This window comes from Embleya sp. NPDC050154, from assembly GCF_044460165.1.
Taxonomy (GTDB): Bacteria; Actinomycetota; Actinomycetes; order Streptomycetales; family Streptomycetaceae; genus Embleya.
The window spans coordinates 1-55,798 of sequence record NZ_JBITJP010000008.1; the positions used below are offsets into that span (position 1 = coordinate 1).

Annotated in this window: 56 protein-coding genes, 1 tRNA gene and 1 pseudogene (1 of these 58 cut by a window edge); 18 read left to right on the top strand and 40 right to left on the bottom strand. The window is 71.0% G+C overall.

Translation table 11 applies throughout. From position 1 onward, the window contains the following. Positions 1-4: 4 nt before the first annotated feature. Positions 5-598 carry a DUF4232 domain-containing protein gene (locus tag ACIBSV_RS18140; RefSeq protein WP_395864081.1) on the bottom strand — a complete coding sequence of 198 codons (594 nt, stop codon included), beginning with the start codon at positions 596-598 and terminating at the stop codon, positions 5-7. A 269-nt stretch (positions 599-867) separates the two neighbouring features. On the opposite strand from ACIBSV_RS18140, the gene erm reads away from it, so the two are divergent. After that, the gene (gene erm / locus ACIBSV_RS18145) at positions 868-1,704 is read left to right on the top strand and encodes a 23S ribosomal RNA methyltransferase Erm (RefSeq protein WP_395864083.1); all 837 of its coding nucleotides are present in this window, start codon (positions 868-870) and stop codon (positions 1,702-1,704) included. An 82-nt stretch (positions 1,705-1,786) separates the two neighbouring features. Continuing rightward, positions 1,787-2,017 (top strand): hypothetical protein, encoded by a 231-nt coding sequence (locus ACIBSV_RS18150; RefSeq protein WP_395864085.1) that lies wholly within the window; start codon positions 1,787-1,789, stop codon positions 2,015-2,017. Positions 2,018-2,046: 29 nt separating this feature from the next. On the opposite strand, the gene ACIBSV_RS18155 is transcribed toward ACIBSV_RS18150, so the two are convergent. Next, a complete protein-coding gene (locus ACIBSV_RS18155; protein WP_395864087.1) occupies positions 2,047-2,421 on the bottom strand; it encodes a cupin domain-containing protein in 375 nt (124 codons plus the stop codon). 81 nt (positions 2,422-2,502) lie between these two features. Beyond that, a complete protein-coding gene (locus ACIBSV_RS18160) occupies positions 2,503-2,874 on the bottom strand; it encodes a cupin domain-containing protein (protein ID WP_395864089.1) in 372 nt (123 codons plus the stop codon). A 76-nt stretch (positions 2,875-2,950) separates the two neighbouring features. Between ACIBSV_RS18160 and ACIBSV_RS18165 the strand changes: the two genes are divergently transcribed. Beyond that, positions 2,951-3,397: a MarR family winged helix-turn-helix transcriptional regulator gene (locus ACIBSV_RS18165; RefSeq protein ID WP_395864091.1), complete on the top strand. Its 447-nt coding sequence runs from the start codon at positions 2,951-2,953 to the stop codon at positions 3,395-3,397. Between the two features lie 78 nt (positions 3,398-3,475). On the opposite strand, the pseudogene ACIBSV_RS18170 reads toward ACIBSV_RS18165, so the two are convergent. Together ACIBSV_RS18170 and ACIBSV_RS18175 are read right to left on the bottom strand one after the other, a co-directional pair. Next, positions 3,476-4,278: pseudogene (locus tag ACIBSV_RS18170) on the bottom strand (MerR family transcriptional regulator); the annotation flags it as partial. A 226-nt stretch (positions 4,279-4,504) separates the two neighbouring features. Continuing rightward, positions 4,505-5,047: a winged helix-turn-helix transcriptional regulator gene (locus tag ACIBSV_RS18175; protein WP_395864093.1), complete on the bottom strand. Its 543-nt coding sequence runs from the start codon at positions 5,045-5,047 to the stop codon at positions 4,505-4,507. A 147-nt stretch (positions 5,048-5,194) separates the two neighbouring features. Here ACIBSV_RS18175 and ACIBSV_RS18180 point away from each other — a divergent pair, with 147 nt between their 5' ends. Continuing rightward, positions 5,195-6,349: an acetyl-CoA C-acetyltransferase gene (locus tag ACIBSV_RS18180; RefSeq protein ID WP_395864095.1), complete on the top strand. Its 1,155-nt coding sequence runs from the start codon at positions 5,195-5,197 to the stop codon at positions 6,347-6,349. Between the two features lie 101 nt (positions 6,350-6,450). Continuing rightward, a complete protein-coding gene (locus tag ACIBSV_RS18185) occupies positions 6,451-7,158 on the top strand; it encodes an SDR family oxidoreductase (protein WP_395864097.1) in 708 nt (235 codons plus the stop codon). Between the two features lie 129 nt (positions 7,159-7,287). Here the strand turns inward: ACIBSV_RS18185 and ACIBSV_RS18190 are convergent, their stop codons facing one another. Beyond that, positions 7,288-8,520, bottom strand: a complete 1,233-nt coding sequence (locus tag ACIBSV_RS18190; RefSeq protein WP_395864707.1) for a helix-turn-helix domain-containing protein — start codon at positions 8,518-8,520, stop codon at positions 7,288-7,290. Positions 8,521-8,700: 180 nt separating this feature from the next. Here ACIBSV_RS18190 and ACIBSV_RS18195 point away from each other — a divergent pair, with 180 nt between their 5' ends. Next, a complete protein-coding gene (locus ACIBSV_RS18195; RefSeq protein WP_395864099.1) occupies positions 8,701-9,642 on the top strand; it encodes an SGNH/GDSL hydrolase family protein in 942 nt (313 codons plus the stop codon). A gap of 227 nt (positions 9,643-9,869) precedes the next feature. On the opposite strand, the gene ACIBSV_RS18200 is transcribed toward ACIBSV_RS18195, so the two are convergent. The 3 genes from ACIBSV_RS18200 to ACIBSV_RS18210 form a co-directional block, all read right to left on the bottom strand. Next, a complete protein-coding gene (locus ACIBSV_RS18200) occupies positions 9,870-12,083 on the bottom strand; it encodes a BTAD domain-containing putative transcriptional regulator (protein ID WP_395864101.1) in 2,214 nt (737 codons plus the stop codon). 328 nt (positions 12,084-12,411) lie between these two features. Next, complete coding sequence (locus ACIBSV_RS18205) at positions 12,412-13,827, bottom strand: hypothetical protein (protein WP_395864103.1); 1,416 nt, start codon at positions 13,825-13,827, stop codon at positions 12,412-12,414. Then, positions 13,824-14,147, bottom strand: a complete 324-nt coding sequence (locus ACIBSV_RS18210) for a PadR family transcriptional regulator (RefSeq protein ID WP_161357719.1) — start codon at positions 14,145-14,147, stop codon at positions 13,824-13,826. The genes ACIBSV_RS18205 and ACIBSV_RS18210 overlap by 4 nt, the downstream gene beginning before the upstream one ends. Positions 14,148-14,185: 38 nt before the next feature. On the opposite strand from ACIBSV_RS18210, the gene ACIBSV_RS18215 reads away from it, so the two are divergent. Next, positions 14,186-14,311, top strand: coding sequence for a hypothetical protein (locus tag ACIBSV_RS18215; protein ID WP_395864105.1), 126 nt, complete (start codon positions 14,186-14,188; stop codon positions 14,309-14,311). A gap of 60 nt (positions 14,312-14,371) precedes the next feature. Here the strand turns inward: ACIBSV_RS18215 and add are convergent, their stop codons facing one another. The 6 genes from add to ACIBSV_RS18245 form a co-directional block, all read right to left on the bottom strand. Further along, positions 14,372-15,400, bottom strand: coding sequence for an adenosine deaminase (gene add, locus ACIBSV_RS18220; RefSeq protein ID WP_395864107.1), 1,029 nt, complete (start codon positions 15,398-15,400; stop codon positions 14,372-14,374). Between the two features lie 130 nt (positions 15,401-15,530). Beyond that, the gene (locus ACIBSV_RS18225; protein WP_395864709.1) at positions 15,531-16,871 is read right to left on the bottom strand and encodes a geranylgeranyl reductase family protein; all 1,341 of its coding nucleotides are present in this window, start codon (positions 16,869-16,871) and stop codon (positions 15,531-15,533) included. Between the two features lie 159 nt (positions 16,872-17,030). Continuing rightward, positions 17,031-17,729 (bottom strand): demethylmenaquinone methyltransferase, encoded by a 699-nt coding sequence (locus ACIBSV_RS18230; RefSeq protein WP_395864109.1) that lies wholly within the window; start codon positions 17,727-17,729, stop codon positions 17,031-17,033. Between the two features lie 453 nt (positions 17,730-18,182). Then, positions 18,183-19,427, bottom strand: a complete 1,245-nt coding sequence (locus ACIBSV_RS18235) for an amidohydrolase family protein (protein ID WP_395864111.1) — start codon at positions 19,425-19,427, stop codon at positions 18,183-18,185. A gap of 23 nt (positions 19,428-19,450) precedes the next feature. Beyond that, the gene (mqnC, locus tag ACIBSV_RS18240; RefSeq protein WP_395864113.1) at positions 19,451-20,641 is read right to left on the bottom strand and encodes a cyclic dehypoxanthinyl futalosine synthase; all 1,191 of its coding nucleotides are present in this window, start codon (positions 20,639-20,641) and stop codon (positions 19,451-19,453) included. Positions 20,642-20,723: 82 nt separating this feature from the next. Further along, complete coding sequence (locus ACIBSV_RS18245; protein ID WP_395864115.1) at positions 20,724-21,608, bottom strand: menaquinone biosynthetic enzyme MqnA/MqnD family protein; 885 nt, start codon at positions 21,606-21,608, stop codon at positions 20,724-20,726. 218 nt (positions 21,609-21,826) lie between these two features. Here ACIBSV_RS18245 and ACIBSV_RS18250 point away from each other — a divergent pair, with 218 nt between their 5' ends. Then, positions 21,827-22,885, top strand: a complete 1,059-nt coding sequence (locus ACIBSV_RS18250; RefSeq protein ID WP_395864117.1) for a hypothetical protein — start codon at positions 21,827-21,829, stop codon at positions 22,883-22,885. Between the two features lie 103 nt (positions 22,886-22,988). Here ACIBSV_RS18250 and ACIBSV_RS18255 read toward each other — a convergent pair whose 3' ends face one another. Continuing rightward, positions 22,989-23,471, bottom strand: a complete 483-nt coding sequence (locus ACIBSV_RS18255) for an Asp23/Gls24 family envelope stress response protein (protein ID WP_395864119.1) — start codon at positions 23,469-23,471, stop codon at positions 22,989-22,991. Between the two features lie 233 nt (positions 23,472-23,704). On the opposite strand from ACIBSV_RS18255, the gene ACIBSV_RS18260 reads away from it, so the two are divergent. Next, entirely contained in the window at positions 23,705-24,475 is a 771-nt protein-coding gene (locus tag ACIBSV_RS18260) for an SDR family NAD(P)-dependent oxidoreductase (RefSeq protein WP_395864120.1), read from the top strand. Positions 24,476-24,759: 284 nt separating this feature from the next. Here ACIBSV_RS18260 and ACIBSV_RS18265 read toward each other — a convergent pair whose 3' ends face one another. The 6 genes from ACIBSV_RS18265 to ACIBSV_RS18290 all read right to left on the bottom strand — a co-directional run bounded on the left by ACIBSV_RS18265 (position 24,760) and on the right by ACIBSV_RS18290 (position 28,752). Further along, positions 24,760-25,002 carry a chaplin gene (locus ACIBSV_RS18265; RefSeq protein WP_395864122.1) on the bottom strand — a complete coding sequence of 81 codons (243 nt, stop codon included), beginning with the start codon at positions 25,000-25,002 and terminating at the stop codon, positions 24,760-24,762. Positions 25,003-25,293: 291 nt separating this feature from the next. Beyond that, complete coding sequence (locus ACIBSV_RS18270; protein ID WP_395864124.1) at positions 25,294-25,614, bottom strand: hypothetical protein; 321 nt, start codon at positions 25,612-25,614, stop codon at positions 25,294-25,296. A 55-nt stretch (positions 25,615-25,669) separates the two neighbouring features. Next, positions 25,670-25,807, bottom strand: a complete 138-nt coding sequence (locus ACIBSV_RS18275; protein WP_395864126.1) for a hypothetical protein — start codon at positions 25,805-25,807, stop codon at positions 25,670-25,672. An 84-nt stretch (positions 25,808-25,891) separates the two neighbouring features. Beyond that, on the bottom strand, positions 25,892-26,521 hold the full coding sequence (locus ACIBSV_RS18280; protein ID WP_395864128.1) for a helix-turn-helix domain-containing protein: 630 nt from the start codon (positions 26,519-26,521) through the stop codon (positions 25,892-25,894). A gap of 121 nt (positions 26,522-26,642) precedes the next feature. Then, positions 26,643-27,206: a GNAT family N-acetyltransferase gene (locus ACIBSV_RS18285; protein WP_395864130.1), complete on the bottom strand. Its 564-nt coding sequence runs from the start codon at positions 27,204-27,206 to the stop codon at positions 26,643-26,645. Between the two features lie 169 nt (positions 27,207-27,375). After that, positions 27,376-28,752: a cystathionine beta-synthase gene (locus ACIBSV_RS18290; RefSeq protein WP_395864132.1), complete on the bottom strand. Its 1,377-nt coding sequence runs from the start codon at positions 28,750-28,752 to the stop codon at positions 27,376-27,378. Positions 28,753-29,008: 256 nt separating this feature from the next. Here ACIBSV_RS18290 and ACIBSV_RS18295 point away from each other — a divergent pair, with 256 nt between their 5' ends. The 3 genes from ACIBSV_RS18295 to ACIBSV_RS18305 all read left to right on the top strand — a co-directional run bounded on the left by ACIBSV_RS18295 (position 29,009) and on the right by ACIBSV_RS18305 (position 32,299). Then, positions 29,009-30,100, top strand: a complete 1,092-nt coding sequence (locus tag ACIBSV_RS18295) for an SGNH/GDSL hydrolase family protein (protein ID WP_395864134.1) — start codon at positions 29,009-29,011, stop codon at positions 30,098-30,100. Between the two features lie 157 nt (positions 30,101-30,257). Continuing rightward, positions 30,258-31,478, top strand: a complete 1,221-nt coding sequence (locus ACIBSV_RS18300; protein ID WP_395864136.1) for an acetyl-CoA C-acetyltransferase — start codon at positions 30,258-30,260, stop codon at positions 31,476-31,478. A gap of 218 nt (positions 31,479-31,696) precedes the next feature. After that, complete coding sequence (locus ACIBSV_RS18305) at positions 31,697-32,299, top strand: hypothetical protein (RefSeq protein WP_395864138.1); 603 nt, start codon at positions 31,697-31,699, stop codon at positions 32,297-32,299. Between the two features lie 66 nt (positions 32,300-32,365). Here the strand turns inward: ACIBSV_RS18305 and ACIBSV_RS18310 are convergent, their stop codons facing one another. After that, positions 32,366-32,737, bottom strand: coding sequence for a hypothetical protein (locus ACIBSV_RS18310; protein WP_395864140.1), 372 nt, complete (start codon positions 32,735-32,737; stop codon positions 32,366-32,368). Positions 32,738-32,906: 169 nt separating this feature from the next. Between ACIBSV_RS18310 and ACIBSV_RS18315 the strand changes: the two genes are divergently transcribed. Then, the gene (locus tag ACIBSV_RS18315) at positions 32,907-33,140 is read left to right on the top strand and encodes a DUF4287 domain-containing protein (protein ID WP_395864142.1); all 234 of its coding nucleotides are present in this window, start codon (positions 32,907-32,909) and stop codon (positions 33,138-33,140) included. A gap of 201 nt (positions 33,141-33,341) precedes the next feature. Here ACIBSV_RS18315 and ACIBSV_RS18320 read toward each other — a convergent pair whose 3' ends face one another. Together ACIBSV_RS18320 and ACIBSV_RS18325 are read right to left on the bottom strand one after the other, a co-directional pair. Continuing rightward, the gene (locus ACIBSV_RS18320) at positions 33,342-34,196 is read right to left on the bottom strand and encodes a Bax inhibitor-1/YccA family protein (RefSeq protein WP_395864144.1); all 855 of its coding nucleotides are present in this window, start codon (positions 34,194-34,196) and stop codon (positions 33,342-33,344) included. A gap of 323 nt (positions 34,197-34,519) precedes the next feature. Beyond that, positions 34,520-34,601 (bottom strand) — tRNA-Leu (locus ACIBSV_RS18325). A 262-nt stretch (positions 34,602-34,863) separates the two neighbouring features. Between ACIBSV_RS18325 and ACIBSV_RS18330 the strand changes: the two genes are divergently transcribed. Then, the gene (locus tag ACIBSV_RS18330) at positions 34,864-35,640 is read left to right on the top strand and encodes an ABC transporter ATP-binding protein (protein ID WP_395864146.1); all 777 of its coding nucleotides are present in this window, start codon (positions 34,864-34,866) and stop codon (positions 35,638-35,640) included. A gap of 273 nt (positions 35,641-35,913) precedes the next feature. Here ACIBSV_RS18330 and ACIBSV_RS18335 read toward each other — a convergent pair whose 3' ends face one another. Continuing rightward, positions 35,914-37,260, bottom strand: coding sequence for an NAD(P)/FAD-dependent oxidoreductase (locus ACIBSV_RS18335; protein WP_395864147.1), 1,347 nt, complete (start codon positions 37,258-37,260; stop codon positions 35,914-35,916). A 440-nt stretch (positions 37,261-37,700) separates the two neighbouring features. Between ACIBSV_RS18335 and ACIBSV_RS18340 the strand changes: the two genes are divergently transcribed. Together ACIBSV_RS18340 and ACIBSV_RS18345 are read left to right on the top strand one after the other, a co-directional pair. Next, positions 37,701-37,973, top strand: coding sequence for a type II toxin-antitoxin system Phd/YefM family antitoxin (locus ACIBSV_RS18340; RefSeq protein WP_395864711.1), 273 nt, complete (start codon positions 37,701-37,703; stop codon positions 37,971-37,973). After that, on the top strand, positions 37,970-38,239 hold the full coding sequence (locus ACIBSV_RS18345; protein WP_395864149.1) for a type II toxin-antitoxin system RelE/ParE family toxin: 270 nt from the start codon (positions 37,970-37,972) through the stop codon (positions 38,237-38,239). Before ACIBSV_RS18340 ends, ACIBSV_RS18345 begins: the two co-directional genes overlap by 4 nt. Position 38,240: 1 nt before the next feature. Here ACIBSV_RS18345 and ACIBSV_RS18350 read toward each other — a convergent pair whose 3' ends face one another. The 4 genes from ACIBSV_RS18350 to eno form a co-directional block, all read right to left on the bottom strand. Beyond that, a complete protein-coding gene (locus ACIBSV_RS18350; RefSeq protein WP_395864151.1) occupies positions 38,241-39,185 on the bottom strand; it encodes an exopolyphosphatase in 945 nt (314 codons plus the stop codon). Beyond that, positions 39,182-39,724, bottom strand: a complete 543-nt coding sequence (locus tag ACIBSV_RS18355) for a DUF501 domain-containing protein (protein ID WP_395864152.1) — start codon at positions 39,722-39,724, stop codon at positions 39,182-39,184. The genes ACIBSV_RS18350 and ACIBSV_RS18355 overlap by 4 nt, the downstream gene beginning before the upstream one ends. 140 nt (positions 39,725-39,864) lie before the next feature. Next, complete coding sequence (locus ACIBSV_RS18360) at positions 39,865-40,482, bottom strand: septum formation initiator family protein (protein ID WP_395864154.1); 618 nt, start codon at positions 40,480-40,482, stop codon at positions 39,865-39,867. A gap of 56 nt (positions 40,483-40,538) precedes the next feature. Then, positions 40,539-41,819 (bottom strand): phosphopyruvate hydratase, encoded by a 1,281-nt coding sequence (gene eno, locus ACIBSV_RS18365; protein WP_395864156.1) that lies wholly within the window; start codon positions 41,817-41,819, stop codon positions 40,539-40,541. Positions 41,820-42,253: 434 nt separating this feature from the next. On the opposite strand from eno, the gene ACIBSV_RS18370 reads away from it, so the two are divergent. Beyond that, positions 42,254-42,520, top strand: a complete 267-nt coding sequence (locus ACIBSV_RS18370) for a hypothetical protein (protein WP_395864158.1) — start codon at positions 42,254-42,256, stop codon at positions 42,518-42,520. 39 nt (positions 42,521-42,559) lie between these two features. Here the strand turns inward: ACIBSV_RS18370 and ACIBSV_RS18375 are convergent, their stop codons facing one another. The 10 genes from ACIBSV_RS18375 to rsmI form a co-directional block, all read right to left on the bottom strand. Then, entirely contained in the window at positions 42,560-42,988 is a 429-nt protein-coding gene (locus tag ACIBSV_RS18375; protein WP_395864160.1) for a pyridoxamine 5'-phosphate oxidase family protein, read from the bottom strand. A gap of 154 nt (positions 42,989-43,142) precedes the next feature. Continuing rightward, positions 43,143-44,702: a polysaccharide biosynthesis protein gene (locus tag ACIBSV_RS18380; RefSeq protein ID WP_395864162.1), complete on the bottom strand. Its 1,560-nt coding sequence runs from the start codon at positions 44,700-44,702 to the stop codon at positions 43,143-43,145. Positions 44,703-45,100: 398 nt separating this feature from the next. Further along, positions 45,101-46,882 carry an ABC-F family ATP-binding cassette domain-containing protein gene (locus tag ACIBSV_RS18385; RefSeq protein WP_395864713.1) on the bottom strand — a complete coding sequence of 594 codons (1,782 nt, stop codon included), beginning with the start codon at positions 46,880-46,882 and terminating at the stop codon, positions 45,101-45,103. A gap of 52 nt (positions 46,883-46,934) precedes the next feature. After that, entirely contained in the window at positions 46,935-47,876 is a 942-nt protein-coding gene (locus tag ACIBSV_RS18390) for a 4-(cytidine 5'-diphospho)-2-C-methyl-D-erythritol kinase (protein WP_395864164.1), read from the bottom strand. Between the two features lie 102 nt (positions 47,877-47,978). After that, positions 47,979-48,920: a 16S rRNA (adenine(1518)-N(6)/adenine(1519)-N(6))-dimethyltransferase RsmA gene (gene rsmA / locus ACIBSV_RS18395; RefSeq protein WP_395864166.1), complete on the bottom strand. Its 942-nt coding sequence runs from the start codon at positions 48,918-48,920 to the stop codon at positions 47,979-47,981. Beyond that, positions 48,917-50,077, bottom strand: coding sequence for a ubiquitin-like domain-containing protein (locus ACIBSV_RS18400; protein ID WP_395864168.1), 1,161 nt, complete (start codon positions 50,075-50,077; stop codon positions 48,917-48,919). The genes rsmA and ACIBSV_RS18400 overlap by 4 nt, the downstream gene beginning before the upstream one ends. A gap of 195 nt (positions 50,078-50,272) precedes the next feature. Then, positions 50,273-51,169, bottom strand: coding sequence for a TatD family hydrolase (locus ACIBSV_RS18405; RefSeq protein WP_395864170.1), 897 nt, complete (start codon positions 51,167-51,169; stop codon positions 50,273-50,275). A 3-nt stretch (positions 51,170-51,172) separates the two neighbouring features. Continuing rightward, positions 51,173-52,789 carry a methionine--tRNA ligase gene (gene metG, locus ACIBSV_RS18410; protein ID WP_395864172.1) on the bottom strand — a complete coding sequence of 539 codons (1,617 nt, stop codon included), beginning with the start codon at positions 52,787-52,789 and terminating at the stop codon, positions 51,173-51,175. A gap of 87 nt (positions 52,790-52,876) precedes the next feature. Beyond that, positions 52,877-53,254: a hypothetical protein gene (locus ACIBSV_RS18415; RefSeq protein WP_395864174.1), complete on the bottom strand. Its 378-nt coding sequence runs from the start codon at positions 53,252-53,254 to the stop codon at positions 52,877-52,879. A gap of 335 nt (positions 53,255-53,589) precedes the next feature. Next, entirely contained in the window at positions 53,590-54,456 is an 867-nt protein-coding gene (gene rsmI, locus ACIBSV_RS18420; RefSeq protein ID WP_395864176.1) for a 16S rRNA (cytidine(1402)-2'-O)-methyltransferase, read from the bottom strand. Between the two features lie 58 nt (positions 54,457-54,514). On the opposite strand from rsmI, the gene ACIBSV_RS18425 reads away from it, so the two are divergent. Then, positions 54,515-55,798 carry the 5' portion of a dolichyl-phosphate-mannose--protein mannosyltransferase gene (locus ACIBSV_RS18425; protein WP_395864178.1) on the top strand. It continues 453 nt past the right edge of the window, so 1,284 of the gene's 1,737 nt are visible here — the first part of the coding sequence; its start codon is at positions 54,515-54,517; the stop codon falls past the right edge of the window.

Consider the following 55,798-nt stretch of genomic DNA (forward strand, 5'->3'; position numbering starts at 1 on the left):
TGGGTCAGCCGCCCTGGCCGGCGCCGCCCATGGGGCCGACGTTGATCGGGGAGCCGGCGCCGTCGACGACCGGCACGGTGGGGGTGCCGGGCCAGCTCAGGGTGATGGTCCTGGTCTCTCCGGGCGGGGTGACCCGCAGGCCCGTGACCTTGACGCCGTAGTCGCCGGTGGCGCCGTTGGGGTAGGTGACGCCGAAGGACACGGACTTGTCGCTCTTGAGGACGAACGGGTCGGCCGGCGCGCCGAGGCGCTCGGCGGACAGGGGCCCCTTGGCGGTCTGGAGGTCGACGCCCGCGAATCCGGACATCGTGCAGTTGTGACCGATGTTCTTGAACGTCACCATGACGGTGAGTTCGTCGTCGCCGCTGATGGTGGCGTCCTGCGCGGTGGCCCTGAGGTCGTCGGTACGGCACTTGCCGATCGAACCGTTGTCGCCGGCTCCGGCCGGCTCGCCCCGGCTCCTACGTATGCGCGTAACGAACCGTGACAGTCCCAGACCTGCTCCGTGGGCACCCCGGGCGAGCAGAGGCCCTCCCTCACCCGGCCCCCGCTCAAGCGCGCACGCCGCGCCGTCGTGCCGGTTGGCGCAGCCGACCACCTACCAGTCGAACCGATCCGTACCGAGCTCCACTCCCGTCCCGACCGAGGCCCGCCCGCATCCTGACCCCGGGCCGGAAAATGGGTTCGAGGACGGCGCGGGTGTCGGGCTATGGTCGGGGCATGTTCGCTTCAGCCTTCACGAGGACTCGCCGCTTCTAGCGGCGGGCCGAGGGTCTCTTCTCTCCGAGTTCCGCCGCACTTCGGGTCCATTCGCCGGTGCGGCCGATTCGTGCTGCCCGGCTCCGAACTGCCTTCGCGGAGCCCCTCGTGCCTTATCCCACTCATGGTGGACGTCATGAGCTTGGTCAGAACTTCCTTGTCGATCGTGCGGTGATCGCGCTCTTCGAGGACCTGGTCGCCCATACGTCCGGGCCGATCGTCGAGATCGGGCCCGGCGACGGCGCCATCACGTTGCCGCTCGCTCGGACCGGGCGGCCGATCACGGCGGTCGAGCTCGATCCGAAGCGCGCCCGACGGCTGGCTCGAAGGGTGCCCGGACACGTCGAGGTCGTGGCCGCCGACGTACTGCGGTTCCGGTTTCCGCGCGAGCCGCACACCGTGGTGGGGAATCTGCCGTTTCATCTGACCACCTCTGTGTTGCGACGACTGTTGGAAACGGAGCACTGGCGGAGCGCGGTGTTGCTGGTGCAGTGGGAGGTGGCCCGGCGGCGGGCGGGCGTGGGCGGGGCGACGATGCTGACGGCGGCCTGGTGGCCGTGGTTCGAGTTCGGGCTGCACGCGCGCGTACCGGCTCGGGCGTTCCGGCCGATGCCGTCGGTGGACGGCGGGCTGCTCACGATGACGCGCCGGGATATCCCCCTGATCGATGAACGACCCGGCCCGTACCAGGAGTTGGTGCGCGAGGTGTTCACCGGACCGGGACGCGGGCTGCGCGAAGTCCTCGACCGGACGGGGAGGTTCGCGGCGCCCGGGCTGCGCGCGTGGTTCCGAAACGAGTACCTCTCGCCGCACGCTTTGCCCAAGGACTTGACCGCGGGCCAGTGGGCCTCGTTGTGGCGGTCGAGTGCCGTACGGCGACGCGAGAGCGGAGCGGCACGCACCCGGGGCGCCGATTTGGGATGGGAGGCGCGCCCACCCCGCTGAGCCGGCATCGACGGGCGCTCGATGCGGCACGTTTGTCGGCGCGCGTCGTGAAGCTGTCAACCCGATCCATGTCGAGCACTTGGTGAGGGCCGGGCGTCCCGCCGGCGCCGCCGATCGCAGCGCGTTGCCACCGGCCGGCGACGACGCGGCGGCGGCGGAGGCAGCGGAGGCGCCCGTCGACGCCATCGGTTTGGACGTCAACGACGCCGGACCGCTCGCCGAAGGCCGCGCGTTCCGGCCAGGCAGCGCCGTCTACAACGTGTACGGCCGAATGCTGGACGCGGCGACGCTGCGCGCGGGCCTGGGACTGTAGGGCGGCTACCGGGCCCACCGGGTAAGGCCCTACCGAGCCCATGGGGCGACGAAGGGCTCTTGGCCGGGGATGAGTCCCTTGCCGCCGACCGGAAGGACGACAACCGCCTCGAACGGGTCGGTGCCGTGGTTGGCCAGGGCGAACGAGGTGTCGGCCGGGACGACCAACGCATCGCCAGGTTCGACGTCGAAGGTCTCGCCGTCCATGGTGACGGTGAGCCGACCCGACAACGCGACGAAGATCTCCTCCCTGGTGAGCGCGTGCGGCGGGGATGAGGTGCCCGGCTTGAGGGTGAGCCGCCATGCCGCGTTCTCGGTGGAACCACGGCTCGGGGCGGCGAGGCCGACAAAGGTCGCGTGCGGGTTCTCGAAGACGGGCGCTTCGGCGGCGGCGATGAACGGCATGGGGGGCGTCTCCTGGAGGCAGGTCGCCGGCGCGGGGAGCGGAGGCGGAAGCGGAAGTGGAGAGAATCAGGAGTGAAGGATCTACTGGGCCCACGGCGGATCGATCAGGTCGCCGCCCATCCGGGCCTGCCCGCCGACGGGCAGGATCGCGATCGCCTCGAAGGGCTCTTCGCCCGGGACGGCGATGCCGAAGGGCACATGTGCGGGGACGATGAGGGCGTCACCGGCGTGGAAGTCGCGCGTTTCACCGTCGATCGTGACGACCGCCTTGCCACTGATCGCGATGAAGATCTCCTCGCGGGTGACTGCGTGTTCGCGGCCGAGGTTGCCCGGGTGCATGGTGAAGCGCCAGACGCTGTTCTCCTTCGAGCCGCGGCTCGGGGCGGCGAGGCCGATGGCGGTCATCAGCGGAGCTTCGAAGAGCGGCGCGTCGGCGGCTTTGATGAGAGGCATCGTGGTTCCTTCCGGTAGAGTATTCAACCAAGGTGTACAACCAGAGTTGAGCATATTTCCGGGAAGGGCGTCAAGCGTGGACTTCGGACTGTTGTTGGGGAACGCCTACCAAGCCTTCGTCCGAGAGCTGCACGCCCACTTGGCGGAACGCGGGTTCCCGGTGATGGGGTCGTCGTACGGCTTCGTGCTACGCACCTTGGACCGGGAGGCGACGACCGCCACGCAGCTCGGCGAACGGCTCGGGATCACCGCGCAGGGCGCGGCGAAGGTGGTCGACGAGATGGTGGCCGTCGGCTATGTCGAACGCCGCCCGGACCCGACGGACAAGCGCGCGAAGCGCTTGCACCTGGCACCGGGCGGGGTGGCGATGTTGACGGCGGTACGTGAGTTCCACGCCGCGTACGAGGGCAGGTTGACGCAGCAGGTCGGCGCGGAGGATGTGGCCGCCGTGCGACGGGTGTTGGCGGCGATGGTCGCCACATCCGCCGGGCCGGACCTGGCGCGCCTGTTCCGCCCGCTGTGAGGTAACCCGCGCGGGTGACGGCGGCGATCGGCCGCCCGTACGATCACCCGGCCGGCATCCCGGTCCGGCCGGGGGGCTCGGCTCCTGGAGTTCCGTCACCCACCGCTCCGGGTCGCCGGGCATTCGAGGTAGAGCTCTCGGGCGTATCCCAGCGAGCGATATCCGTTGGCATCGATCCATCTCGCCATCGCCTGGACGCCGGTCATCACGTTGTCCATGGATCCGCGATGGACATACCTCGCGACACACTCGATCTCGGGCAGGTCCACGATCCGAAGTCGAAGTCCACGCCGACGCCGGCTCGGTGCTCCGCCGCGATGGTCGTGCCGGCGTGGATGACGAGCGTGTCCTCCTCGTCCGGCGCGGCCTCGTAATAGGCGATGCCCGGTCCGCTCGGGACCACGCCAGCAGCCGCGAGGCGGCGGCACAGTCGGTCGTACAGCGGGCCGATGATCGGTCCGATCCCCTCCGGCCGTCGGCGCCGGCGACGGTGGTCGCGGTCGACTCGGCGATCCGACTCCTGACCCTGCCCGGTCTGGACGCGGACCGCCGGGATGCGCTTGATCACGATGTCGTCGGTGGGCATTCTCCCTCGGCTTCGATCGTCCTGAGCCTCGCCTCGACGTGGGCCGGCCGCATCGCGTCCGCCGCCACTGCGGCGAGGATTCGGCCTGCCGCAGGCGCAACATCCCGCGCAGTTCGCCGACGCTCACCCGCTCCGCCAGGATGCTGCGTGCCTGGTGGAGGGTGAAGCCAAGATCCTTGAGCGCGATCACCCGGTTCAGTCGGGCGAGTTGGCCCACCTCGCAGAGGCGGTAGCCACCGGCCGGGTCGACGTGGGCAGGCCGCAGTAGTCCGATCGCGTCGTAGCGGCGCGACATTCGGACCGATACGCGGCCGTGCCCCGCGAAGTCTCCGATTGGTGAACATGACGCCTCCCGGTGAACGGCCGCACACGGCGTCAGGGTCAAGCGGACGACCCGACGACCGGCCGGCACCCGACCCACGACGCGACGGGTCGGCTCGTCCCAAACCGATCCGGCGCCGCCGCCCACACCCACCCGGGCCCGCGAGGACACCCGCCGGCCGCACCGCCCGGCCGGCCCCTCACCCCACCGGTCCCGCCCGGTCCCACCCCTTCGCGTGGACGTGGATCCGCACGCTGCCCGCCTCGACCTCCCGGCCGCAGCCCCGGCACATCACCGCGACGTCCAACTCGTGGTCGCCGTGCTCGAACACCACCGGCGGCTCCTCGGTCAGCCAGCGGTCGCCCCAGGAGGCCAGGGTCTGCAATACGGGCGCGAGGTCGCGGCCCTGGTCGGTCAGGTGGTACTCGAAGCGCGGCGGGCGCTCCTGGTAGCGGCGGCGTTCCAGAATCCCGGCCGCCTCCAGCGCGCGCAGCCTGGTGGTGAGGATGTCGCGCGGCGCGCCGGTGTTGCGCGCGATCGCGTCGAAGCGGTGATTGCCGAAGCTCAGCTCGCGGACGGCGAGCAGCGCCCACTTCTCGCCCACCACCGACAGCGTGGCCGCGACCGAACACGGCCGCCCGACCGGGCCGCGTCCGGACCGGGACGGGGCTGCGGAGCCGGCGGCGGGCGCCGTCGAGTCGTCGGCGGACGAACCGTTCGAGGAACCACTCATGACGATCACACCGACAAGGTTGCCATCTCCAACCCACTCGCGCTACGTTGACGAAAAGTGAGTTGGATTTTCCAACTCTATGGCCTCGGACGGCTCGCCGCAGCGCGCGGACGCCGCCGGGCCCGATCGCACGCCCCTGTCGAAAGGCGGCCGCTCATGAGCAACGAGGCGTACATCGTCGACGCCATCCGAACCCCGGTCGGCAGGCGCAATGGGGGCCTCGCCAAGGTTCACCCCGCCGACCTCGGCGCGCACGTCCTGCGCGGCCTGATCGACGGCACCGGCCTCGATCCCGCCGCCGTGGACGACGTGATCTTCGGCTGCCTCGACGTGATCGGCCCGCAGGCCGGCAACGTCGCCCGCACCTCCTGGCTGTCCGCCGGTCTCCCGACGAGCGTCCCGGGCACCACCATCGACCGCCAGTGCGGCTCCTCCCAGCAGGCCGTGCACTTCGCCGCGCAGGCCGTACTCAGCGGCACCGCCGACGTCGTGGTCGCCGGCGGCGTACAGAACATGAGCGCCGTGCCGATCTCCGCGTCGCTGCGCGCCGGACGGGAGTTCGGCTTCGAGACCCCGTACGACGGCGCGCAGGGCTGGCGGGACCGGTTCGGCGACCAGGAGATCACCCAGTTCCGCGCGGCCGAACTGATCGCCGAGCGCTGGGGCCTGACCCGGGAGGAGATGGAGACGTTCGCGATCACCTCGCACGAACGCGCGCTGCGCGCCCAGCGCGAGGGTCGCTTCGCCAACGAGATCGTGCCGTACGGCGAGGTCACCCGGGACGAGGGCCCGCGCGAGCCGGACCTGGCCAAGATCCGCTCGCTGCCCACCCTGCGCCCCGACGGCCGGATCACCGCGGCGCTCGCGAGCCAGATCTCCGACGGCGCCTCGGCCGCCCTCGTGGTCTCCGAACGCGCCCTGCGGGTACACGGATTGCACCCGCGCGCCCGAATCCATCACCTCACCGTGCTCGGCGACGACCCGGTGATGATGTTGACCGGACCGATCCCGGCGACCGCCCGGGCGCTGGAACGCACCGGCCTGTCCCTGGACGACATCGACCGGGTCGAGATCAACGAGGCGTTCGCGTCCGTGGTCCTCGCCTGGCAGCGGGCGACCGGCGCGGACCCGGAGCGGGTCAACGTCAACGGCGGTGCGATCGCGCTCGGGCACCCGCTGGGCGCGAGCGGCACCAAACTGCTGGCCACGCTGCTCAACGAACTCGAACGCAGCAACGGCCGCTACGGCCTGCAGACCATGTGCGAAGGCGGCGGCATGGCCAACGTCACCATCATCGAGCGCCTCACCTGATCCACTCGTCCGCCCGCCCGCCTCGACCGACGGCCCACGACCCGGCGACCCGGCGACCCGTACCGCGGTTCCACTCTCCCGATCCCGAAAGAAGCACCCGCATGAAGATCGCAGGTTCGGTAGCCCTCGTCACCGGGGCCAACCGCGGCCTCGGCCGCGCCTTCACCCGCGCACTGGTCGAACGCGGCGCGCGCACCGTATACGCCGGCGCCCGCGACCCGGGCACCGTCACCGACCCCGGGGTCGTGCCGATCGAGCTGGACATCACCGATCCCGACCAGGTGGCCGAGGTCGCCCGCCGACTCGACGACGTGGACCTGCTCGTCAACAACGCGGGCGTCTCCCGCGCCGCCTCGTTCCTGACCGCGGAGAGCCTGGACCCGGCCCGCGCGGAGATCGAGACCAACTACTTCGGCACCCTCTCGCTGAGCCGCGCGTTCGCCCCCGTCCTGGCCCGCAACGGCGGCGGCGCGCTGGTCAACATGCTCTCCGTGCTGTCCTTCATGACCGTCCCCCGAGTCGGCTCGTACAGCGCCTCCAAGGCCGCCGCCTGGTCGCTGACCAACGCGTTGCGCCTCGAACTCGCCGCCCAGGGCACCCTGGTGGTCGGCGTGCACGCGGGCTTCATCGACACCGACATGGCGGCGGGCGTACAGCTGACCAAGATCGCCCCGGCCGACGTCGCCGCGCAGACCTTCGACGCGGTCGAGGCCGAGCTGTACGAGGTCCTCGTCGACCACTACAGCCGCGACGCCAAGGCTGCCCTGTCCGCCGACCCGGAAGTGCTGTACCCGGCCCTTCGCCGCTGACCCGACGGTGCTGAACCCGGCCCTTCGCCGCTGACCCGACGGAGCTGAACCGGCTCTTCGGCACCGACCCGAAGGGGCGAACCGGCTCTTCACCGCCGACCCGTCCGCACAGCACGAAACGCGCCCGCTTCAGGCACCCCCGAGTCCCCCGCCCACTCCGTCCGTGCGCAGAGTGCGCCGGGCCACCAGCGCCGCGTTCAGGCGATGCAGGTCGTCGGCACGGCCCGGGGACAACCCGGTGAGCCCGGTCACCCGGCGGATGCGGTAGTCCACGGTGTTCGGGTGCAGGTGCAGCGTCGCGGCGGTGGCTCGGCGGTCGCGGCCGTGGGCCAGGTAGGTCTCCAGCGTCAGCAGCAGTTCGGGCCTGCGGTCGAGCGGCGCGAGCAGGCCGGCCAGACCGGGCAACGCCGCGCTCGGGCGGCTGAGTTGGTAGTCCAGCAGCACGTCGGCGAGCAGGTACAGGCCGGGGCCGCGGCCACTGCCGCGGACCAGGCGCAGCACCTCGGCGTTGCGGTCCACCGCGTCCGGGATCCCGGTCGGCTCGGTGAGCGCGGCCGACGCGGTGATCGCGGTGTCGGCCGCGTGCGCCGCGTGTGCGATCAGGGCGCGTACCTCGGGCCAGCCCGGCGCGGTGTCCACCGGCAGCAGCACCGTCCCGCCGCGCGGGTCGAGCGCGGCCAGCGCGGGCGCGCCGGTGAATGCGTCCAGGGCCCGCCGGATCCGGCGCAGCTTGCGCCGCGCGGCGATGACCGCGCACGGACCGGGCCTGGCCTCGTCCGGGTGCGCGGCCAGGGCCAGTGTCAGCACCAGGTACCGGGCCGCCGGGCGCATCCCCGTCCGCCCGGCGACCGCGTCCGCCGATTCGCCCGCCAACAACGCCGCGAACAGCTCGTGCCGGCCGCTCTGTTCCGGGCCGGCCGCCAGTCGGCACGCCTCCAGATAGGCCGAGCTGACCGCCGTGACGATGGCCCGCTGGAGCCCGAGCAGGTCGGCGAACAGGGCCAGGACGTCAGCGAGTTCCTCCGGGCGGGCCTGACCGGTGATCTCCCGCCAGCACATCTCCACGCCGATCTGATAGGCGGTCAGAATCGCGTCGAGCGGTACGCCCTCCTCCGCCCGTTGGGCCGCCGAGGCGCGCTGTGGCGCGAGATCGGCGTCGCAGGCCGCGAGCCGGCCCTCCACGACATCGGCGAACAGGCGCACGGTGTGCTGCACGATCTCGGCGATGTCCCCGGCCAGTTCTTCGGCCGGCAGCGCCGCGTACGCGGGCAGCTCGGCGGGCAGCCGGTCCAGCACCTCCCTGGTCAACCGCGGCGCACCGGCCCGCAGTCGGGCCGCCACGGGCCGCCCGCCGATGCGCAGCGGGCCGCGCCGCGGTCGTTCGACGGGCGACCGCTCGCGGGTGGTGGGCGCCCGGTCACGCGGCGGGTTGTCACGTGTCACAGGGACCTCCCGGAAAGTCTGTGTTACTCACCAGTTAAGCCGCTGTGTCCGAGTCTGCATGATGACGCGTGGGACATTCCACGACCGGCGGGAGTCGTCATGAACTCTGCGGCACGCATGAGGAGTCGGCTGCACAACAGTCCACGGAATCCACCCGGCCGGCTGCGCCGGTTCGGGCGCGGGACGGCGGCGGCGATCGCGGCGAGCGCACTGGCACTGGCCGGTCTGGTCGCCGCGACCGGGCCGGCGGGTGCGGCGGATCGTCAGGTCTACGTCGCGCTCGGCGACTCGATGGCCTCGGGTCCGCTGATCCCGGACATCACCGGGCCGCTCGCGTGCGGTCGGTCCACCAACAACTACGCACACGTGCTCGCCGCGCGCCTGAACGTCGCCGAGCTGCGCGACGTGACCTGTAGCGGTGCGGACAGCAACGACATGACCTCGCCGCAACACCTGTCCCTCGGCGGCATCGACATGGGCGAGGCACCGCCGCAGTTCGACGCGCTGAGTGCGGACACCACGCTGGTCACCCTCACCATCGGCGGCAACGACGTCGGCCTGGTCGGCGTGGCGCAGGGCTGCGCGACGCTCAACCCGTTCGCGACCCCGTGCAAGGACAAGTGGACGGCCGGCGGCGTCGACCAGATCGCGCAGCGCATCGACGCGTTCGCGCCCAAGCTCGGCGCGGTGCTCGCCGGGATCCACCAACGCGCGCCCCAGGCAAGGATCGTGGTCACCGGATACGGCCTGTACATCAAGCCCGGCGGCTGCTGGCCGTACCAGCCGGTCCTCGGCGTCGACGCGGACTACCTCCAGGGCAGCGTGAACCGGCTCAACACGGCCATCGCCGCCCAAGCCGCGGGCCACGGCGCCACCTACGTGGACGTGGCCGGACCGAGCACCGGGCACGACGCCTGCCAGGCCCCCTCGGCCAAGTGGGTCGAGGGCTACGTCCCCACCGACCTCGCGGCCCCGCTGCACCCCAACCGCCGAGGCGAAGCCAACTACGCCGCCATCATCGCCCCGCACATCCCGGCCTAGCCTCGACCGCGACGCACTCCGCACCGCACCGGCACGGCGCGGACGCGGGGTGCGTCGCGGCGTGGGCAAGGCTCCCGGAAGAGCTCCGCCGGCAGGAACGACGCGCGCCGAGAGCGCCGTTCCGACCCCTCGGAGCAGGCCGTCCCGTCCGGCCGGGCCGGTCGGCCGAAGCGCTCGGCCCGAAGCGGTCGATCCGAAGCCGTCGACCCCGAGAGGCCGCCACGCCCCTATCCCTGGCTGTGGTCCCCCGACTGGGCAAGCGAGCGCTCGACTCCCGCCTCCATCTCCTTGCGGGCCGCGTCGTCCGCGGCCCCCGACCGCTCGAAGGCCGTCAGCGCGCCCCGCCACAACTGCGCGGCCTCGCGATACGCGAAGTGGATCTCCGCGTCGAGCGCCGCCAAGCGCGCGAAGTGGGTGGCCTTCGCCGCCGTCGCCCGCGACGCCGAGGCCAGGTAGTGATGCGCCAGCGCGGCCACGTCCCGAGGCCGCACGGCCTCGATCGCCTCGGCCGTGCGCGCGTGCATCCGGGCCCGGCGAAGCTGGGACAGGTCCTCGTACAGCGTGTCCCGCACCAGCGCGTGGGTGAACCGCAGTTGGCCCGCGTCCGGCTCGACGAGCAGCCCGGTCAGCAGCGCCGACTCGACCGCGTCCAGCACGGTGTCCTCGTCCGCGTTGCCCTGCGCCAACAGCACGTCCACGTCGATGTCCCGGCCGAGCACACAAGCCTGCTTGAGCACCTCCTGGGCGGCCTTCGGCAGCCCCGCGACATGCCGCCGGATCACGTCCCGCACCCCGACCGGGACCTCGGACACCGCCGCGTGCGCGCCCTCGGCCGCGAGCACCCGGGCGGTCTCCAGGACGTAGAACGGGTTGCCCGCCGTACGGTCCACGATCGCCCGTACGGTGTCCTCGTCGATCGCCGCCGAAACCGCGCCGCGCACCAGGTCGGCGACCGCCTCCGGGGCCAGGCCGGTGAGTTCGACGCGTTCCGGGCCGCATCGTGCCAGCCGGGCGAGCGCGTCGGCGAGCAGGTCTCCGACCTCGTTGTGCCGGTAGGTGACCACGAGCAACACCCGCCCGGCCGCGTCCCGGTCGGTGGCCAGGTGGCACAACAGCGCCAAGGTCTCCTCGTCCGCGCGGTGCACGTCGTCCAGCACCAGCAGCCACGGCGTCTCGGCGGTGGCCCGGGCCAGGTAGCCCACCACCGCCTGATGCAGCATCAACTTCGCCGCGGCCTGATCGCCGACCGGGACGAACGAGTCGGCCAGCAAGGGTGCGAGCACCCGCGCGGTCTCCTCGTCCGGCGGACTCACCGCGGCGAGCGTGCGCAACATCTGGGTCCACGGCCACCCGGCCGGTGCACCGCCGGACTCGGGGCAGCGCCCCCAGGCGGCCCGCCAGCCCTCGGCGGCCAGCAACTCCCGTACGTGCTCGGTCAACGCGGTCTTGCCCTCGCCCGGATCGCCGCTGACCAGGGCGACCGAGAGCCGCCCGTCGGCCCGCTTCGCCGCGGCCAGCAGGGTCGCGGTCTCCACCGCCCGGCCGATCAGGGTGGTCGTCCGCGGCACGAATCCGTCCTCCGTCGCCTCGTCGGCAGCCTGCGCCAGGCCCGGAACCTCACGCGGCGCGGCGGTCCCGGTCGCCGTTCCGGCCGGGGTCGACACCGCTGCCGGGGCGTCCAACTCGGCGGCGTGCGCCAGGATGTCCGCCTCCAGTCGCTGCAACCGCGCCCCCGGCTCGACGCCCAACTCCTCGCGCAGCGCGGTGCGTACCCGGCGCAGCACGGCCAACGCGTCGCCCTGACGCGCGCATCGGTACATCGCCAGCGCGAGCAATCGCCAACTCTCCTCGCGTAGTGGGTGGGCCGCCGCGTGCGCCTCCAACCCCGGCACGATCCCGGACGCCTGCCCGATCGCGAGCCCCGCCTCGGCCCGGCGCTCGACCGCGACCAACCGCAGTTCCTCCAGCCGCGCCGCCTCGGGCCGGGCCCACGGCTCGTCGGCGAACTGCGCGTACGCGGGCCCACGCCACAGGTCCAGCGCCGCGGTCAACTCACGCAGCGCCTCCTCGGCGGTACCGGCCGCCAACAGGCCGCCGGCCCGGTGCACCAGGGCCTCGAAGCGCCACGCGTCGACCTCGTCCGTGCCGACCCGGAACGCGTATCCGGGCGGCGCGGTCACCAATACGGTCGAGGGCGTACGCGGCGCGCGGTCGGGTTCCAGCGCACGGCGCAGGTGCGACACGAAGGTCTGTACGGAGCCGAGCGCGCGATGCGGCGACTCGCCGTGCCACAGGTCCTCGATCAACCGGTCGACCGGTACGACGTGCCCCCGTGCCAGGACGAGCCGAGCGAGAACGGCCCGATGGCGCGGGCCGCGCAGGTCGGCCGGCCGGTCACCGTCCCACGCTTCGAGCGCTCCCAGAACACGAAACGTCAGCATGGATAAGAGACCTTACTGATGCGTCACGAGCGGCCGAGCGGCGGCCGGGGCTGAAGTCGTCCGGCCGTTGTCCCACGCCGCGTTCAACGCTCACTCGACGTCCGTTGAACACCCTTGCCGCCCTCCTGCCGCGCACTGGACATCGACCGGACGCGGTTGCGCCCGGCGTCGATCCGCCCCGCGCGGCGCCGAGCCGAGGACGCCGGCTGGGCCCGGTGTACCGGCTGCCGGCCCATACCTCACCCGGCCCGTATCACGATCGGCCGCCCGGGACCGGCGGTCCCGACCGCCGGTCCCGGGACCCGAGTCGGGGCCCGGGTCCCGAGTCTCAACTCCCGCTCTCCGCAGGAGCGGTCGCCGACTCCCCGGTCTTCGGACCCGCCTGCGAGGCGGGCGGAGCCGAATTCGGCGAAACGGGCGGGGTGGTCGGGCTCGTGGGGCTCACCGGCGGGTTCGCCGGGTTCACCGCGCCCGACGCACCGGCCGAGGGAGGCGCCGACGGGACGGTCTGCGGCGGTTGCCCACCGCCCTGCGGAACCTGCGCACCGGACTGCGGTGCCGCGCCCGGCATCGGGTTCGCCGCGGGCTGCCCGCCCGGTCGGACCGGGATCGCGATCGTGAAGGGCGCGGTGCCCTCCTCGACACGGCACTTTCCTGTCGCCGAGTCGCCGACGACCCGAGGCTGCGGGAACGGCAGGCTCTCCCGGTTGGGCACCACGGACTGGTTCGTGGGCCCGCAGTAGCGTTCGTACTGGTCGCCGACGATGCCGAGTTGCTTGCCGTTGTGGTCGAAGAGCAGGACGTCCTTGAGCGGACGCCCCTGGGCGTCGAAGGGATAGATGTTCTTCAGCGGTCCCCCGCTCTCCGTGGTCAGCAGGGCGCTGCCGTCCAGCGGGTGACCGTCCACGGCCGAGTAGTAGTTCGACCGTGGCGGGGCGTTGTTCACGTACTCGGTCGTGCTCTCCGGTGTCAACTGTCCCGCGGCGAGCATCCCGATCCCCGCTCCGATCACGAGCGCGTTGATCGGCACCGCCGCCCACAACAGCCGACGGTCGTGTGCCGCACGCGGCCCCAACCACAACGACCCGGCCAGGGCCAGGACACCGGCGGCCACCGGCCACCACACACCGCCCGCGAGGACCCGCACGAGCACGGCCACGATCAGCGCCCGGGTGACCCACCACGCGCTTTGCAGACCGATCAGAAACCGTACGGGTTCCGCCCAGCGGCCCGTGCGCAAGGAATCCCCGAGAGTCCTCGCACGTTCGGTGATCGACAGCGCGGCGATCTCGGGCAGTCCCGGCGCGCGACCACGCAGCCACAACGCGTTCAGCGCCTCGACAGCCAGGCCGAGCAGGCACGGAAAGATCCACCACCGCTCCTGCCCGCCCTCGGCGGCACCGATCCCGATGCCGGTCACGAACGCCGCGCCGAGCGCCAGGAACAGTCCCAGGCACAGGAGTTCGACCTTGCCGATGCGGGACAGGGGCCTCGTTCCGGTCGGCGTCAGCGGCGGATATCCGGCTGCCGCCCGCAGTTCGGCCGCGTACTCGTGCGGGGTGCCCAGTCGGGCGCGCAGCGACTCGGAGGTGACCACTTCGTCGAGTTCGGCGAGCACCTCGCTCAGGTTCACCTCGACGTCGTCCAGGATCTCCTCCGCCTCGGCGACCGGCAGGTCGGCCAGAATGCGGGCGACCTCGAGGCGGTAGTCCGCCGCGACGGGGTGCAGTGCGGTGTCCTTCATCGGGTCTCCCCCACCAGTTCCGACATCGTCCGGGCGAACGAGTTCCACGTGTCGGTGGACTCCCGGAACCGCAGCCGGCCCGGCTCGTTCAGCGCGTAGTACTTGCGGTTCGGGCCTTCGTCGCTCGCCACCACATAGGACGTGAGGAGTCCGGCGTTGTACAGCCGACGCAGCGTGCCGTAGACCGAGGCGTCGCCGACGTCGTCGAGACCGGCCTTGCGCAGTCTGCGCAGTACGTCGTAGCCGTAGCCGTCCTCCTCGCGCAGCACGGCGAGTACCGCCAGGTCCAGCACTCCCTTGAGCAACTGACTCGGATCCATGACGCCTCCAGCTCTTGTGCGTTGCACGGTACCACGCAATGCACAGTAGTGCGGAGAATGTTGTTCCGGGACGTTCCGGACCGGTCGCGGGCGCCGTGCGCGTCGAGAGCCTCGACTTCAAGAACGTCGCGGACCTGGGCACCTGGGTCGCGCCGCTCCCCTAGCCCGCACGGTCCGACAGTCGAACTCCCGTGCGTACACGGGAGTTCGACCCATGTCGCGGCTCAGCTCGCGGTGTTCGCCAGATACGCGTCCAACTCCGCCACGTACCCGTCCCGCACATCCTCCGGCAACCACGAGATCGCGAACGCGTTGTACTCGAACCGCGCCACCTCGGCCCGGCTCAGCCCCAGGTCGGCCTGGGTGCGCTCGAGGTTCTCCAGGACGTACGCGTCCATGTAGGCGGGGTCGTCCGAGTTGATCGTGACCAGGATGCCCTCGTCCAGCATCCGGCGGATCTCCGCGCCCTTGATGCCGTCCACCACGAAGGAGTTCGAGACCGGGCACACGGTCAGCCCGAGCCCGCGCTCCTTGATCGCCGCGACCAGCTTCGCGTCCTCCAGCGCGTTCGAGCCGTGGTCGATCCGGTCCACGCCGATGTCCTCGATCGCCTGGCGGATGTGCTCGACGCTGTTCTCCTGGTCGACGTCGCAGTGCATGGTCAACCGGTAGCCCTCGGCCCGCGCCCGCGCGTACACGGCGGCGAACTTGGCCGGCGGATTGCCGCGCTCGTCCGAGTCGAGCCCGATCCCCACGATCCACTCCCGGTACGCCAGCGACTGCACCAGGGTGGCCATCGCGTACTCGGCCTGGAAGTCGCGCAGGAAGCACATGATCAACTGGGCCCGGATGCCCAGCTCGCGCCGGGCGTCACCGATCGCCCGGGTCAGCCCGCGCACCACCACGTCGAACGGCACCCCGCGACCGGTGTGCGCCTGCGGGTCGAAGAACATCTCCACGTACCGCACGTTCTGCGCGGCGGCCTTGCGCAGGTACGCCATCGCGAGGTCGTAGAAGTCCGGCTCGTGCACCAGGACCCGCATGCCCTCGTAGTACACGGTGAGGAACGACGCGAGGCTGTCGAACCGATACGAGGCGCGCATCTCCTCGACCGAGGAGTACGGCAGCTCGATCCCGTTGCGCTCGGCCAGCGTGAACTTCAGCTCGGGCTCCAGCGTGCCCTCGATGTGCAGATGCAGCTCGCACTTGGGCAGTCCGGCGATGAAGTCGCGCATGTCGCGGGCGTCTTGCATGGGAGCAGTCCTCCGGAGTCGTAGTGATGGTGCGCCGCCGAGCCAAGCACACCACCACTACGCACGCACTACGCGCATCACACACGGGCTGCGCGCGGACCACCCGCGCGGCACGCCCGCACCACACGCCTCACGCGGCGGGCGCGATCCGCACCATGCCGTTGATGATCCGGTCCATCGCGTCGCCGCCGCGCGGGTCGGTCAGGTTGGCCAGCATCTTGAGCACGAACTTCATCAGCATCGGGTGCGGCAGACCGTGCTTGGTGGCGAAGTTCATCACCCTCGGGTCGCCGATCAGCTTCACGAACACCCGACCCAGCGTGTAGTAGCCGCCGTAGGTCTGCTTGAGGATGCGCGGGTAGTCGTGCAGCGCGCGCTCGCGTCCCTCGGGGGTGAGCCTGGCCACCGCCTGGGTGATCACCTGGGCCGCGATCTCGCCCGACTCCATCGCGTAGGCGATGCCCTCGCCGTTGAACGGGTTGACCATCCCGCCCGCGTCGCCGACCAGCAACAGGCCCTTGGTGTAGTGCGGTTGACGGTTGAAGCCCATCGGGAGGGCGGCACCGCGGATCGGGCCCTCCTGGTTCTCGTCGGAGTAGCCCCACTCCTCGGGCATGCCCGAGACCCAGCCCTTGAGCAGGTCGCGGTAGTCGATGTCCTTGAACGCGGCCGAGGTGTTCAGCAGGCCCAGGCCCACGTTCGAGGTGCCGTCACCCATGCCGAACACCCAGCCGTAGCCGGGCAGCAGCTTCTCCTGGCCGTCGCGGCGGTCCCACAGCTCCAACCACGATTCGAGGTAGTCGTCGTCGCTGCGCGGGGACTTGAAGTAGGTGCGCACCGCGACACCCATCGGTCGGTCCTCGCGGCGGTGCAGGCCCATCGCGAGGGAGAGCCGGGTCGAGTTGCCGTCGGCGGCGACCACGATCGGCGCGCGGAAGACGGTCTCCTCCTTCGAGCCGTTCATCCGCACGTTGACGCCCACGATGCGGCCGGTGCGATCGTCCAGGATCGGGCCGGTGACGTTCGCGCGCTCGTACAGCTTGGCGCCGGCGGACGCCGCCTGGCGGGCCAGGATCTCGTCGAAGTCGGCCCGCTTGCGGACCAGACCGTGCGCGGGATAGCTGGCCAGATCCGGCCAGTCCAGTTCCAGGCGCATGCCGCCGCCGAGGATCCGCAGACCCTTGTTCGGCAGCCAACCGGCCTCGACCGAGGTGTCCACACCCATCGCGATGAGCTGCTTGGTCGCGCGCGGGGTGAGCCCGTCGCCGCAGACCTTCTCCCGGGGGAACTCGGTCTTCTCCAGCAGGATCACGCTGACGCCGGACTTGGCCAGGTGGTACGCCGTGGTCGATCCGGCCGGACCGGCCCCGACCACGATGACGTCGGCCTCATGCGTCGAGTCGGCGCGCTTGGTGGTTGTGACGGGCGCTGCGTCGGTCACGGACGACTCCCCTGGAAGTCTCTGCGGCAGTACCGAAACCGGGACGGTTCCGGCCGGACAAGTCTATGAGGAGCGGGCGGCGGGCCGGCCTGTGGCCACTCGCCGGGCACGGGACCGGCCTGTGGTCCACCCCGCGGGATGCCACGCCGGCCCGCGCTCACCCGCGCGGGCGCGGGACCGACCCGTGGGTCACGCGGACGGCCGGAAGCCCCGATGCAGCGCGACCACACCGCCGGTGAGGTTGCGCCAGGCCGGGTTCACCCACCCGGCCCCGCCGATCAGCGCCGCGAGGCCGGCCTGGTCGGGCCACGCGCGGATCGACTCGGCCAGGTACACGTACGCGTCCGGGTTGCTGCTGACCGCGGTGGCCACCGGCGGCAGCGCGCGCATCAGGTACTCCACGTACACCGTCTCGAACGGACGCCAGGTGGGCCGGCTGAACTCGCAGACCACCAGTCGGCCGCCCGGCCGGGTCACCCGCAACATCTCGCGCAGCGCGCCCTGGGTGTCCTCGACGTTGCGCAGGCCGAACGAGATGGTCACCGCGTCGAACGTGGCGTCCTTGAAGGGGAGCCTGGTCGCGTCGCCCGCGGTGAAGGGCAGTTCGGGGTGCTTGCGCTTGCCCTCGCGCAGCATGCCCACCGAGAAGTCGCACGGCACCACGTCCGCGCCCGCGTCCCGGAAGGGCAGCGAGGAGGTACCGGTGCCGGCCGCGAGGTCGAGCACGCGCTCGCCCGGCCGGGCGTCCACGGCCCGGGCCACGGCCTTGCGCCAGGACCGGTCCTGGCCCATGGACAACACGGTGTTGGTCAGGTCGTAGCGCGCCGCGACCGCGTCGAACATCGACGCGACTTCACGCGGTTGCTTGTCCAGGGATGCTCGAGTCACCCGGCCATCATCTCGCGCCGGACCGGGCCCTTGTGCCGTGGGGCGGACAACGCACCGGGCGGGCCGCGTGCGATACGCGACCCGCCCGGAATCGATCGTGTCCTGCGTCTGCGTCACCGACGGCCGACGCCACCGCCGACGCCGCGCCGGTTCGCCCCGACGCCGCCACCGACGCGGCCGATCCGGGCGCCGATGCCGACGCCGCCGCCACGGCCGCCGCCGGTGCGTCGACCCCTGCGGCTCGGGGTGACGGCGCGAACGATGGAACGAATGCGGGTACCGACGGACATGATGTGCCTCCTCATCCCGGACGGACAGGGCCCGGGTCGGTAAGTGGCCTTTGCGAATACCGTGTCGTTCTGACCGAGCGCCTGCCCCGGGTCCGTGGGCGTATGCGCGACCATGCCGAAACGATCGTGCGACCTCCGCCGACCGAACGCCCGCCCGGCCCGCTCAGCGCCGATGCACCAGCCGCCCGCCGAGCACCGTGGCCACACACGACCCCGTCCCGTGCGTGACCAGCGCGGCGTACGGATCACCCTCCGTCGGCACGTCGAACACCGCGAGGTCGGCGAGTCCGCCCGGGCGCAGCGTGCCCGCGCCGGCCAGCCCACCCATCGCCGTCGCACCGCCGATCGTGACCGCCTCGACCAGGCGCCGGTCCAGGTCGTCCGCGCGATATCCCTGACGGACCGCCAGTTCCCGGACCGCCGCCGCCTCTTCCCACAGGTCCAGGGACGGCGAGGAGGCGAGCGAGTCGGTGCCCAGCGCGATCGGCGCACCCTCGGCCAGGTAGTCGGCGACCGGCGGCTCACCCGCCGCCAGAATCGCGTTGGAGCGCACGCAGAGCGCGACGGCGGTGCCCTGTGCGCGCAGCAGCGCACGATCCTCGCCGGCCAGGTGCACCCCGTGCGCGACGTGTACGTCCGCGCCCAGGCCGGCGAACCCGTCGAGGTAGGCCGCCGGGCCGGCGCCGCTGCCGCCGTCGAGCAGCTCCAGGGCCATCCCGATCGCCCGGTTCATGTCCGCGAACCGGCCGGTGCCGTGTCGGATGAACTCCGCCTCGTGCGCGGTCTCCGCCAGGTGCGGGTGCAGTCGCAGACCGCGCTCGCGCGCGATCGCCACACACTCCTTGAACACCGACGTACCGACCGTGAACGGCGTGTGCGGCGAGACCCCCAACGCGCGCCCGCCACTCGCCCCGTCCAACGTCTCCAGGAAGGCCGCGCGCCGCCCGCCCGTCCACATCGCGTCGTCCGCGATCACCTCGACGTAGCTGATCCCGCGCAGCCCCGACCGCCCCACCGGCACCAACACACAGGGATCGGTGACCACGTCCGCCGCCGCCGTCGTCCCCGACCGCAGCATGTGATGCACCCCGCGCCGCGCGCTCTCCTGCCACATCACCTCGGAGAAGTCGGCCCGCCGCGCGGTCAGCGTGCGAATCCACTCCGGAAACGCCAGCCCGGACAACGCCAGATCCCCGAAGTCGGTGTACTGCAGATGCGCGTGCGCGTTCACCAGCCCCGGCGTGAGCACCCCCCGCCAGACCCGCTCGCGCGCCCCCGCCGACGCCAACTCCCCCCGTGAGCCCACCGCGACGATCCGGCCGTCCTCCACGAGCACGGCCCCGTCGCGGATGGGCTCCGCGTCGACCATCGACAGGACAACGGGCGCGACATGCAAGGTCAACGACATGCGCCCATCATCGCAAGCCGCTCTCAGCGCGCGTCGACGACCTTGAGCAGGGGGCGGGCGGTGCCGCCGTCGAGGGCGGTGGAGGAGAAGTGCGAGACGACCTTGTCGTCGACCGGGTCGTTCGCCGGGTCGTCGTGCACGATCAGGTGGTTGTAGGTGGTGTCGCGCTGGGCGGGGATCCGGCCGGCGGCGCGGATCAGGTGCAGCAGCTCCATCCGGTTGGAGCGGTGCTTGGCGCCGGCGGAGGAGACCACGTTCTCCTCCAGCATCACCGAGCCCAGATCGTCCGCGCCGTAGTGCAGGGTGAGCTGGCCGGCCTCCTTGCCCGTGGTCAACCACGAGCCCTGGATGTGCGCGACGTTGTGCAGGAACAGCCGGGCGACCGCGATCAGGCGCAGGTATTCGAGCAGGGTGGCCTGCGTCTGCCCCTTCAGGTGGTTGTTCTCCGGCTGGTAGGTGTACGGGATGAAGGCCCGGAAGCCGCCTGTGCGGTCCTGCACGTCGCGGATCATCCGCAGGTGCTCGATCCGCTCGGCGTTGGTCTCGCCGGTGCCCATCAGCATCGTCGAGGTCGACTCCACGCCCAGACCGTGCGCGGTCTCCATGATCTCCAGCCAGCGCTCGCCGGACTCCTTGAGCGGCGCGATCGCCTTGCGCGGTCGCTCCGGGAGCAGTTCCGCGCCGGCGCCCGCGAACGAGTCCAGGCCCGCGGCGTGGATCCGGGTGATGGCCTCCTCGATGCCCACCCCGGAGACCTTGGCCATGTGCGCGACCTCGGACGCGCCGAGCGAGTGGATCACCAGTTGCGGGAACTCGGCCTTGATCGCGGCGAACGAGCGCTCGTAGTACTCGACGCCGAAGTCCGGGTGGTGCCCGCCCTGGAACATGATCTGGGTGCCGCCGAGTTCGACCGTCTCCGCGCACCGGCGCAGGATGTCGTCGATCTCGCGGACCCAGCCCTTCTCGCTCTTGGGCGGGGCGTAGAACGCGCAGAACTTGCACGCGGTGACGCACACGTTCGTGTAGTTGATGTTGCGCTCGATGATGTACGTCGCGATGTCGACGGTGTCCGCGTAGCGCAGGCGCCGCGCGGCGTCGGCTGCCCGGCCGAGCGCGTGCAGCGGCGCGTGGACGTACAGGGCGAGTGCCTCGTCGGGCGTGATCCGCCCACCGGTGGCGGCCCGGTCCAGGACCGGCTGGAGATCGCTGCTCACGGGGAAGCCTCCGCATGGAACGAATACGAGTGGAACGAATGCCAGTGGAACAAAAGCTCGTGAACGAGCCTATCCGGCCCGCTCACGGCGTCGGCGGGGCGTCGAGCAGGGTCACCCGCACATCGGCCGGATACCCGGTGTCGTGCGCGGTTCGGCGGGCGAACTCGGCCATCCCCGCCAGGTGGCGCTCGCCGAGCGAGTAGTCCAGCGCCTCGGTGTAATAGCGCTCCAGGGTGGCCGCGTCGAACGCCTCCCACCGGGCCACGTGCTCGCAGACCTTGTCCACCTCCTGCATGCACAGGTCGCGGGACTCCAGGAAGGCGCGGTGCACCGCGTGCACCTCGGCCGGATGCGCGGCGAGGAACTCCCGGCGGGCGGCCCACACCGCGAACACGAACGGCAGTCCGGTCCATTCCTTCCACTCGTACGCGAGGTCGTAGACCAGCAGGCCCAGTCGCGGCGCGTCGTACAGCGTCGCGCGCAGCGCGACGTCGCCGATCACCACCGCGGCGTCCGCCTCCTGCATCATCAGGCCGAGGTCGGGCGCCGAGGTGAAGAACTTCGGCCGTACGCCGTACTTCTCCTCCAGCAGCAGCCGGGCCAGCCGGACCCCGGTCCGGCTCTGCGAACCGAGCGCGACCCGCGCCCCGTCCAACTGCTCCACCGGCACCTGGCTGACCAGCATGACCGACATCACCGGTCCGTCGGCGGCCACCGCGATGTCCGGGAGCACCACCAGGTCGTCCGCGTGGCGCAGGAACTCGACCACGCTGATCGGAGCGATGTCGAGGTCGCCGCGCACGAGGGCGTCGTTGAGGTTGTCCGGGGTGTCCTTGGTGAGGTCCAGGTCCACCAACGAGCCCGTACGGGCCAGACCCCAGTAGATGGGCAGGCAGTTGAGGTACTGGATATGGCCTACCCGGGGTCGCCGGCGGCCCGCTTGCGGCGCGTTGTCCACAGTGTCCATCCGAGCAGGTTATGCCCGGGTGCGCGGATCGCCGGTACCGACCCGGACCGTCGCACCGGGACGCTCCCGCGTCGTCGAACACTCCCGTGCCGCCGCCCGCCCGTGTCACCGAACAGGCACAACACCGGGCGGGTGGCAGTGGCAGCGGCGCGTGGGTGAGATTCTCGAAAGCCGGGCCGATTCCACGGCGGTCCGACCACGACGACGGAGGAAGCGCGATGCACTCGTCCCCGGGCTCGTATCCGGGCCAGGGTGGCGGCTACCCGCCCCCGCCCCCGCCCTACGCGGCCACGCCCGCCCCACCGCCGCCGTACGATCCGGGCGGTCCGTACCAACCCGGTGGACCCGGCGGCGGTGGCGGCCCCCACGGCCCGCCGTCCCGGCAGCCCTCGCGGCCCGCGTACGGCGCGCTGCGCGGCACCGTCGCCGGGCTCAGCCTGGTGCTGGCGGTGCTGCTGACGATCCCGGCGCTGTCCGCGCTGTGGCTGCGCTGGGAGGTGGTCTCCGAGCAGGGGTTCACCGACAACGCGGTGGCGCTGATCGACGAGTCGGCGATCCGCACCGAGGTCGCCCGGCTGATGACCGACGAGGTGATGAAGCAGCTCCCGTCGAACGTGCGCAGCCAGGTTCCGCGCGGTGTGGTGCAAACCGCGGTGACCGAGGAGATCGGCAAGCCCGCGTTCAAGGCGATCTGGAAGGACGGCATCGCCACCGCGCACGACGTCGTGATGTCCTCCCTGCTGGGCCGGGACAGCAAGAACGTCACCTCCGACGGCGACAAGGTCGTGGTCAACCTCAAGAGCCCGCTCGACGCGATCGTCGCGCAGCTCAACAAGTCCGGCATCCCGGTGTCGAAGGCTGGTCTGCCGACCACCATCCCGATCGACCTGGCCGAACTGCCGCACGCGTCCGAGGCCGAGCAGAGCCGGGACGCGCTCCAGGCCGTGGACGACGCGGGCAAGTGGCTGCCGATCCTGGCCCTGGTACTGCTGGTGGTCGGCCTGGTGGTCGCGGTGAACCGGTTCCGCGCGCTGGTGATGACCGGCGTCGGCCTGTTGGTCACCAGCGGCCTGCTGTTGATCCTGGTCTCCGCCGCGAGCAGTCCGGTCGCGGACGAGCTGGCCACCCGGAACACCTTGAACCGGGACGGCATCGAGGCGATCTACACCGTGTTCACCGACTCGCTGACCACGATGGCGTGGTCGGTGCTCGCGGCCTCGATCGTGGCGATCGTGGTGGGCGCGGTCGGGCTGGGCATGCGCGGCCGGCGGCGCTGACCGCGCGACGCGAACACGGGGAAAGGGCGGGCCCGGTGCGATCCGGGCCCGCCCTTTCCCTGTGCGTCGGGGCGACACGGCCCAAGGGCCGCGCGCCCGGGACTCAGGCCAGGTTGCGCGAGGACGTGTCGTCGTCGTCCTGCTCGATGTGGATGTCGTCCACGGAGATGTCCACCTCGACCACTTCGAGGCCGGTCATCCGCTCGATCGACTCGATCACGTGCTCGCGCACCGCCGCCGCGACCTCGGCGATCGGCGCGCCGTACTCGACGATCAGGCTCAGGTCGACCGCGCACTGCTTCTCGCCGACCTCCACACTGACCCCGCGCGCGACGTCGGGACGACCGCCGGGTACCGCCTTGCGCATCGCGGCGAACGCCCGCGAGACGCCGCTGCCGAGCGCGTACACCCCCGGGATCTCGCGCGCCGCCAAGCCGGCGACCTTGGCCACCACCCCGTCCGCGATCGAGGTCCGACCCCGATCCGTGGCCAGCGCGGTCACCTCGGTCAGGTGTCCGGAGCCGGTCTGTGACCGCTCCGGGCGGGCCTGGGTCTTCTCCGGTGTGCGGGCGGGTGAGTCTGCCATGACTGGAACCTCGTCTTTCGCCGCTTCGTGAGGGGTGGGGGCTCCCCTTCACATGAGGTCTGACCCCTTCCCGATCGGTTCGTCACGCAATCCGGACGAATTAATCCGATCGGCCGCACGGCTGCGGTGGAACATGTCTCATTTCACGTACCGCCAACCGTTCAGGAGGCTTGATCCCGCTGTACGAACAGCTTGTGATGGGACCCGTACACCCCGTCCAAGGAGGAAACACTGTGGAGCGGTTCCAGGATCGGCGCATCATCGTCACCGGTGGCGGCTCGGGCATCGGCCAGGCCACGGTGCTGCGGCTGCTGAGCGAGGCGGGCACGGTACACGCGGCGGACGTCAACGCCGACGGGCTGGAGAAGACCCGCGCGATGGCGGCGGAGAAGGGCCTGGAGGCCCGGCTGAGCACGAGCGTGCTGGACGTGTCGGACGAGGACGCGGTCGGCGCCGGAGTAGCCGAGATCGTCGAGCGCCTGGGCGGCCTGGACGTGCTGGTGAACGCGGCGGGGATCCTGCGCGCGGGACACACCCACACGTTCCCCCTCGAAAAGTGGAACCAGATCATCACCGTCAACCTGACGGGCACCTTCCTGATGACCCGCGCCGCACTGCCCCCGCTCCTGGAAACCGGCAACGGCGTGATCATCAACTTCAGCTCGACCTCGGCGAGCTTCGCCCATCCCTACATGGCGGCGTACGCGGCCAGCAAGGGCGCGATCGACGCCTTCACCCACGCGATCGCCCTCGAATACAGCCGTCAGGGCCTGCGCGCGGTCAACGTCGCCCCCGGCAGCATCTCCAGCGGCATAGTCGACGACACCCCGAACCAGGTCCCCGACGACGCCGACTGGGAACTCTTCGCCAAGCTGATGCCCATCATCGGCGAAGGCATGGCCTCCCCCGACGTCATAGCCGGCATGATCGCCGCCCTGGCCTCCGACGACGGCAAATTCGTCACCGGGACGTCCCTCCGCATAGACGGCGGCACCCACGCCTGACCCCAAACCCACCCTCACCACCGGCCGGGCCCCACCGGCCCGGCCGGCACTTGAGGCCAATCAGCCCAGCCGGCGCTTGAGGCGAACCAGCCCGGCCGGCGCTTGAGGCCAATCAGCCCCGCCGGCGCTTGAGGCGAACCAGCCCCGCCGGCGTTTGAGGCGAACCAGCCCGGCCGGCGCTTGAGGCCAAACAGCCCGGCCGGCGCTTGAGGCCAACCCAAAAGCCAGAGGGCGCCGTCCCGGGACCGGTTGCCCCGTACAGCGCCCACCGAAGGTGCGAATGTTCAGCCGTGGTTGATGCAAACGTTCCCGAACGCCGGGTTCAGCACGCCGACCAGGTTGACACTGTTGCCACACAGGTTGACCGGAACGTGCACCGGCACCTGGATGTTGTTGCCCGACGCGACACCCGGCGAGCCGACCGCAGCACCATCCGCCTCGGAGCCGGCGTGGGCCGCACCCATACCCGCGGCGAGAATGCCGCCGGCGGCGACGGTGATGAAGGCCGCCTTCTTGACCGTGTTCATACTTCCTCCATGTCACAGTGCCGCACGAACGGATGCGGCACGTGGGACAACGAAGGCCGCGACGATGGGCAACGCCCCGCCGTCCGGTTGGCCGCCGATTCACCCCTACGTGGACGAATGCCTCCGCCGTACGCCGGCGCCGGGCGCGGGCGCACCACCGCACCACCGCAACGGTCGGCGCCCCGCGGAGCGGACGCTTCGCGGGGCGCGGGGGGACGATCGGATCTGCGTACGGTCTGCGGGCATCGTGGCCGCGCCCGGGCGGCGGCGAGGCCCCGAGTCGATAGGACGTCAGGCGTCCTCGTCGTCCTCGTCGTCGTCCTCGGGCAGGTACTCGGCACCCTCGGACTGCCAGCCGGCCTCGCTCAGTTCGGTACCGGCGATGTCCTCGACGAGGCTGAACGGGTCGATCAGGTACGAGACGGACTCGGCCAGGTCGCTCTCGATCGCGGCGGTCGCGTCGGCCCGGTCGCCGGGCGACAACTCCTCGTCCGCCTTGACGCTGTCCAGCGCCGCGGCACGCAGCGCGTCGGCGTCGGTGACCTCAAGCACGATTTCGAGGTTGAGCCGGATGTAGCGGGTCGTGGAGTCGGAGGAAGTCGCGTTGTCCATGAGCGCGAGCCTACGGGCCCGCGCCCGGCCGTCGGCGCGAGGACGCGCCGCACACTCAGCGGTGGCCGTAGGTCACCGCGGTGAACATCAGCGCTCCGAACACCACGGAGAATCCCAGGATGTAGATCGCGATCCGGATCCACATCCCGGCCGCCCGGCTCTTCTCACTCTCCATCACGAACTCCTCGGACATGGGCGCGCTCGGTCATCGAGCTCGGACAGCGGTCGCACATCGTCAAGTACTCGGACACGCGCGCCACGCACCCACGCGCGCCGCTCACACATGCGCCGGCAGACACGGCGAGAACGCCACCAACGCGGGCGCCGCGTGGACCATCAGGAACTCGACCGACAGATACGCGTCGGCCGACTCCATCCGATGCGCGAGCCCGGAATCGAAGTGCGCCACATCGCCGGGCGCGAGCAGGTGGGTGGCCCCGTCCAGGGTCAACCGGAGCTGGCCGCTGAGCACGTACAGCCATTCCTCGCCCGGATGCACCCGCGCCGGCCCGTCCGCGCGCCCCGCCGGCACCCGCACCCGCAGTGCCTGCATGCCGCGCCGCGGGCTGCCCACGCGCCAATAGGTCCAGCCGTGCGCCTCGACCGGTTCGGCCGCGCGGGCCCGGACCACCGGCTCGGCCGAGGCGCTGTCCTCGCCGAGCAGTTCGGAGACCGTGGTGTTGTAGGCCCGGGCCAGGGTCAACAAAGCGGGCAGCGACGGCTGTCGGCGCTCGTGTTCGAGCCGGGAGAGATAGGCGACGGAGAGCCTGGTCAGCCGCGCGGCCTCGTCGAGCTTGAAGCCGTTCGCCCGACGGGCCGCGCGCAACCGCTCACCGAGGCCGGTCGGTACCGCCTCGGCGGATGCCGGGTCCGGCTCGTCCATGTCGTAGCTTGGGGTGGCGACCATGCTTCGAGGCTAGGCAGGCGCTGACCAATGAGGCAATTAACTTGCCTGAGAGGCAATTTTCTCGGCCGACCAAGCCCCGAATCAGGCAAAGCGGCGGAAATCCCACCGCTCGCCGATCGCGTCAGGCGCAGCGGTCCGAAGCGAGCACCCCCGGCGGCACGTCGGCCGCCACGAGCACCACACCGTCCTCGTAGCCGCGCCGGCTGACCAGCCCGGCCCGATCGAACAGGGCGAGCATCCGCCGATTCCACGGCAACACGTGCGCGCGCACCTCGCGCACCCCACGCACGGCCGCGTGCTCGACCAGCGAGCACAACAGCGCGGTACCGAGCCCGTGCCGCTGCCACCCGTCCTCGACCAGCAACGCCACTTCGGCCACCGGCTCGTGCGCCGGGTGGAAGAGGGTGGCCAACGCCCCGATCGCACCGTCGGGCGCGACCGCCACCAGACTCACCCCGTGCTCCGGCACCAGCAGCCGACCCAGCGCGCTCTCCGGCAACCGGGGCGCCGACGTGAAGTAGCGCAATCGACGGGTCTCCGGGGAGCAGCGCTCGTGCATCGCGCGCACCTGCGCGGCGTCCTCCGCACGGGCCTGCCGCACCCGTACGTGCGACGGCCACTCGCCCGCGCCGACCTCGCTCACCGTGGTGAGCCGGGCCCGACCCCGCACCGAAATCGCCGTCATGTCCCTACCGCCTCTCGCCACCGGAGCGGTCCCCTCGTGGTCCGTTCCCCGTCGAACCCCACGGTGTCGAGGCGGTGTTACACATCGACTACGTGTGCGTGTCCGGAGCGAACCGATCCGATGACGTCGCCCCGGTGGCGAAACACGGCGGCCTGCGCCGTGAGCGGGACTAGCCCGCCAGGTGGCCGAGCAGGTCCTGCCGGGTGACCACACCCTGCGGCTTGCCGTGCACCAGCACCAGCGCCGCGTCGGCCTGCTCCAGCACCCGTGCGAGCCGCGCGATCGGCTCACCGGAGCCGACCACCGGCAGCGGCGCCGACATGAACTTCTCCAGCGGGTCGCCCGTGGCGGCCCGGCCGGACACCAGAGCGTCCAGCAGGTCGCGCTCGGCGATCGAGCCGACCACCTCGGCGGCCATCACGTCCGGGTGACCGGCGCCCGGCTTGACCACCGGCATCTGGCTGACCCCGAACTCGCGCAGGATCGCGATCGAGTCGCCGACGCTTTCCTCCGGATGCACGTGCACCAACGCGGGCAGGTCGCCCTGCTTGCGGGCCAGGATGTCGGCCACGGTGGCCTCGTTGGGGTCCGCGTCCAGGAAGCCGTAGTCGGCCATCCACTCGTCGTTGAAGATCTTGCTGAGGTAGCCGCGCCCGGAGTCCGGCAGCAGCACCACGACCACGTCGTCCGGCCCGAGCCGCTCGGCCGCGCGCAGCGCCGCGACCACCGCCATCCCGCACGAGCCGCCGACCAGCAGGCCCTCCTCGCGGGCGAGCCGACGCGTCATCAGGAACGAGTCCCGGTCGGACACCGCGATGATCTCGTCCGGCACCGCGCTGTCGTACGCGGTCGGCCAGAAGTCCTCACCGACGCCCTCGACCAGGTACGGCCGGCCGGAGCCGCCCGAGTACACCGAGCCCTCCGGGTCGGCGCCGACCACCCGCACGCCGCCGTTCGAGACCTCCTTGAGGAAGCGCCCGGTCCCCGAGATGGTGCCGCCGGTGCCGACGCCGGCCACGAAGCAGGTGATCCGACCGTCGGTCTGTTCCCACAGTTCGGGACCCGTGGAGAGGTAGTGCGACTCCGGGTTCTGCGGGTTGGAGTACTGGTCGGGCTTCCACGCGCCGGGCGTCTCGCGCACCAGTCGGTCCGAGACGTTGTAGTAGGAGTCGGGGTGCTCGGGGTCGACCGCCGTCGGGCAGACCACCACCTCGGCCCCGTAGGCGCGCATGACGTTGATCTTGTCCATGCTGACCTTGTCCGGGCAGACGAACACGCACTTGTATCCGCGCCGCTGCGCGACCATCGCCAGCCCGACCCCGGTGTTGCCGGAGGTGGGTTCGACGATCGTGCCGCCGGGACGCAGCGCGCCCGACTGTTCGGCCGCGTCGATCATCCGCACGGCGATCCGGTCCTTGACCGAACCACCGGGGTTGAAGTACTCGACCTTCGCCAGCACCGTCGCCGACAGCCCCGAGGTAACGGAGTTGAGCTTGACGAGGGGGGTGTCCCCGATCAGGTCGAGCATGGATTCGTGGTACCGCACGGAACCTCCGCCATGAGTGCGCATCAGCCGGGGCCGGATGGCCCAAAATCCTCACATTGCGCTAACTTCTCCCAGCCTAGTCGCCGCCATCGCGCCGGACGCGACACAGCGCACACGGCCCGCGCCCACGCCGCGCGCCCCACCGCGCCCCCTGCCGGCCGTCCACACACCTGACGGTCGGTTAGGGTCGGCTTGGAGTGCGCGACGGGGAGGAGCCCGAGGTCTTGTACACGACGGCCGGTCACGGGGTCCGACGATGATGCGTACGCGCATGGCCCGCCGGGTGGCCGCCGCGGCGGCCTTCGGCGGTGGCGGTGTGGGCGTGCTGACCGGGGCGATGTTCGCGGTGCTGTACACCGAGGCGAAGATGGCCCGCCGCACCGTGGGCGAACCCGACGGCGAACCGCCGACCGCCGACGGGATGTACGGCGATCTCCCGGGCGAACCGATCACGTTCGCGGTGATCGGCGACTCCACCGCCGCCGGTCTCGGCGTCGAGAACCCGATGCAGACCCCCGGCGCATTGCTCGCCTCCGGCCTGGCGGCGGTCGCCGAAGTGCCGGTACGGCTGGTCAACGTCGCGCTGTCCGGCGCCCAGTCCTCTGATCTGGAGCGTCAGGTCACCCTCGCGCTCCGGCACGAGCTCGACGTCGCGATGATCATGATCGGCGCGAACGACGTCACCCATCGGATGCGCCCGGCGGAGTCGGTGCGCCACCTGGAACAGGCCACCCGTCGGCTGATCGCCTCCGGCGTCGAGGTGGTCGTGGCCACGTGTCCCGACCTGGGCACGATCGAGCCGATCGCGCAGCCGCTGCGCTATCTGGCCCGGCAGTGGAGCCGCAATCTGGCCGCCGCGCAGACCATCGCCGTGGTCGAGGCGGGCGGGCGTACCGTCTCGCTCGGCTCACTGCTGGGTCCCGAGTTCCTGGCCCGGCCCAAGGTGATGTTCGGCCCGGACCGCTTCCATCCCTCGGTGGAGGGTTACGCGACCGCCGCGATGGCTTCGTTGCCCTCGTTGTGCGCCGCGTTGGACCTGTGGCCGCTGGACGAGGTGAGCCCGGACAGCTTCCGCGGCGAGGGTGTGCTGCCGATCGCGCAGGCCGCGATCGAGGCCGCCGCCGAGGGCGGCACCGAGGTGACCGGCACCGACGTCGGCGGTCGCGAACGCGGCCCGCGCGGCCGGTGGGCGCTGCTGCGGCATCGGCGTCGCCGGCAGATCCCCACCCCCGCGACGGTGGACCCGGAGGCCGAGCCCGAGGCCGCCGCCGAGGGCGATTCCGAAATCGCACCGACTGCGCCGACCCCCTTCGAGGATGCCCGGGGTAATCTGACCGAAGAAATCTGACTGGTCGTCAGTTATGGCGTGGGGCAGGTCGCACGATCCACCCCTCCCACTTTTGACTACCAGGCAGTAACTTCAAGCGTCAGTTGCGCTTCCGTGACGACGAGAGTCCCTGCCGGGTCCTCGTACCGACGGCCGCGAAGACCACCAAGGAGTCCCGATGCCCGAAGCAGTCATCGTCGCCACCGCCCGCTCCCCCATCGGTCGCGCCTTCAAGGGTTCCCTGAAGGACCTGCGGTCGGACGACCTGACCGCGCTCATGGTCCGCGCCGCCCTGGACAAGGTCCCGGCGCTGGACCCCAAGGACATCGACGACCTGATGCTGGGCTGCGGCCTGCCCGGTGGCGAGCAGGGCTTCAACATGGGTCGCAACGTCGCGGTCATGCTCGGCTACGACCACCTGCCCGGAACCACCATCACCCGCTACTGCTCCTCGTCGCTGCAGACCACCCGGATGGCGATGCACGCGATCCGCGCGGGCGAGGGCGACGCGTACATCTCGGCCGGCGTCGAGATGGTCACCAGCACCCGGGGCAAGGGCAGCAGCGACTCGATCCCGGACACCAGGAACCCGCTCTTCGCCGGGGCCGCGACCCGCACCACCGAGGCCGTGGAGAAGGGCTCGACCTGGGCCGACCCGCGCGAGCAGGGCCTGCTCCCGGACGTGTACATCGGGATGGGCTTCACCGCCGAGAACCTGGCCCAGCACAAGGGCATCTCCCGGGCCGAGCAGGACGAGTTCGCGGTGCGCTCGCAGAACCGCACCGAGCAGGCGATCGCCGACGGCTTCTGGGCCAAGGACATCACCCCGGTCACGCTCGCCGACGGCACCGTGGTGGCCAAGGACGACGGCCCGCGCGCGGGCACCACGCTGGAGGGCATCTCCGGGCTCAAGCCGGTCTTCCGTCCGGACGGCACGGTCACCGCGGGCAACGCGTGCCCGCTCAACGACGGCGCCGCCGCGGTCATCGTGATGTCCGACACCAAGGCGCGCGAGTTGGGCCTGACCCCGCTCGCCCGGATAGTCTCCACCGCCGTGTCCGGCCTGTCCCCCGAGATCATGGGCTACGGCCCGGTCGAGGCGTCCCGGATCGCGATGGCCCGGGCCGGCCTGACCTCGGCCGACATCGACCTGGTGGAGATCAACGAGGCGTTCGCCGCACAGGTCATCCCCTCCTACCGCGACCTGGGCTTCGACGTGGACAAGGTCAACGTCAACGGCGGCGCCATCGCGATCGGCCACCCGTTCGGGATGACCGGCGCGCGGATCACCAGCACGTTGATCAACTCGCTGCAGTGGCACGACAAGCAGTGGGGCCTGGAGACCATGTGCGTCGGCGGCGGCATGGGCATGGCGATGGTGCTCGAGCGCCTGAGCTGACCCGGCACGCCGGTCGCGGCCGTCGCGCCCGGCACGTCCGACGCATGCCGTGCGGCCCGTCCGGGACACCCCGGGCGGGCCATGCGGCGCCGTCACCCACTCGGAGCAGCCCAAGGTCCCCTCGGGTAGGGATGTCACGCTCTGGCGACAACCGGCCGGCAGCGCGACCCTGGAAGGGAAGCTGTTCCTCGGGCCGGCCAAGGGTTGCGGATCTTGTCATGTCGAACGCCTACATCGTCCCCGTCCTGATCACCGCCGCGTGCGCCGTCGCGGTGACCACCCTCGTGCGCCGACTGTGCCGGCGACACCGCGCCCGCGCGGCCGCGGAGATCTGGGACCAGGCGTTCGTCGACCATCTCTTCCGCAGCCGGGACGCCGAACGACCACCGCTGACCGTCCCCGGGCCCGGGCGCGACGAGTTCGCGGACGAGAGCGCGTACCGCGACCCACCGGCCGACGACACGAGCGGTCGGCGCCCGCATCCGTCGGAAAACCTGACCCCGCTGCTGCCCACCCACCTCACCGGCGGCTACCTGACCGGCCTGATCGCCGGCGCCACCCCGATCACCCGCGTGCGCACCGGCTCGCCCGGCGGCTCCGGCGGCTTGGACGTGCTCGACTTCGCCGACGGCAGTTCGCTGGTGGTGATGCCCGGCGACCCGGAGGCGGCCTCGCTGATCGACGTCGCGCTCTCGCTCGGTCTACCGGTACGCCTGCTCGGCACCTGCGAGGTCGGCGGCGGCTGGGCACTGACCTTCGGCCTGGACGAGGACACCACGTACGCACTGGCCGACCGCCTGTACGTACGGCCGCCGGCGTAACGGGACCGCCCCCGCCGCGCACGGCCCGCACATCGCACCAACCGCACCCGCGCCCGCCCCGCCCGCTCAGATCGCCGCCGACAACTCCCGAACCATCTCCCGCGCCCGACGCACCACGTCGGCGGCCGTCGTGGCCTCACCGTCCTGCAGGACCAGCGTGTGCTCCTCGGCCAACAGCCCCAGCGCCGAGGCCAGATCGCCGGAGGTGACCGCCACCTGGTCGCCGACCGCGAACACCCCCAGATCCGGAACCTCGCGCAGCGGCTCGCCCTCGACCGCGGCCGCCAGGTCGGCCAGGCATTGGGCCAAGGCGAGCGCCGCGCCGGCTCGGGTCGGCGAGGTCTCCTGACGGGCGGTCAGCGGCGCCTTCAACCGGGCCTCGGACAGGTGCCGCAGCCGGTCGGCGACCGCACCGGACTCCTTCACGAACGGGGCCACGTCAACCGTGAGGGAAGCGGACGGTTTCCCGACCGGCGGGATGGGGATGCGGGACGACATAACCGGAGCGTACCCAGTGCGCACACCGCGTGCGGGTCGGCTTCGACCGCTTGCCAACCGTTCGCCCGTCATGCACGCTCGGGTAACGGAACGCTCACCGGAGGCGCTTATGTCCTTGCACTTCTCCGAAGAGACCCACCGGAACCTCGTGGCCCGGGTGCCCGCCTGCACCGGCCGCGAACTCCCCGACTGGTTCCGGGAAATCGAGGCCGGTCCGGCCTTCTCCCGGTTCGAGGACCGGGTCTCCTGGCTCCAGGGCGAACACAACCTCGGACACGGGCACGCCCTCGCCATCGTCCGCGAGCACGACCGTCGCCGGCACGCGCCGGGCGGGGTCAGCTGATCCCCCGCCCCGAAGCCGCCCCAACGCCGATCCGCCGTCGAAGACCCCTGCCACGCTGACCGCTTCCACCTCCGCACACACGCATTCGCACACGCGAAAGTGGCGGTGCCCCTCGTCGGGGCACCGCCACTGCGCACTTCGGGATCACTCCGCACGTCGGTCCGTCATGAGGGCGTCACGGGACCGTCATGCGACGCCGCGTCAGTCCCGCAGGATCGACAACAGGCGCAGGACCTCCAGGTAGATCCACACGAGGGTCACGGTCAGGCCGAACGCGGCCCGCCAGGCCTCCTTCTCCGGAACGCCCTGAGCGGCCAACTGCTCGATCTCGTTGAAGTCGAGCGAGAGGAAGAAGGCGCCGATGAGGATGCCGAGGATGCCCATCACGATGCCGAGCGGACCGCTGCGCAGGCCGAGACCGTCGCCGCCGGCGATCAACATCGCGAACAGGTTGACGAAGGTGAGGAGTACGAAGCCGATCGCGATCGCCATGCCGATCCGCGCGTAGCGGCTCGTCACCTTGATCCAACCGGACTTGTACGCGACCAGCACACCGACGAACACCGAGGCCGTGCCGAGCACCGCCTGGATCACGATGCCGCTGTACTGCTCCTCGAACGCGTGGCTGATCGCACCCAGGAACACACCTTCGAGCGCGGCGTAGGCCAGCACCAGGGCCGGGCTGATCTCCCGCTTGAAGGTCACGACCATCGCGACGACGAACGCCGCGAGCGCGGCGCCGACCGCCCAGCCGAAGTTCTCGAACGGCAGGAAGGCCCACGACAGCGCACCGGTGACGACGACCGTCAGCAACGTCATCGCGGTACGCGCGACCACGTCGTCGATGGTCATCCGGCCGGTCTGGAGCGGACCGGCGGACTGCGCCCGGTACATCTCCTGAAGCTGCTCGGGGGTCATCGGCTGTACCGGCGGCTGCTGCGGCCCACCGTACGGGGCGCCCTGCGGCCCGGGCTGCGGCGCTCCGTAACCGGCCTGCTCCTGCCGGCCGGTCTCGAACGCCCCCCGCCGCGTGAGCACCGGGTTGCTGCTCCTCATGTCATCTCCTCCATGCCCCCGGGGTGGGGGTCCTGGCTTTAGAGAGTAATCCCCGAGTAAAGCGCTCGGGGCTTCCATCCTTCCCTTTCAACGTCCCCGGACACGCGATTTGTGCCCGTGGTCACTGTCCGGTCATAAAAAGTCGGATGGAATCCATCGCGAAGCCGATCGCTGTCACCACGGGAACACCCTGCGCTGTTCGCGAGTAAGGGTGGCCCGCGGGCCCGGAAATATGCCCCGTCGGTGGTCCAGACCACCGAGGCCCGCCGCCGCCGATCCGCGGCCGTACGGCGTTCTTGCAGGTCAGCGGCATTTTCGAGTTGTCCCCGGAGCGGGACTCGAACCCGCACGGCCTTGCGGCCAAGGAGGTTTAAGCTCCTCGTGTCTGCGTTCCACCATCCGGGGGCGATGCTGAGCGTAGCGGCCCCGGCGCACCGGGTTGGCCTCTTGGATTCGGAGCCCCCTCGGACCCGTTCCGCGGGCCTGTTCGATCGCGGAGAGCGACCGGGGGCGACCCGTCCGGATGCCGTACGGATGGTGCCGAATGAGCGGTTTGGGGCGGCTGAGCAGGGGAGTTCCGCATTCGCCCGGTGCACCTGGGTAGGACCACGGGGTCGAGGGCCGGCCGATGCGGGCCCGATCAGGACCGCAACGAAAGAGGCCCGATGTGACCGCCACCGAACCCATCGCGGGAGTCGGGGCCCACGGCGAACTCGCCGCCGTCGCCACCGGCATCAGCAAGATCTACGGCACGGGCGAGACACGAGTGCTCGCGCTCGACGACGTCTCGGTCGGGTTCCGGCGCGCGGAGTACACCGCGATCATGGGCCCCTCCGGGTCGGGCAAGTCCACGCTGATGCACTGCATGGCGGGCCTGGACTCGATCTCGACCGGCTCGGTCCGGCTGGGCGACGTGGAGTTGTCCTCACTCGACGACAAGAAGCTGACCCGGCTGCGGCGGGAGAAGGTCGGCTTCGTCTTCCAGGCGTTCAACCTGCTCCCGACGCTGACCGCGTTGGAGAACATCACGCTGCCCATGGACATCGCGGGTGTGAAACCGGACCAGGAGTGGTTGGACCATGTGATCGAGACGGTCGACCTGCGCGACCGGCTGAAGCACCGTCCGAGCGAACTGTCCGGCGGTCAGCAGCAACGTGTCGCGTGTGCGCGGGCCCTGGCGAGCAGACCGGAGATCATCTTCGCCGACGAACCGACGGGCAACCTGGACTCCCGCTCGGGCGCCGAGGTCCTGGGCTTCCTGCGCGCCTCGGTACGCGAGAGCGGCCAAACGATCGTCATGGTCACCCACGACCCGAACGCCGCCTCCTACGCGGACCGAGTCCTCTTCCTGGCCGACGGCCGAATCGTCGACGAAATGCTCGATCCCACCTCGGACCTGGTCCTCGAACGCATGAAACGCTTCGACGCCACCCGCACCGCGTAACCCCACCCGGCCGGTCGCAAAGCCCCCGGCCCAGTCCGCACACTTCCCCGGCCGGCCCGGCCCACGAAGCCCCCTCGGTCCCGTCCGCAAAACCCCTCGGTCCGGTCCGCAACCCCCTTCGGCCCGTCCGGCGTTTGAGGACAACCCACCCAGGCCACCCCCGAAGCGCAGCCCGGTCCGCAAACCCCCCAGCCCGCCCGGCGCTTGAGGGCAGACGCGAAAGGACCCGGCACGCACGTGGCGTACCGGGCCCATCCCGCAGAACGTGGGCAACTACCCCTTGACCGCGGGCTCGACCCGCGGCACCGGCGGGAGTGCCGCCTCCGCGAACTCGTCCCGCGGGTGCTCCATCGCCCCGAGCGAGACGATCTCGCGCCGGAAGAACGCGGACAGCGTCCAGTCGGCGAACACCCGGAACTTACGGTTGAATGTCGGCACCATCGCACCGTGGTACGTGCGGTGGAACAGCCACGCCGGCAGCCCCTTGAGCTTGAACTTGCCGAACATCACCGCGACGCCCTTGTGCAGACCGAGGCCGGCCACCGCACCGAGGTTCTTGTGCTTGTAGTCGCTCGGCGGGAACCCACGCATCACCGAGACGACGTTGTCGCCCAGGACGCGCGCCTGCCGTACCGCGTGCTGCGCGTTCGGCGGGCACCAGGCACCCTCACCCGCGGCCAGGTCCGGAACCTGCGCGTTGTCGCCGGCGGCGAACACGTTGTCCATGCCGACCACCTGGAGGGTGGTGCGGGTGTCCACGTGGCCGCGCGGGCCGAGCGGCAGACCGTACTCGGACAGCACCGGGTTCGGCTTGACGCCCGCGGTCCACAGGATCGTGGAGGCGTCGAACTCGACGTCGTTGGAGAGCACGCAGTGCTTGTCGACGCAGGACTTGAGCGACGTCTCCAGGTGGAACTCGATGTCCCGGGCCTTGAGGCGCTCCAGCGTCCAGGCGCCGAGCTCCGGACCGACCTCGGGGAGGATGCGGTTGGCCGCCTCCACCATCACGAAGCGCATGTCCTCGCGCTTGAGGTTCTTGTAATAGCGCACCGCGTCGCGCGCCATGTCCTCGACCTCGGCCAGCGCCTCGATGCCGGCGAAGCCGCCACCGACGAAGCAGAAGGTCAACGCCTTGCGGCGGATCTCCGCGTCGGTGGTGGAGTCGGCCAGGTCGAGCTGCCCGAGCACGTGGTTGCGCAGCGCGATGGCTTCTTCGATGGTCTTGAGACCGATGCCGTTCTCGGCCAGGCCGGGAATCGGGAAGGTCCGCGATATCGAGCCGAGCGCGATGACGATGTAGTCGAAGCCGAGCTCGTAGGACTCGCCCGCGAGCGGCTCGACGAGCGCGACCTTGCGGTCGTGGTCGACGGAGGTGACCCGGCCGTTGACGATCTCGGCCTTGGGCAGGACACGGCGCAGCGGCACCACGACATGGCGCGGTGAGATGCTGCCGGCGGCCGCTTCCGGGAGGAAGGGCTGGTAGGTCATGTACGACCGCGGGTCGACGACCGTGACGGTCGCTTCGCCGTAACGCATCTTCTTGAGGATGCGCTGCGCGGCGTACAGACCAACGTAGCCGCCGCCGACGATAAGGATGCGAGGGCGATCCGTGTTGCTCATGTTTGGAAGTATCCACCGATCGAACGCGCCGGTGCTTCGAGGCCGCGCACAGTACCGAACGGGCCGTCTGGTACCCTTCGTCCTTTTGCTTGTGCATTTGTGCACGGTGTGCGGTCGAGGAAGATCCACTCGACCATAATCGGCCGGCTTGTCCGCCGACTCGGTCCCGATGACCTGCGTCGATCCTGCCCGAGGTACCCCGGGACGGCGCAATGTGATCTCCACCTCGAACCGCCGACGACCACCGCCTTCGAAGGCGACGGCGGCGTCCGACCGACCCGTTACGAGGAAAACGGCCTCACATGGCCAAGTTTTGCCTCCGGGGCCATGTGAAGGGATTCACAAACTTTTCCCCGAGTCCGAACGATGGACACGACTCCTTGGTTCCGCCATCGACCCGGCAAACGATCCGGACAGCCTCCCGGTGGTGTACACACTTGCTGACCGAGAGCGCAGTGACCATACGTGAAGCCCGCGCGCACCTGGCGGACCACATCAATCGCGCCGAACACGGCACCACGACGGTGATCACCCGAAACGGGACTCCGGTGGCCGCGCTGGTACCGATCGCGGATTTCGAGGCGCTGGAGGCAGCCACCGACGAAATGCTGGCGCGTGAGGCCGAGGCGGTCTTGGCCGAAGGCGGCCCGACCGTGACGATGGCCGAGTTGCTGGCGGATCTGTTCGCCGAGCACGGCGAAGACACGGCATGAAGTACGCCTTCCGTTTCACCACCGCCGCGCAACGCCAACTGCGAGCGATCGACCGACCCGCGGCCATGCGAATCCTGGCCGCGCTGACCGCGCTGGGCGACGACCCCTGTCGCGAGGACGCCGACACCAAGAAGCTCACCGGACCGTCCGGCCTGTATCGGCTTCGGGTAGGCAACTACCGGATCGCCTACGAGGTGCGCGACGGTGAACTCGTCGTCCTCGCGGTCAAGGTCGGCGACCGCCGCGCTGTGTACCGGAATCTCTGACCTACCACTCGGGGTCTTCCGCCACCGACCAGGCGATGCCGTCCAGGATGTCGTGTTCGCTGACGACGACCTCGGTCAGACCGGTGCGTTCCATGATCGTGCGCAGGACCAGTGCGCCCGCGCCGATCACGTCCACGCGGCCCGGGTGCAGGACCGGGATCGCCGCGCGTTCGGCGTGTGTGGCGGCCAGCAGCCGGGTGGTCACCGCGCGGACCTGATCGAGGGTCAGCCGGGCGTGGTGGATGGCGGTGGAGTCGTACTCGGGCAGGTCCAGCGCGATGCCGGCGACCGTGGTGACCGAGCCGGCCAGGCCGACCAGCGTGCGGGCACGGTCCATCGGAACCACCGCCGCGGCCTGCGCTGTCGCGGCCTCGATGTCGGCGATGGCGGCGGCGATCTGGGCCCGAGTCGGCGGGTCCTCACGCAGGTGCCGCTCGGTCATCCGGACGCAGCCGATGTCCACCGAGCGCGCCGCCTCGGGCCGGTCGGTGCCCAGCACGAACTCGGTGGACCCGCCGCCGATGTCGACCACCAGGTACGGCGTCTCGACCGCGCCGGTGCCGGCCAGTTCGCGGGTGGCCCCGGTGAAGGACAGCGTGGCCTCCTCGTCGCCGGAGACCACCTCGGGCTCGACGCCCAGGATCTCCCGCACGCCGTCCCGGAACACGTCCCGGTTCTCCGCGTCGCGGCTCGCGCTGGTGGCCACGAAGCGCACCCGCTCGGCGCCGAGTTCGCCGATCGTCTTGGCGTAGTCGCGGCACGCGTCGAACGTGCGCTCCAGCGCCTCCGGAGCGAGCCTGCCGGTCCGGTCGACGCCCTGGCCGAGCCGGACGATCCGCATCCGCCGGTCCAGGTCGACCAGCGTCCCGGTGGCCGGGTCCAGGTCGGCGACCAGCAGGCGGATCGAGTTGGTGCCGCAGTCGATCGCGGCGACGCGTCGGGTCATCGGGTCTCGTCCTCCGTGGCTGCGGCCTCGGCCTCGGCGGCCTCTGTCGCCTCGTCCGGCTTGTCCACACACACGCACGGGCCCTTGGCCCACCAGTCCGGCAGCGCGTCCAACGTCTCGTCGCCGAGCGGGTTCACCCCGCGTCCGGCGGCCAGCGCGTGGCCGGCCAGGACGTGCAGGCACTTGACCCGATCCGGCATGCCCCCGGCGGACGGGAAGCCCTCCAGCACCTCGATCGCGTCCCGGCGCGCGATGTAGTCCTCGTGCGCGGCGGCGTATCGAGCCGCGAGGTCCTCGTCCTCGGCCAGGCGCGCGCTCATCTCGCGCATGACGTTGTTCGCCTCGAGCGTGCCGATCGCGGACGCCGCCCGCGGGCAGGTCAGGTAGTACAGCGTCGGGAACGGCGAGCCGTCCTCCAGGCGTGGAGCGGTCTCCACGACGTCCGGAAGCCCGCACGGGCACCGGTGTGCGACGCCGCGCAGACCACGCGGGGTACGGCCGAGCTGCGCCTTGACGGCGTCGATGTCCTGCTGATCCATGTAGGAGAGTATTTCCTGTTTCGCTGAGTGCTTCGGACCGACGTTCGATCCGCGTGCCGCGCCGTACCGGTCCCGCTCGGGTTCGAGCCGGCCGGTCGCCGGTGCCACCGGACAAGGATCGCCGTTCTCGGCGCCCGGTACTAGCCGATCGACGCGGCGGGCGTCGGAGTGGGCGAGGGCGCCGCGCTCGGCGTCGGCGCGCCGGCCCGGTCCGCGTCGCGCGTGGAGTCCCACAGGCTGCGATACCAGGGCGGCGAACCGGCCTGGGCGGGCGTGGGCGGCGCCGGGTTGCCCGGCTCGCCCGGCTGCGGCACGACCAGGTAGGCGGTATCGCCCGGGTAGACGAAGTGCAGCCGCTCGCGCGCCTGTTGCCGTACGTACGCCGGGTCGTTCCAGCGTTCCAGGTCGGACCGCATGCGTTCGGTCTCGGCCTGCTGCCTGCGGGTGCTCTCGCGCAGGTCGTCCACCTCGGCCCGTTGGTCCAGGTACTGGCGCAAGGGGTAGACCAGCGCGACGGCCAAGCTCAGCACCACCAGGGTCAGCACGATCCACTTGCCGCCCCCGCGCCGGCGCAGCCGACCCAGGCTCGCCGCCGCGGACGAGTCCTTGATGGACTCGACCGCGGCGACGACCTTCGGTTTGGCCGGTGCCGCCGGACGGCCACCGCGTGCCTGACGCGGCGGCGCGACGGCCCGGGACGCGCGGGCTGCCCCGCTCGGGGCGGCCGTCCTGCGACCGTCCTCGCGCTGCTCGCTCACGCGTCCTCCCGCCGTTGTCCCGATGCGGTGCCGGCGGTGTTCCGCTCGACCCGGTGTCAGCCGTCGAAGCGCGGGAACGCGCCGCGGCCGGCGTACTCCGCCGCGTCGTCGAGGATCTCCTCGATGCGCAGCAACTGGTTGTACTTGGCCACCCGGTCGGAGCGCGCCGGGGCGCCGGTCTTGATCTGGCCGCAGTCCGTGGCCACCGCGAGGTCCGCGATCGTGGTGTCCTCGGTCTCGCCGGACCGGTGACTCATCATGCACCGGTAACCGTTGCGGTGGGCGAGCGACACGGCGTCGAGGGTCTCGGTCAGCGTGCCGATCTGGTTGACCTTCACCAGAAGCGCGTTGCCCGCCTTCTCCTCGATGCCGCGCGCCAGGCGCTCCGGGTTGGTCACGAACAGGTCGTCGCCGACGAGCTGGACCTTGTCGCCGAGCTGCGCGGTGAGCGCGACCCAGCCCTCCCAGTCGCTCTCGTCCAGCGGGTCCTCGATCGACACCAGCGGGTACGCCGCGACCAACTCGGCGTAGTAGGCCGACATCTCGGCGGAGGTCTTCTTGGCGCCCTCGAACACGTACGCGCCGTCGGTGTGGAACTCGGACGCGGCCACGTCGAGCGCGAGCGCGATGTCGGTGCCCGGGGTGTAGCCGGCCATCTCGATCGCCTCGACGATCAGGTCGAGCGCGGCGCGGTTGCTCTCCAGGTTCGGCGCGAAGCCGCCCTCGTCGCCGATGCTGGTGACCAGGCCGCGGGCCTTGAGCACGGACTTGAGGCAGTGGTAGACCTCGGTGCCCCAGCGCACCGCCTCGGCGAAGGTCTCCGCGCCGATCGGCGCGATCATGAACTCCTGGATGTCGACGTTGGTGTCGGCGTGCGCACCACCGTTGAGGATGTTCATCATCGGCACCGGGAGCACGTGCGCGTTCGGGCCGCCGAGGTAGCGGAACAGCGGCAGATTCACCGATTCGGCGGCGGCGTGCGCGACGGCGAGCGAGACGCCCAGGATCGCGTTGGCGCCGAGCTCGGCCTTGTTCTCGGTCCCGTCCAGGTCGATCATCGCCTGGTCGATCAGCCGCTGGTCGTCCGCCTCGGTGCCGGCGATCTCCTCGTAGATGCGCTCGTTGACCGCGTCGACGGCCTTCTGCACACCCTTGCCGCCGTAGCGGCTCTCGTCGCCGTCACGCAGTTCGACGGCCTCGAAGGCGCCGGTGGAAGCGCCGGACGGCACGGCGGCACGGCCCGAGCTGCCGTCGTCGAGGACGACCTCGACCTCCACCGTGGGGTTCCCTCGGGAGTCCAGGATCTCCCGGGCGTGGATGACGTCGATGGACGGCACGAGTTTCTCCTTGATCAAGGGGCACGCTGGTCTGCCGGGCCAGCCTAGTAGCAGCCCGCCGTCGGATTCGCCCGGGAAGAGGTGGCTGTGGGCGACTGTCGGGTGACGGGAACGTGAACGGATTGACCGGGGCGGCCCCCGGTCGACGGGCACGGCACCCACGACCGCGCCGAGCGGCGGGGTACATCGGCGCCGCACGCGGGTGGCCCGTACGCCGACGATCGGGAGTTCGATCGCGTCCGACGGCCCGGCCGGGCCCGGTACGGCGGGCCGATCCGGCGTGCGGGTCGCCGCGACGGACCTGACGGGCGAAGCCGCGGCGCGACCCGCGTCGCGCGGGTCCGGGCGGCTCGATCGGGGGCGGACCCGGGGAACTTCTGGTTTGCTTGGGGGCGTTCGCGTCGATCACCTGCCCGGAAGGCCCTTGTACTGCTGTGGAGTTGCTGGCGATCGGCTTTGTGGCGGTGGCGGGCGGGGCGGTGCTCGCACGAGCCGCACGGGTCGTGCGGATGCGTGAACTGGCGGCCTGGCGGCGGTGGTTGCCGTTGGCGCTGGCGTTGATCGGGGTCGCGACGAGTTTGCTTCGGGCCGAGGATGTCGTGCTCGTCGCCGCGTTGATCGCGTTGCCGTGCTACGTGGCCTCGGTGTTGTTCGCGCAGGCGGAGATCCACCGCGAGGCCGACGAGGCGCTGCGCGGCTGACCCGGGGTCACGATCGCCGCGCGCGCTGGTGCGGCGGACTCACGAACCCGGGCCCCGGCCCAGGCCGAAGACCCGCCAGCGCTTCGGGGTGACCACGCCCAGGCTCGTACCCTCGCGGGACAGCGGGCGGCGCTGTTGTGCCAGGCCCTCATCGCCCAGGATGTGCCGCATCGCGAACTCCCAGCGCTCCTGCGCCCACTCGTCCTCGCGCATGGCGACCTCGCCCCACACGATGACGTGCGCGATGTCGCCGTCCCGCGCCATCGACAGACAGACCCGCGGATCGTGTTCCAGGTTGGCCTTCTTGGTGCGGCCGGTGAGGCTGAGGTAGAGGTACTCGTCGTCGTACGCGAGCATCACGGGTGTCACGTGCGGCTCCCCCGTCGGGGTCACCGTGCCCACGTGCACCCAGTGCTCCGGATCGCCGAGCATCGCGTCCAGAGCCGCCCTCAGTTCGGGGTCGATCATCGGAGGATCCGCCTTTCGCAGCACAGGGGCCTCGTGGCCACCGTACTGCGCCCTCCGCCCCACCGGTCACGGGATCGGCGTCCATCAGGTGTACGAGCGTCGTCCGAATCGTGACGAGGGCCGCCCCGATCCCGACGAGCATCGTGCGGATCGTCTAGAAGTCGTCCGGGTACGGCGCCGACAACACCTCGGTCCCGGCCGGCTCCGGCGTGACGTAGCCCGGAAGCAGCTCGCTCAGCAGCGCGCGCACCGCCTTCGTGTCGTTGACCGCCGCCGCGTCGTACAGCTCCGGCAACCGGACCACCGCGTCCAGCGCCTGGCCCGGCGGCACCGTCGCCTGGATCCGGCGGTGTTCGGTGGGCAGGCGCTCCTCGGTGGCCGAGAACAGCGCCTCGTTGAGTTTCTCGCCCGGACGCAGGCCGGTGAAGCGGATCGGCACGTTGGGCAGATTCACCTGTTCGGCGAACTTGTGCACCAGGTCCACGATCCGTACCGGCTCGCCCATGTCCAGGACGAAGATCTCCCCGCCCTGGGCCATCCGACCCGCCTCCAGGACCAGTCCCACGGCCTCCTCGATGGTCATGAAGAACCGGGTGACGTCCGGGTGCGTGACGGTGACCGGGCCGCCCGCGCGCAGTTGCTCGGCCAGTACGGACAACAAAGAGCCCCGGCTGCCCAGCACGTTGCCGAAACGCACGCCCGCGAACACCCCGGGCGCCTGCGTGTTGGCCTGCACGATCAGTTCGGCGAGCCGCTTGGTCGCGCCGAGCACCGAGACCGGGTCGGCCGCCTTGTCCGTGGAGATCAGCACGAACCGCTCGACCCCCACGTCGAGCGCGGCCCGGACCAGGTTCTCCGTGCCCAGCACATTGGACTTGACCGCCTCGCACGGATGCCGCTCCAACAGCGGCAGGTGCTTGTGCGCGGCGGCGTGGAAGACCACCTCCGGCTTGAGATCATGAAAGAGCTGCTCGATCCGCGGCCGATCCCGGATGTCCGCGATCACCAGCGTCTCGTCGTCGAGCAACGCCTCGCCCCACACGTCGAGTTGGAGGCGGTGCAGGTTGGACTCGTCGTGGTCGAGCATGTACATCCGGCTCGGCCCGAAGCCGTACACCTGCCGGCACAACTCGCTGCCGATCGAGCCGCCCGCGCCGGTGATCAGCACCCGGCGGCCCGCGATCACCTCGCGCACGGACGCCGAGACCACATGCAGTTCCTGCCGACCGATCAGTCGGTTGACGTCGAGCATGCGCATGTCGCTGCCGACCACGTCGCGCCGCAACGCGACCAGGAAGGACGGCAGATACCGCACCGCGGCGCCGATCGCGGCGGCCCCGGCGGCCACCTTGCGAAACTCCTCGTGCGGAAGCCCCGGGATGGCCAGCACGACCACCTCGATGCCGTGCTCCAGTGCCACGTCGGTCAGGGTGGCCAGGCCGCCCAGGACCGGAAGTAGATGTTGTGGATTGTCCGCGTCGGCGACGCGTACCCCGTCCTTGTCGGGGTCGTCGTCGAGAAATCCGATCGGACGCAACCCGAAATCGGGTGTCCGCAACAGATCCCGCGCCAATGCGCTGCCCGCCGACCCGGCCCCCACGACCAGGGTCCGCAGACCCGCTCCCGAAATATCCGTCGCTGCCGAACTCCGACCCATCAAGCCCCCCTTGGTCAGGTGCAGCGTGATCGGCATCGGATCGTGCACCGACCACATGCGGCACCGACACGCCGGTGCGGATGGACGTCCCTCCCCATCGCACCACGCCCCACCCCGGCGGTCGTACGCGACTGCCCCAATTGCCCCCACGACCCCGGTGGCCCCACAGTCGCGACGTCACTTGCGGCCCAGGCGCATCGGGTGGACCAACAACCGCGCAGGCAACCACCGGCACTCGGGATTCAGCGTACGGCCCACCCTCGGCCCCCGTCGCGGTTTTGCCCAAACGCCCGCAACTTCGCCTTTTCCGTGTGCGCGAAGCATCACCCCGTGATCATCGGGGTGTTCCCTGCTCGTTTCCGTGCCGTCGTCCCGCCATGCCCGACCACGGCCGACACCGAGGCCGACACGTCTCGCGTCGGCCGGCCGCCCCCCGAGGCGCCCGGCCGCCGGCGCTACTCCGTCTCCTCCGCCAGCTCCAGCCAGCGCATCTCCAACTCGTCGCGCTCGTCCCGGATCGCGCGCAGTTCGGCGTCCAGTGCGGAGACCTTGTCGAAGTCGGTGGCGTGCTCGGCCAAGCCGTCGTGCACCTTCTTCTCCCGGTCGGCCAGCTTGGTCAACTGCCGCTCCACCCGCTGGAGTTCCTTCTTCGCCGCGCGGGTGTCGCCGGAACCGCGCCGGGTCGGCGCGGCGGTCGCCCCGGCCTCGACCGCGTCCCTACGGCGCTTGAGGTATTCCTCGATGCCGCCCGGCAACATCCGCAGTGTGCGGTCCCCGAGCAGCGCGAGCACGGTGTCCGTGGTGCGCTCGATGAAGTACCGGTCGTGGCTGACGATCACCAGCGATCCCGGCCAGCCGTCCAGCAGGTCCTCCAACTGGGTCAGCGTCTCGATGTCCAGGTCGTTGGTCGGTTCGTCCATGAACAGCACGTTCGGCTCGTCCATCAACAACCGCAGCAGTTGCAGACGGCGGCGCTCGCCACCGGACAGGTCGGAGACCGGCGTCCACTGCTTCTCGCCGGTGAAGCCGAACTGCTCGCAGAGCTGACCGGCCGTCAGTTCCTTGCCCTTGCCGATCTCGACCCGCTCGCGGATCTGCGACACCGCCTCCAGCACCCGCAGCGTGGGCGGGAGTTCGGCGACCTCCTGGGAGAGGTAGGCGAGCTTGACGGTACGGCCGACCACGACCTTGCCGGCGGCCGGCTGCTTCTCCTGGTACGCCGCGTCCTTGAGCGCGCGCAGCAGCGAGGTCTTGCCCGCGCCGTTGACGCCGACCAGACCGATCCGGTCGCCCGGGCCCAGATTCCAGGTCAGGTGCTCCAGCAGCGTCTTGGGGCCCGCCTCGATCCGCACGTCGAGCAGTTCGAACACGGTCTTGCCCAGCCGCGCGTTGGCGAAGCCGCGCAGCGCCAGGGTGTCGCGCGGCGGCGGCTCGTCCGCGATCAGCTCGTTCGCCGCCTCGATCCGGAACTTGGGCTTGGACGTCCGCGCGGGCGCGCCGCGGCGCAGCCAGGCCAGCTCCTTGCGGACCAGGTTCTGCCGCTTGGTCTCCTCGGTGCTCGCGATCCGCGCGCGCTCGGCCCGGGCCAGCACGTACGCCGAGTAGCCGCCCTCGTAGTCGTGCACCTTGCCGCCCTGCACATCCCACGTACGGGTGCAGACCTCGTCCAGGAACCAGCGGTCGTGGGTGACCACGACGAGCGCGGAGCGCCGGGTCTTGAGGTGGCCCGCCAGCCACGCGATGCCCTCGACGTCGAGGTGGTTGGTCGGCTCGTCCAGGATGATCAGGTCGTGCTCTTCGATCAGCAGCTTCGCGAGCGCGATCCGGCGCCGCTCGCCGCCGGACAGCGGGCCGATCACCGAGTCGATGCCGCTCTCGAAGCCGGGCATGGCCAGCCCGCCGAACAGCCCGGTCAGCACGTCGCGGATGCGCGCGTCGCCCGCCCATTCGTGTTCGGGGCGGTCGCCGACGATCTCCTGGCGCACGGTCGCCGCCGGGTCGAGGTCGTCCTGCTGGCTCAGGATGCCCAGGCTGAGGCCGCCCACGTGGGTGACCCGGCCCGAATCGACCGGCTCCCGCTGGGCCATCACCCGGATCAGCGTGGTCTTGCCGTCCCCGTTGCGGCCCACGACCCCGATCCGGTCGCCTTCGGCGACGCCGAGGGACACCTCGTCGAGCAGGGTGCGCATGACATACGCCTTGCCGACTGACTCAAGATTGACCAGGTTCGCCATCAGACCGAACCGCCATACCGCAACGCTCGCATTCGACCAACTCTAACGGTCCGAACTACACGGTGTTCTCGCGCTCCACCGGAACGACCCGACGCGGCAACACCCGGGCCCCGGGCACCGCGCCGAAGGCGACCCGCGCGGCCCGGCAGGTGCCCGATCCGGTGAGCCGCTCGGCCACCACGTGCGCGGTCTCCCGGTCCGGCGCCAGGAACGCGCACGTCGGTCCGGACCCGGACACCAGCGAGCCGACCGCGCCCGCGGCCATGCCCGCGCGCAGCGTCGCGGCCAACGCGGGCCGCAACGACAGCGCCGCCGGTTGCAGGTCGTTGACCAGGTTCGCGCCCAACGCGTGCGCGTCGCCGGCCCGCAGCGCGGCGATCAGTTCCTCGCGCGGCGCGGGCCGCCCGACCGCCTCGCCCGCCACCTCGCGCAACCGGTCGCACTCGCCGTACACGGCCGGCGTCGACAGGCCGCCGTCGGCCAGCGCGAACACCCAGTGGAAACGCGCCGTGGTCGGCACCGAGGCCAACCGCTCGCCCCGCCCGGTGCCGATCGCGGTGCCGCCCAGGTCGGAGAACGGCACGTCGCTGCCCAACTCCGCGCCGAGCCGGCGCAGCATCTCGCGAGGCGTGTCGCCGCGCCAGAGCGTGTCGCAGGCGAGCAGCGTCGCCGCCGCGTCCGCGCTGCCGCCGGCCATGCCGCCGGCGACCGGAATGCCCTTGCGGATGTGGATGCGCACGTTCGGCTCGCGCCCGAGCCGGTCGGCGAGCAGGATCGCCGCGCGCGCGGCCAGGTTGCTGTGGTCCAGCGGGACCTCGGCGATGCCCTCGCCCTCGCAGGCCAGGCTCAGCCGGTCCGCGGGCGTGACGGTGACCTCGTCGTACAACGACACGGCGTGGAAGACGCTGACCAGCTCGTGGAAGCCGTCCGGCCGCACCCCACCGACCGCGAGTTGCAGGTTGACCTTCGCGGGAACACTGACGGTGACGGAAGACACGGCTCGTGGAACTCCTTCGTGGCCCTGTCGGGCCTCTTCGGACGGGGGCCGTGCGAACTCCTCGGCACCGTCGCCGATGGTATCGACGGCGGCACCGCGTCCTCAGGCGCGGGGCTCGTTCGGGTCGGCGTCGGCCGGCACGACCGGCTCCCCCGCATCGCCCGGCACACCCGGCGAGGCCGACCCGGGGCGGTGCTCGGCGATCCGGGCGAACGCCTCGACACCCAGCGCCTCGCCGCGTGTCCGCGGGTCGATTCCGGCCGCGCGCAGTGCCTGCTCGGCGCCGGCGGCGGAACCGGCCCAGCCCGCCAGCGCGGCCCGCAGCGTCTTGCGCCGCTGCGCGAACGCGGCGTCGATCACCGCGAACACCTCCTGACGGGTCGCCGTGGTCTTCGGCGGCTCGCGGCGCACGAACGACACCAGGCCCGAGTCGACGTTGGGCGCCGGCCAGAACACGTTGCGCCCGATCGCGCCCGCGCGCTTGACGTCGGCGTACCACGCGGCCTTGACCGAGGGCACGCCGTACACCTTGCCGCCGGGCGTCGCGGCCAGCCGGTCGGCGACCTCGGACTGCACCATCACCAGCAGCCGCTCCAGCGACGGGAAGGTCTGCAACATGTGCAGCAGCACCGGCACGGACACGTTGTAGGGCAGGTTCGCCACCAGCGCGGTGGGCGCCGGCCCCGGCAGCTCGGTCACCGTCATCGCGTCCGCGTGCACGAGCGCGAAGTCGGCCGCGCGTTCGGGCATCCGGGCCTCGATGGTGGTCGGCAGGTGCCGGGCGAGCACCGGGTCGATCTCGACCGCGACCACCCGCGCGGCGCTCTCCAGGAGCGCCAGCGTCAACGAGCCGAGTCCGGGGCCGATCTCGACCACGACGTCCTCGGCGCGCACGCCGGCGGTGCGCACGATGCGCCGCACCGTGTTGGCGTCGATCACGAAGTTCTGGCCGAGCTGCTTGGTCGGGCGTACACCCAGGGCCTCGGCCAGCGCACGGATGTCCGCGGCACCGAGCAGTCCCGGTCCCGCGGGAAGATCACTCACGAGTAGAGCCTACTGCCGCACAGCGGCCACGGACTCGACCCCCGTTGGACGAACATGAGCTTTGCCCGATATGTCTGCTCCGAGGCCGGTGCCTGACTTGCCACCCCGGTGCCGCCCATCGACTGCCAGGTCTGCGCGTCGAACTGGTAGAGCCCGTGATAGGTCCCGGACGCGTCCACCACGTTCGCCCGGCCACCCGACTCGCACTGCGCGAGCGCGCCCCAGTTGAGCTGGTCGGCCCCGGCCACCGAGTTCGGCATCTCCTTGGTGCCGACCTTGACGATCTGGGTCACCGGCTCCTTGACCACCTTCTCGGAGATCTTGCGCGGCTCCTGCTTGACGCCGTTGATCGTCTCGTACGAGTAGGTGATCTGGCGCAGCCCGACCACGCCCTTGGTGGCGACCTCCTCGGTCCCCTTGTACTGGGTCGGGTCGTCCTGCTTGGTGGTCTTGAACGGGATCTTCTCGTCCTTGGTCACGGTGGCACCGGTGACCCGCAGGATCGAGATGGTCTGCCCCTGCTGGGGATACGCGTCGGTCGGCGTGTCCACCCGGTCCTGTGGCCCTATCGAGATCCCGGCCTGTTCCAGGGCGGCCTGCACGGTCGGCGCGTTGGTCCGCAGCGGCACGGTCTTTCCGTCGACCAGGAAGGTGATCGCCCGCTCGGTGCGCACGTCCAGGTTGAGCCCTTGGCGGCCGATCGGCAGGTCGCGGGACACCGACAGGTAGGCGCCGTCCGCGCGCACGCCGACCTGCTCCAGCGCCTCGGACACCGACTTCGCGGTCACCCAGACCTGCTGGGGCCGCCCGTCGACGGTCAGCGTCAGCAGCCGGCCGTAGCGCACCGCGACGCGGTCGCCGTCCTCGATGCCCGCATTGCGCCCCGGCGCGACGATGTCGTGCTCGCCGACCTTGATCTCCTGGCGCCCGAGCAGCCCGGAGACGTCGGAGGCGAACGTGTGCACGGTGCGTTCCTCGCCGTCCACGACGAGGGTGACCGTCTTGTCGTAGGAGACGAAGGCTGTGGTTCCGCCGACCAGGACGGCGACCACGAGGGCCTGCGGAACGAGAGTGCGCAGAGAGGGTCCGGGGCGGCTGCCGCCCCGACCCGCCCGGGCGGTGTTGCGCCTGCGGGCGGAGCCGGCGGAACGACTCAACGGTGCTCCTGGGGGATTCCGAAGGGGCTGGTCCGGGGGTGTGCTGCGGCCGGTGTGGTCCGAGCCGGGCCGCGGTCGGGGCCGACGACGGCCGGGCCGATGTTCCGCCCGACGAGCATCGGACTGTACACCGGCGCGGGCACACCGCCGCCCGCCACCCGGTCGTCCGGGTGACGGGCGGTGCGGCCGAGGCAACTACGCGGGTGCGAAGGTGCGTTCGGCGTTGGCCGCGAGCGCGGTCGCCAACTCGTCCTCGGTCAGGCCCTTGACCTCGGCCATCGCGCGCACGGTGATCGGCACCAGGTAGGGCGCGTTCGGTCGGCCGCGGTAGGGCACCGGGGTCAGGAACGGCGCGTCCGTCTCGACCAGGATCAGGTCCGTCGGCGCGACCACGAGCGCGTCCCGCAACGGCTGTGCGCTGGGATAGGTCACGTTGCCCGCGAAGGACATCACGTAGCCCAGTTCGGCGCACGTCCTCGCCATCTCCGCGTCACCCGAGAAGCAGTGGAAGACCACCCGTTCCGGTGCGCCCTCCTCGGCCAGGATGCGCAACACGTCCGCGTGCGCCTCGCGGTCGTGGATCACCAGCGGCTTGCGGTGCCGCTTGGCGATCTCGATGTGCCGGCGGAACGACTCCTGCTGGCCGGCCACGCCCTCGTCGCCGGTGCGGAAGTAGTCCAGGCCGGTCTCGCCGATCCCGCGCACGTGCGGCAACGCGGCCAGTCGGTCGATCTCGGCGAGTGCCGCGTCCAGGGCGGCGGCGCCGCCCGGACCGCGGCGCTGCCCGGACCACCCGTCCGGGTCGCCGAGCACGATCCGCGGTGCCTCGTTGGGGTGCAGCGCGACCGTCGCGTGCACCCGCTCGTGCGCGGCGGCCGTCTCGGCCGCCCACACCGACGAGGGCACGTCGATGCCCACCTGGACCAGCGTGTCCACCCCGACCTCGGCGGCGGCCGACAACGCGTCGGCGACCTTCGCCTCCTGCAGGTCCAGGTGCGTGTGGGCATCCCACACGGGCACCGAGAGCGGCTCGGGCGCGGGCGGCGGGGTGGTGTCCCGGGGCCCGCCGTCCCGGCGCTTGCGCTTGCTCAAGGGTCAGGAGTCCTTTTTCTCTTCGAGACGCGGGAACAGGATCGCGCCCTTGGTGATCGTCGCGCCCGCGGGCAACTGCCCCCAGCGGCCCGAGTCCTGCACGTGCTGCTTGTCCAGCGCGCCCAGGTGCGCCTCGGCGCCGAGCGAGTCCCACAACTTCTGCGCGGTCTCCGGCATCACCGGGTTGAGCAGCACGGCGAGCGCGCGCAACGACTCGGCCGAGGTGTACAGGATGGTGGCCAGTCGGGCCCGGCCCTCGGGGCTGTCGTCCTTGGCCACCTTCCACGGCTCCTGCTCCGTGATGTAGCCGTTGACCAGCTTCACGTAGCCGAACACCGCGTCCAGACCGGCCTGGAAGTCCAGCGCGCGGACCCGGTCGTCGGCGACCGACACGGCCTCGATCAGCGCACTGTGCAGCGTGCCCTCGGCGTCCCCGTCCGCGGTGGAGGCGGGCAGCTCGCCGTCGAAGTACTTGCCGACCATGGCCGCCACGCGCGAGGCCAGGTTGCCGAAGTCGTTGGCCAGTTCGGAGGTGTACCGCGCGGAGAAGTCCTCCCACGAGAACGACCCGTCCTGGCCGAACTGGATCGCCCGCAGGAAGTAGTAGCGGTAGGCGTCCACGCCGAAGTGGTCGGTGAGCTGCCGCGGCGAGATGCCGGTCAGGTTCGACTTGCTCATCTTCTCGCCGCCGACCATCAGCCAGCCGTTGGCGAACACCCGGCCGGGCACCGGCAGGCTGTTGGCCATCAGCATCGCGGGCCAGATCACCGCGTGGAAGCGCAGGATGTCCTTGCCGACCAGGTGCACGTCCGCCGGGAAGGTGGCCTCGAACTTCGCCTGGTCCGCACCGTAGCCGACCGCCGTGGCGTAGTTGAGCAGCGCGTCGATCCACACGTAGATGACGTGCTTGGGGTCCCACGGGACCGGGATGCCCCAGTCGAACGTGGAGCGCGAGATGGACAGGTCCTGCAGGCCCTGCCGGACGAACTGGAGGACCTCGTTGCGGGCCGAGGCCGGCTGGATGAAGTCCGGGTTGGCCTCGTAGAACTCGAGCAGCCGAGGACCGTACTCGGAGAGCTTGAAGAAGTAGTTCTCCTCCTTGAGCATCTCCACCGGACGCTTGTGGATCGGGCACAACTTCTGCCCGTCCTCGCCGTCGAGCAGGTCGCCGGGCGCCTTGTACTCCTCGCAGGCCACGCAGTACGGGCCCTCGTAACCGCCCTTGTAGATCTCGCCCTTGTCGTACAGGTCCTGGACGAACTCCTGGACCCGGTCGGTGTGCCGCTTCTCGGTGGTGCGGATGAAGTCGTCGTTGGCGATCTCCAAGTGCTCCCAGAGGGGCTTCCACGCCTCCGTGACCAGCTTGTCGCACCACTCCTGGGGAGTGACGCCGTTCGCCTCGGCCGTGCGCATGATCTTCTGACCGTGCTCGTCCGTGCCGGTGAGGAACCACACCTTCTCGCCGCGCTGGCGGTGCCAACGGGTGAGCACGTCGCCTGCGACGGTCGTATAGGCGTGGCCCAGGTGCGGGGCGTCATTTACGTAGTAAATGGGCGTTGTGACATAGAACGCCTTCTCGCGCTCGCCCGCAGTGTGTTCAGTGGTTCCAGTGGCCGCCATACCCGGAATCCTACGGCCGACGCGACGGCGCCCGCCCCCGAGTATCCGTGGGAGCGGGCACCGGCGGGCCCGCGGCCCGGATGGGGCTCAGGCGGAGCGGTGCAGGGACGGCAGGTGCCACCGGGAGGCCCCGCGCGCGGCGGGCACCTTGGCCGGCTTGTCGGCCTTCACGGCCGCGACCGGCTTGACCGGCTCGACCGACTTCGCCGGCTTGACCACGGCCCGGGATCCGGTGACCGACGCGACCCGGCCCGCCGGGAGTATCCGCAGGCGGGTGCCGTCGCAGTGCTCGCACGCGGGCTTGGTGAACGGGGACGGGACCAGCGCCCCCATCGAGTAGTACCGGCACAGTCGCATTCCGTGCAGATCGGTCGCGTGGTGGATCTCGTAGTCGCGCTCCCATCCGCGACCGCAGGACATGCAGACGAAGGCATAGGACTCGTGCACCACCGTCGGGTTCTCCATGACGACCTCCTCGCGCGGGCGAGCCCACCGACTCGTTCAGGGGCTTCCCGTGACCGGTATCCATGGAATGCCCGCGAGGCGCCTTCCGTATCGGTACATACGGTTCCTTGACGTCGGCCAACACGGAATATGGAGAACCCGAGAGACTCATCACCCAATCGAGTGCTGTGCCGTACCTGCCCGTTGCACGCGCTTGACCGACCCGGCCGCGGCCGGAGCGGGCCGTGCGGGCACGCCGCGTCGCGGATGTCGGACGCGGCGCACCGGAGGGTCGCGGTCCGTCGTCGAGGCGTCGCCGAGGGTCGCGATCCGTCGTCGACCGGTCCTTTCGGGTGTCACGCCTTCTTGGCCGCGACCACCGCGTCGAAGACCACCCGCTTGGGCACGCCGACCTCGGCCGCCACCGCCGCGATCGCCTCCTTGCGCGGTTGTCCGGCGGCCTCGCGTCCGGCCACCCGCTCGACCAGCTCGGCCGGGCCGATCTTCGAGGGGTCGGCGGGCGGCGCGCCGGCGACCACGACGGTGATCTCGCCGCGCACCCCCGGCTTCGCCCACTCGGCGAGTTCGGCCAGGGTGTCCCGGCGGACCTCCTCGTAGGTCTTGGTGAGCTCGCGACACACCGCGCCGCGACGGTCGGCGCCCAGCGCCTCGGCCATCGCCGCGAGCGACTCGGCGAGCCGGTGCGGCGCCTCGAAGAACACCATCGTGCGCGGCTCCGCGGCCAACTCGGCCAACCGCCGGGCCCGCTCGCCCGCCTTGCGCGGCAGGAATCCCTCGAAGCAGAACCGGTCCACCGGCAGCCCGGACAGCGCGAGCGCGGTGAGCACCGCGGAGGGCCCCGGTACGGCGGTCACCTTGATGTCCTCGGCCACCGCGGCCTCGACCAGCCGGTAGCCCGGATCGGATACCGACGGCATCCCGGCATCGGTGACCAACAACACCCGCTTGCCCTCGCGCAGCGCCTGGACCAGCTCCGGGGTGCGCGCCGCCTCGTTGCCCTCGAAGTAGGACACCACCCGCCCGGGCACCTCCACGCCGAGCGCGCCGGCCAATCTGCGCAGCCTGCGCGTGTCCTCGGCGGCCACCACCGAGGCCGCGCCGAGTTCGACGGCGAGCCGCGCGGGCGCGTCGCTCACGTCACCGATGGGGGTGCCGGCCAGTACGAGTACGCCGCCCTGAGGACTGTGCTGTTCGTGTTCCACTCGGCCATCCTCCCCTTTCGCGCGCCCCGGTTCGCCCGCGCGTCAATACGATGCTCGGGTGACGAGTGACGTGGCTACCGATCAGCCGACCCGAAAGCACCCCCCAAAGGGGGATGCGGAGTCCCCCGGCAGCACCGGGGCCGCACGTCCCGAGCCGCGCGGGTGGGCCTGGTCACTGGCTCGATTCGGATACCGGGACCGGCCGCCGACCTCGCTGCGCGAGCGGCTCGTGCCCTCGTACACCGACAACAGCGCGTACACCGGCGGCGGCTGGTTGCCCTGCATCCTGGTGACCCTGCTGGCCGGCTTCATCCGGTTCTGGAACCTGGGCAGGCCCAGGGCGGTGATATTCGACGAGACGTACTACGCCAAGGACGGCTGGTCGCTGCTCAAGCTCGGCTACGAGGGCACTTGGCCCAAGGAGGCCAACGAACAGATCCTGGCCGGACAACACGACGTCCTGCAGACACAGGGCTCGTACATCGTGCACCCGCCGATCGGGAAGTGGACGATCGCGCTGGGCGAGCAACTCTTCGGACTCACCCCGTTCGGATGGCGGTTCGCACTCGCCGTGCTCGGCACGCTGTCGGTGCTGATGTTGTGCCGGATCGGCCGCCGCCTGTTCCGCTCCACACTCCTGGGCTGCGTCGCCGGACTGCTGATGTCCCTCGACGGACTGCACTTCGTGATGAGCCGCACCTCACTGCTCGACCTGGTCCTGATGTTCTGGATCCTGGCCGCGTTCGGCTGCCTGCTCATCGACCGCGACGACACCAGGGCGATCGCCGCCCGACTCTTCGAAACCGGCCCGGACGCCGCACGCGCTGCCACGACGAAATTCGGCCTGCGCCCCTGGCGGATCATGGCCGGCATCTGCCTCGGCCTGGCCTGCGGCACCAAATGGAGCGGCATCTACGTCCTCGCCGCCTTCGGCGTCATGACCGTGCTGTGGGACGCCGGCACCCGCCGGGCCTGCGGCGCCCGCCGCCCCTACCGCGCCGCACTGCGCCACGACGTGCTCTTCGCGTTCCTGTCCACCGTGCTGGTCGCGCTGATGATCTACATCTGGTCCTGGACCGGCTGGCTGATGACCGACGACGGCTACTTCCGGGACTGGGCCGACCACCGGGCCGGGCTCTCCCCCGGCTCCCTCGACCTCAAGCTCTTCTCCGTCCCGCTGCCGCAATTCGGGATGACGTGGGTGCCGGCGCCGTTGCGCAGCCTGTGGCACTACCACTCGGAAATGTGGAACTTCCATACCGGCCTGGACAGCCCGCACCCGTATCAATCCAACCCGTGGAGCTGGCTGGTCCTGGGCCGACCGGTCGCCTACTACTTCGAG

Excerpts from the sequence above, each read along its gene's own strand:
- ACIBSV_RS18155 (WP_395864087.1), bottom strand. The coding sequence starts at position 2,421 with ATGCCGTTCATCGCCGCCGCCGAAGCGCCCGTCTTCGAGAACCCGCAC.
- ACIBSV_RS18160 (WP_395864089.1), bottom strand. The coding sequence starts at position 2,874 with ATGCCTCTCATCAAAGCCGCCGACGCGCCGCTCTTCGAAGCTCCGCTG.
- ACIBSV_RS18180 (WP_395864095.1), top strand. The coding sequence starts at position 5,195 with ATGAGCAACGAGGCGTACATCGTCGACGCCATCCGAACCCCGGTCGGC.
- ACIBSV_RS18185 (WP_395864097.1), top strand. The coding sequence starts at position 6,451 with ATGAAGATCGCAGGTTCGGTAGCCCTCGTCACCGGGGCCAACCGCGGC.
- ACIBSV_RS18195 (WP_395864099.1), top strand. The coding sequence starts at position 8,701 with ATGAACTCTGCGGCACGCATGAGGAGTCGGCTGCACAACAGTCCACGG.
- ACIBSV_RS18200 (WP_395864101.1), bottom strand. The coding sequence starts at position 12,083 with ATGCTGACGTTTCGTGTTCTGGGAGCGCTCGAAGCGTGGGACGGTGAC.
- ACIBSV_RS18205 (WP_395864103.1), bottom strand. The coding sequence starts at position 13,827 with ATGAAGGACACCGCACTGCACCCCGTCGCGGCGGACTACCGCCTCGAG.
- ACIBSV_RS18210 (WP_161357719.1), bottom strand. The coding sequence starts at position 14,147 with ATGGATCCGAGTCAGTTGCTCAAGGGAGTGCTGGACCTGGCGGTACTC.
- ACIBSV_RS18215 (WP_395864105.1), top strand. The coding sequence starts at position 14,186 with ATGCACAGTAGTGCGGAGAATGTTGTTCCGGGACGTTCCGGACCGGTC.
- add (WP_395864107.1), bottom strand. The coding sequence starts at position 15,400 with ATGCAAGACGCCCGCGACATGCGCGACTTCATCGCCGGACTGCCCAAG.
- ACIBSV_RS18235 (WP_395864111.1), bottom strand. The coding sequence starts at position 19,427 with ATGTCGTTGACCTTGCATGTCGCGCCCGTTGTCCTGTCGATGGTCGAC.
- ACIBSV_RS18245 (WP_395864115.1), bottom strand. The coding sequence starts at position 21,608 with ATGGACACTGTGGACAACGCGCCGCAAGCGGGCCGCCGGCGACCCCGG.
- ACIBSV_RS18250 (WP_395864117.1), top strand. The coding sequence starts at position 21,827 with ATGCACTCGTCCCCGGGCTCGTATCCGGGCCAGGGTGGCGGCTACCCG.
- ACIBSV_RS18255 (WP_395864119.1), bottom strand. The coding sequence starts at position 23,471 with ATGGCAGACTCACCCGCCCGCACACCGGAGAAGACCCAGGCCCGCCCG.
- ACIBSV_RS18265 (WP_395864122.1), bottom strand. The coding sequence starts at position 25,002 with ATGAACACGGTCAAGAAGGCGGCCTTCATCACCGTCGCCGCCGGCGGC.
- ACIBSV_RS18270 (WP_395864124.1), bottom strand. The coding sequence starts at position 25,614 with ATGGACAACGCGACTTCCTCCGACTCCACGACCCGCTACATCCGGCTC.
- ACIBSV_RS18275 (WP_395864126.1), bottom strand. The coding sequence starts at position 25,807 with ATGTCCGAGGAGTTCGTGATGGAGAGTGAGAAGAGCCGGGCGGCCGGG.
- ACIBSV_RS18280 (WP_395864128.1), bottom strand. The coding sequence starts at position 26,521 with ATGGTCGCCACCCCAAGCTACGACATGGACGAGCCGGACCCGGCATCC.
- ACIBSV_RS18285 (WP_395864130.1), bottom strand. The coding sequence starts at position 27,206 with ATGACGGCGATTTCGGTGCGGGGTCGGGCCCGGCTCACCACGGTGAGC.
- ACIBSV_RS18295 (WP_395864134.1), top strand. The coding sequence starts at position 29,009 with ATGATGCGTACGCGCATGGCCCGCCGGGTGGCCGCCGCGGCGGCCTTC.
- ACIBSV_RS18300 (WP_395864136.1), top strand. The coding sequence starts at position 30,258 with ATGCCCGAAGCAGTCATCGTCGCCACCGCCCGCTCCCCCATCGGTCGC.
- ACIBSV_RS18305 (WP_395864138.1), top strand. The coding sequence starts at position 31,697 with ATGTCGAACGCCTACATCGTCCCCGTCCTGATCACCGCCGCGTGCGCC.
- ACIBSV_RS18315 (WP_395864142.1), top strand. The coding sequence starts at position 32,907 with ATGTCCTTGCACTTCTCCGAAGAGACCCACCGGAACCTCGTGGCCCGG.
- ACIBSV_RS18320 (WP_395864144.1), bottom strand. The coding sequence starts at position 34,196 with ATGAGGAGCAGCAACCCGGTGCTCACGCGGCGGGGGGCGTTCGAGACC.
- ACIBSV_RS18335 (WP_395864147.1), bottom strand. The coding sequence starts at position 37,260 with ATGAGCAACACGGATCGCCCTCGCATCCTTATCGTCGGCGGCGGCTAC.
- ACIBSV_RS18345 (WP_395864149.1), top strand. The coding sequence starts at position 37,970 with ATGAAGTACGCCTTCCGTTTCACCACCGCCGCGCAACGCCAACTGCGA.
- ACIBSV_RS18350 (WP_395864151.1), bottom strand. The coding sequence starts at position 39,185 with ATGACCCGACGCGTCGCCGCGATCGACTGCGGCACCAACTCGATCCGC.
- ACIBSV_RS18355 (WP_395864152.1), bottom strand. The coding sequence starts at position 39,724 with ATGGATCAGCAGGACATCGACGCCGTCAAGGCGCAGCTCGGCCGTACC.
- ACIBSV_RS18375 (WP_395864160.1), bottom strand. The coding sequence starts at position 42,988 with ATGATCGACCCCGAACTGAGGGCGGCTCTGGACGCGATGCTCGGCGAT.
- ACIBSV_RS18380 (WP_395864162.1), bottom strand. The coding sequence starts at position 44,702 with ATGTGGTCGGTGCACGATCCGATGCCGATCACGCTGCACCTGACCAAG.
- metG (WP_395864172.1), bottom strand. The coding sequence starts at position 52,789 with ATGGCGGCCACTGGAACCACTGAACACACTGCGGGCGAGCGCGAGAAG.
- ACIBSV_RS18415 (WP_395864174.1), bottom strand. The coding sequence starts at position 53,254 with ATGGAGAACCCGACGGTGGTGCACGAGTCCTATGCCTTCGTCTGCATG.